Here is a 57,671-nt window from a genome sequence, read left to right as displayed (position 1 = left end):
CGAGGCAGAACTCGCGGAAGGGCCCGAGGTCACGGAGCTGACGGATCGACACGACGGCGGTCTCTTCGCCAACCTCGAGATCGAGCAGCACATCCTCTGTGACCAAGCGGTGATGCCGGCACCAGCGCTTGAGCGCGACCTCCAGCGTCGGTGCGGTGATCGAGGCCCGGCACAGCATGCCGTAGGTGCCCCATGGCAGCCGGCGCGAGAACCAGCCAAGCGCCTCGTCATCGAGCTCGCGCATGGCATGGCCCGCCAGCGCTTCGAACTGGGCCGCGGTCACACGCCCATCAGGAGAATTCACAAGCTCCGGCGCGACCTGACCCCGGCTCAAGGCTTCGGCGGGATCGCGGCCGTAATGCTCGTACGCGGCCACCACGCCGCGGACGAAGGCGGCGGGCGTGACGGCGCGGCGCGGAATCGCGGTGGCGGCTTGAAAAGGCATCGGAATTCCTTTCGGAAATCCTCGCCAAGTTTGGCGGAAAATGCAACCTTTTCGACTGCAAGAGGGCCGGGACCGGGCTAGTTTCGGAGCCCAAAATACGGAGGACTCGCCTTGAACATCCCGAGCATCGATTTCGATCTGGGCGAAGACATCAGCCTGCTGCGCGACACCGTTCGTTCGTTCGTGGAGGCGGAGATCACCCCGCGTGCCGCCGAGATCGAAAAGGCTAATCTTTTCCCCGCAGACCTCTGGAAGCGCTTCGGCGACCTCGGCCTGCTCGGCATGACCGCGCCGGAGCAATATGGCGGCTCCAATATGGGCTATCTCGCCCATATCGTCGCCATGGAGGAAATCTCGCGCGGTTCGGCGGCTGTGGCCCTGTCCTACGGCGCCCATTCCAATCTTTGCGTCAACCAGATCCGCCGCAACGGCAATGACGCGCAGCGGCAGCGTTATCTGCCGAAGCTGATCTCAGGCGAATACGTCGGTGCGCTCGCGATGTCCGAGCCGGGCGCCGGCTCCGACGTGGTCTCGATGAAGCTGCGCGCCGACAAGCGCGGCGACCGCTACGTGCTCAACGGCTCCAAGATGTGGATCACAAACGGCGGCGATGCCGACGTGCTGGTGGTCTATGCCAAGACCGATCCGGAGGCCGGCCCGCGCGGCATGACCGCGTTCCTGATCGAGAAGGGCTTCAAGGGCTTCACCCATGGCCAGCATCTCGACAAGCTCGGCATGCGCGGCTCCAACACCTATCCGCTGTTCTTCGACGATTGCGAGGTGCCGGAGGAGAATGTGATGGGCAAGGTGGGCGAGGGCGTCAAGGTGCTGATGTCCGGCCTCGATTACGAGCGCGCGGTGCTCTCGGGTGGCCCGCTCGGCATCATGGCGGCCTGCATGGATGCGGTGGTGCCCTACATGCATGAACGCAAGCAGTTCGGCCAGCCGATCGGCGACTTCCAGCTGATGCAGGGCAAGCTCGCCGACATGTATGCGACCTGGCAGGCCACGCGCGCCTATGTCTATGCGGTGGGCCGCGCCTGCGACCACGCCGACCACGCGCGCACCCTGCGCAAGGACGCGGCTGCCGCGATCCTCTATTCCGCGGAGAAGGCAACGTGGATGGCGGGCGAAGCAATCCAGGCGCTGGGCGGGGTCGGCTATACCTCCGAATTCCCGGTCGGGCGCCTGTGGCGCGATGCAAAGCTCTACGAGATCGGCGCGGGCACCTCGGAGGTGCGCCGCATGCTGATCGGCCGCGAGCTGATGGCCGAGACGGCTTAAGTCCTTCACCTCATTGGAATCACCATGCCGCTCCATTCCAGCATCGATCGGTCGTCATCAGATTTTGCGCGCAATTCCGAGGCCATGCGCGGCCTCGTCGTCGATTTGCGCGAAAAGCTTGCCCAAGTCGCCGGCGGCGGCGGCGAAGCCTCGCGCAAGCGCCACACCGCGCGCGGCAAGATGCTGGCGCGTGAGCGGGTCGACCTGTTGGTCGATCCCGGCACCTCGTTCCTGGAGCTGTCGCCGCTCGCAGCCTATGGCCTCTATGGCGGTGACGTGCATTCGGCCAGCGTCGTCACTGGCGTTGGGCGCATCTCGGGCCGCGAATGCGTGATCGTCGCCAACGATGCCACCATCAAGGGCGGCACCTACTACCCGATGACGGTGAAGAAGCATCTGCGCGCGCAGGACATTGCGCGGCAGAACAATCTGCCCTGCGTCTACATGGTGGATTCCGGCGGCGCCTTCCTGCCGCTGCAGGACGAGATCTTTCCGGACGAGCGGCACTTCGGCCGCATCTTCTACAATCAGGCGCAGATGTCGTCGCAGGGCATTCCGCAGATCGCGATCGTGATGGGCTCCTGCACCGCCGGCGGTGCCTATGTGCCGGCGATGTCGGACGAGAGCATCATCGTGCGCAACCAGGGCACCATCTTCCTCGGCGGCCCGCCACTGGTGAAGGCCGCGACCGGCGAGGTCGTCAGTGCGGAGGAGCTCGGCGGCGCCGACGTGCATTCGCGGCAGTCCGGCGTGACCGATCACTACGCCCAGAACGATGCGCATGCGATCGGCATCGCCCGGCGTATCGTCGGCACGCTCAAGCCTTCCGTGCGGCCGAACCTGAACATGCATAAGCCGCGCGATCCGCTGTTCGCGGCGGAGGAAATCTACGGCGTGGTGCCGGTCGACGGCCGCAAGCCGTTCGACGTGCGCGATATCATCGCGCGCATCGTCGACGGCTCGGAGTTCGACGAGTTCAAGAAACTCTATGGCACGACGCTGGTGTGCGGATTCGCCCATATCTGGGGCTATCCGGTCGGCATCATCGCCAACAACGGCATTCTCTTCAGCGAGAGTTCGCTGAAGGGTGCGCATTTCATCGAGCTGTGCTGTCAGCGCGGCATTCCCCTGGTATTCCTGCAGAACATCACCGGTTTCATGGTCGGCAAGAAGTACGAGGCGGGCGGCATCGCGCGCGACGGCGCCAAGCTCGTCACGGCGGTTGCGACGGCGTCGGTGCCGAAATTCACCGTCGTGATCGGCGGCTCCTACGGCGCCGGCAATTATGGCATGTGCGGCCGTGCCTACGCGCCGCGCTTCCTCTGGATGTGGCCGAACGCGCGCATCTCGGTGATGGGCGGCGAGCAGGCCTCGATGGTGCTGAGCCAGGTCCGACGCGATAATATCGAGGCCAAGGGCGACAGCTGGTCCAGGGAAGAGGAAGACAAGTTCCGCGAGCCCATTCGCGCGCAATATGAGAGCCAGGGCCACCCGTACTACGCGACCGCGCGTCTGTGGGACGACGGCGTGATCGATCCGGCCGACACGCGTCTCGTGCTCGGCCTTGGCCTCTCGGCGGCATCGAATGCGCCGCTCGAGCCGACGAAATTCGGCCTGTTCAGGATGTGATGTGATGGACCGCTCAAAACTCTACCGGCGTTTCCGCACGCTCCTGATCGCCAACCGCGGCGAGATCGCCTGCCGCGTTATCCGCACCGCCCGTGCGATGGGCCTGCGCACGGTCGCGATCTATTCCGAGGCCGATCGCGAGGCGATGCATGTCGCGCTCGCCGATGAGGCCGTATTGCTCGGGCCCGCCCGCGCCCGCGACAGCTATCTCAATATCGAGCGCTTGATCGAGGCCGCGCGCAAGACCGGAGCGGAGGCCGTGCATCCCGGCTACGGCTTCCTCTCCGAGAATGCCGAGTTCGCGCAGGCTTGTTATGACGCCGGCCTCGTCTTCGTCGGGCCGACCGCCGGGATGATGACGGCAATGGGCTCGAAATCCGGCTCGAAAGAGCTGATGGAGAAGGCCGGCGTGCCGCTGGTATCAGGCTATCACGGCGAGGCCCAGGACGAGGCGACGCTCGCCAAGGCGGCGGACAAGATCGGCTTTCCCGTGCTGGTGAAGGCCTCCGCCGGTGGCGGCGGGCGCGGCATGCGCATCGTGCGGTCCGCCGATGAGTTGGCGCCGGCGATCGTCAGCGCCAAGCGCGAGGCGAAGGCCGCCTTCGGCGACGACCGCATGTTGATCGAGAAGTACGTCGACAATCCCCGGCATATCGAGGTGCAGATCATCGGCGACAGCCATGGCAATCTGCTCTCGCTGTTCGAGCGCGAATGCACGCTCCAGCGCCGGCATCAGAAGGTGATCGAGGAGGCGCCATCACCGACGCTCAATGCTGCGCAGCGCGAAACCGTCTGCGCCGCCGCGCGAAAAGCGGCGGGCGCGGTGAACTATGTCGGTGCCGGCACCATCGAGTTCGTCTCCGACGGCAAGGACGTGTTCTTCATCGAGATGAATACGCGCCTGCAGGTCGAGCATCCCGTCACCGAGCTGATCACCGGCATCGACCTGGTCGAGTGGCAGCTGCGCGTTGCCTTCGGCGAGGCGCTGCCGCTCAAGCAGGATGAGATCAGGCTCAACGGCCATGCCGTCGAGGCGCGCGTCTACGCCGAGAACCCGACCAAGAATTTCATGCCGTCGGTCGGCAGGATCTCGACCTGGCGGTTGCCGGCGGAGACCGGGGGCCTCCGCATCGACGCCGGCTATCGCGAGGGCGATACGGTCTCGCCGTATTATGACGCCATGCTCGCCAAGGTGATCGCGTGGGCGCCGACGCGGGACGTCGCGATCGAGCGGCTGAACCGCGGGCTGGAGGAGTCCGACGTCCGCGGCATCGTCACCAACATCCCGTTCCTGTCGGCGCTGATGACGCACCCGAAGGTGCGGGCGAATGCGATCGACACCGGCTTCATCGAGCGCGAGCTGGCGGTGCTGACATCAGCGGCGCCAGCGCCCGGAGAGCTCGAGCTCTGCGCCGCAGTCGCCGCAATCGTCAACGTGGAGCAACAGACGGCGCAAGCGGAAGCGAATTCGCCCTGGCAGACCTTTGGCTGGCAGCCGGTCGGTCGCCGCCAACGCAGCTTTGCGTTCCGTGTCGGCCATGGTCCGGAGCAGAAGATCTCGCTGAATTACGGCAGCGGACCGTCGACGCTGATGATCGGCGAGCGCGAGCTGGCGTTCACGATCGCGGCGAAGGACGGAGGGTTCGACCTGACGCTCGACGGAGTCAAGTCGTCAGTCGCAGCGGTCATCGACAGCCATGAGCTGTACCTGCGCACGCGCAACGGCCGCTTCGACCTGCACTGGGTCGATCCGTTCGGCGGCGAGAGCGAGGAGCATGTCGGCGAGGACAAGATCGCAGCGCCCTTGCCGGGCACGGTGGTTGCCGTGCTGGCCGAGGAGGGGGCCAAGCTGGAGAAGGGCGCGCCGATCCTCACGCTCGAAGTGATGAAGATGGAGCAGACGCTGCGCGCGCCCTATGCCGGCGTGCTGAAATCCATCAAGTGCAAGGTCGGCGATATCGTGCAGGAGGGCGTCGAGCTCGCTCTGGTCGAACCTGCAGGGGAATGAGATGAGCGATCCTGTCTGCATCATCGAAATGGGGCCACGCGACGGCCTCCAGAACGAGAAGACCCCCGTCGGCGTCGAGGCGCGCATCGCCTTCATCGAGGCGCTCGTGGCGGCCGGGCTGGATACCGTGGAGGTCGGCGCCTTCGTCTCGCCCAAGGCCATCCCGCAGATGGCAAGCTCGGATGCCGTGCTGCGCGGCGTCGCGCATGTGAAGGGCGCCGAATTCCACGTGCTGGTGCCGAACGAGAAAGGCTATGACGCCGCGCGTGCCGCGGGCGCGAAAGTGGTCTCCGTGTTCGCGGCGGCCTCCGAGGGGTTTTCCCGGGCGAACATCAACTGCACGATTGCGGAGTCGATCGAGCGGTTCAGGCCGGTGCTGGCACGCGCCAAGGCCGACGGTGTGCCGGTGCGCGGCTATATCTCCTGCGTGCTGGGCTGTCCGTTCGATGGCGAGATCAAGCCGAAGGCGGTCGCGGATCTTGCGCGCACGCTGTTCGAGCTGGGTTGTTACGAGATCTCGCTCGGCGACACCATCGGTGTCGGCACGCCAGCCAAGGCCAAGGAGATGCTGCGCGCGGTGGCCGCCAACATTCCCGCAGCCAGGCTCGCGATGCATTTCCACGACACTTACGGCCAGGCGCTCGCCAACCTCTATGCGGGCCTGGAGGAGGGCGTCCACGTCATCGACGCCGCTGCCGGCGGGCTCGGCGGCTGTCCCTACGCGCCGGGCGCGACGGGGAACGTCGCAACGGAAGACGTCGTCTACATGCTCGAAGGCATGGGGATCACGACAGGTGTCGATATGGAGAAGCTGCTGGCGGCGACGAACGAGATGAGCGGCGTGCTCGGCAAGCCGCCTGTGAGCCGCGTGGCGTCCGCGCTGAACGCGAAGAAGAAGCGGGCGACGACGTAGCTTCGTAGGGTGGGTTAGCCCTGTGATTGCGCGAGGCGCAATCACTCGGCGTAACCCACCTCTTTGGTATCCGCGGAGACGAAAGTGGTGGGTTACGCCGTGCGACTGCGCTTTGCGCAGCCGTAGGACTAACCCACCCTACGAAACTTTTCCCTCAAGCCGCCTTCAGCCCGACATCCGGCAGGCGCGGGCGGTTCTTCAGCGCCTTGGCCATCAGGGCCTCGACCTCGGCCTTTTCCTGCGGCAGCAGTGCCAGGCGGGGCGGGCGGGTCAGGGCGGTGCCGCGGCCCATGATGTGCTCGCACAGCTTGATGCACTGGACGAGGTCCGGGCGGGCATCGAGATGCAGGAGCGGCATGAACCATTCGTAGAGCGGCATCGCCTCGGCGAAGCGCCCTGCCTTGGCGAGGCGGAACAGCGTCTCGCCCTCGCGCGGGAAGGCGTTGGACATGCCGGAGACCCAGCCGACGGCGCCCATCGCGACGCTCTCGACGATGACGTCGTCGAGACCTGCGAACAGCACGAAGCGATCGCCGACCATGTTGCGGGTGTCGATGAAGCGCCTGGTGTCGCCGGAGGAATCCTTGAAGCAGACCACGGTCTCGACGTCGGCGAGCGAGGCCAGGATATCGGGCGTAACGTCGTTCTTGTAGATCGGCGGGTTGTTGTAGAGCATCACGGGAAGGTCAGTCGCGGAGGCAACGGCGCGGAAATGCGCGGCGGTCTCGTGCGGCTTGGAGGAATAGACCAGCGCCGGCATCACCATGACGCCGTCGATGCCGACGCGTGCGGCTTCCTGCGCGGTCTCCACCGCAAACGCGGTGGTGAATTCGGCGATGCCGCACAGCACGGGCACGCGGCCCTTCGCGACCGACTTCGCCGCTTCCATGATCGCGACCTTCTCCTTGCGCTCGAGCGAGGTGTTCTCGCCGACCGAGCCGCAGACGATCAGGCCGGAGACGCCGTCGCGGATCAATCCGTCCATGACCTTGGCGGTCGCGTCGATGTCGAGCGAGAGATCGTCGTGGAATTGGGTGGTGACGGCCGGGAAGACGCCTTCCCAGGCAACGCGGCGGCTCATGGTTTGACTCCAGGTGTATATGCCGGCGGGGGGCTGGAGCCGCCGGCTCTTGTGAAAGGGGTGGGAACGGGATCAGAGCGTCGCGCCGACCTTGCGCAGCTCGGCGAGGACGGGGGCCTTGGGCAGCCAGATCTTGTCGAACTCGGCGATGACGGCCTCGGTGTCCTTGGCGTCGACCTGGCGGATCGGGATCGGTGCTTTCTTGAAATTCTCGATCAGCGTGGGCTCGTTGCCGGCGAGCTCGTCGATCTGCGCGTCCAGCGTCGTCTTGATCGTTTTCGTGATCAGCTCGCGGTCGGCGGCGGGCAGCGATTGCCAGACGCGGCCGGAGACGACCGCGGCCATCGGCATGAAGACGGCGTTCATCTGCAGGATCACCTTCGACACCTTGTCGAAACGCTGGTTCCAGGAGAATTCGAGATCGGCCTCGAGACCATCGACTTGGCCGTTGGCCATGGCGTCGAACACTTGCGGCGTCGGGATCGGCGTCGGCGCCGCGCCGAGCGAGGAATAGAAGTCGCGATAGACCGGCGTCGGGTTGATGCGCAGCTTCATGCCCTTGATGTCGGCGAGCGAATTCAGGTCCTTGGAGGAGAACACCGCGCGCATTCCAGTGATGCCCCAGCCGAGCCCGATCGTGCCGGTCTCCTGCGGCAGCACCTCGAACAACTTCACCGCCGCCGGATGCCGCACGAACTTTGCCACCGCCGGCGTCGAGCGCACGATGTAAGGCGCGTTGATCGCGGCGATGTGCGGCACGCGCGAGCCGAGCTCGGCGGCCTGGATGAAGCCCATGTCGAGCGCGCCGGACTGCAATTGCTGCATCATCGCGGTCTCGTTGCCGAGCTGGCCGGCGTGGAAGACGGTCAAGGTCAGGCGGCCGTTGGTGGCGGCCTTGAGCTCGTCACCGAATTTGAGCGCGGCCTTGTTCCAGGAATGGCCGTTCGGCGTGATCAGGCCGAGACGGAATTCCTTGGCCTGGGCGAGCGCCAGCGACGGGGTGAACACCGAGGCGGCGGCACTGGCGGCGAGAAAGTGGCGGCGTGAAAGCGGCATCGTGGGACTCCTTTGGGCCTATTTGACGAGGATCAGCGAGAGCGATGGGTACAGCGAGAGCAGCACCAGGAGGATGCAGGCGATGACGAAGAAGGGCAGCGTCACCATGAACATCCTGCCGGGCTTGGCGCCGGTGACGGCGGCCGCGACGAAGAAGCAAAGCCCGACCGGCGGCGACAAAAGGCCGAGCACGAGGTTGATCACCACGACGACGCCGAATTGCCGGGGGTCGATGTGATAGATCTCGGTTGCGACCGGCAGCAGGATCGGCACCGTCATGATCAAGCCGGGAATGCCGTCGATGACAGTGCCGATCAGCAGCAGGATGACGTTGCAGATCAGCATGAAGCTGACCGGGTCCTTGGCGACGGTCTGGATCCAGGCGGCTGTCTCCTGCGGCACCTTGCCGAAGATCAGCACCCAGGAGAACACCGCGGCGGCTGCGACCAGGAACAGCACGATCGCCGAGTAGATCGCGCTGCGCAGCATCATCTGCGGCAGCTGCGAGAACTTGAACTCCTTGGTCCAGAACTTTCCGACCAGGGCCGCGGCCACGGCGCCGACGGCCGCGGATTCCGTGGCGTTGGCGAGGCCGCCGAGAATAGTGCCGACAATGACGATCGGGATCAGCAGCGTCGGCGAGGTCCGCAGGATCGTCATCACGCGCTGGCGCGGCGTCTGGTAGTCCGCGCGCGGATAGTTGTAGATGTAGCCCATCAGCGCGATGACGAGGCAGAACATCACGGTGAGAATGACGCCCGGGACGATGCCGGCGATCAGCATGTCGCTGACCGAGACCTGCGCCAGCACGCTGTAGACCACGAACATCACCGAGGGTGGGATGATCGGGCCGAGCATGCCGCCATAGGCGGTCAGGCCGGCCGCGAAGGTCTTGTCGTAGCCCTTCTTCTCCATCTCGGGGACCATGATCTGCGCCATGATCGCGACCTGCGCGGTCGCCGATCCCAGGATGGACGAGATGAACATGTTGGCGAGGATGTTGACGTAGGCGAGCCCACCCTTGAGCGAGCCGACGAAGGCCATCGCCATGTCGACGATGCGCCGCGTGATGCCGCCGCCATTCATGATCTCGCCGATCAGGATGAAGAGCGGGATCGCGATCAGGCCGTAGCTGTCGACGCCGCCGAACAGCTGCAGCGGATAGGATTGGAACAGCACCGGGTTGCCCGAGGCGGCGATGTAGACGAGGCCGGCGAGGCAGAGACAGAGGCCAATCGGTACGCCGACCAGCATGAAGGCCATGAAGGCTGCTGACGTGATCATCAATTGACCCCGTCGAGCTCGGAGAGCTGGAAGCCCTTCGGCGGCGTGCGCGGGACCAGCTCGAGATCTTCCAGCAGGTTGGCGAGACCATGTACGGTCATCGACACCGCGAAGATCGGCAGCGTCAGATAGAGCACCCAGGTCGGCCAGTTCAGCGTCTGCGTGCGCTCGGTGTAGAGGAAGTTGAAGGTCTCGGCGGCGAGCTTACGCCCGTCGAAGCCGGCGCGGGCGAGGCCCACCGGGTCCATCCAGAGCACGCAGGTGACGATCAGGGCTACGCCGAACACCACGACGAGGCCGGTCGAGATCACTTTTGCAAATTTCTGGTGCTGACCGGAAAGTCGCTCCGTCAGCATGGTCACGGCGAAATCGAGCCTCAGCCGCGTCATCGCGGATGCCCCGATGAAGGTCAGCCAGACCACGCAATAGACGGCGGATTCATCGATCCAGTAGATCGGGAAATGCGAGTAGCGGGTGACGACGTTCACCAGGATCAGGCCGGTGAGCAGGTACATCAGGCCCATCAGCGCGAGCCGCTCGCAGGCCAGCAGGGCACTCGACATCCGGACGATCATGCGTCGGAGGCTGAGTGCGCGCGTGGCCGGCATGGTCTGCTCGATCATGAAAGAGGCCCCAACCCCCTGAAGATTTGTCGTGCGATTGCCAAATGTATAATTTATACATTTTGGGAGTCAAACGGAGTTTGCGGTCATTTCGGCGGCAGGGCGCGCGTTTGCTGGGCACTATGCGGCGCCCCGGCTTTTGCCGGGCAGCTCGACATGCAAGACAGGGACCGCGTCGGCCGCGCGAGTCGGGAAGGACATCGGACGATCAGATGAAACAGCCTCTGAAGCATCGCACCCTGTCGGCTGCGATCGTCGACCAGCTCCGCCAGGCGATCCTCGACGGCACCTATCCGGCCGGATCGCAGCTGCGCCAGGACGCGCTGGGCGAAGCCTATGGCGTCAGCCGCATCCCGGTGCGCGAGGCGCTGTTCCAGCTCGAGGCGGAAGGCTTGGTGCGCATCGTGCCGCAGAAGGGCGCCATCGTCTCGGAGCTGTCGTTGGACGAGATCAACGACGTGTTCGACCTCCGCCGTATCCTGGAGCCGCGGCTGCTGGCGCAGTCGGCGCCGCGCTTCACCGCGCAGGATTTCGACGGGCTCGACGACATCCACCGGAGCTTCGAGAAGGCGATCAAGGCGCGCAACGTCAGTGAGTGGGGCCAGCTCAATGCCGACTTCCACATGGCGCTCTACGTCCACGCCCCGCAGCCGCGCACGCGCGCGATCGTGCTGTCGCTGCTGCAGACCAGCGACCGCTATACGCGGCTACAACTCTCCAACACCAAGTCGATGGGCATTGCCGAGAAGGAGCACGCCCATCTGATCGCGCTCTGTCGTGCGCAGAAAGTAGAGGAGGCTTGCCGCTTCCTGGAGCGGCACATCGAGGCCGTGCGCAAGGACCTGCTGCAGGTGGTGGCGAACGCGCCGAAGTCGCGGCGGAAGGAGAAATCGTAGGGTGGGTTAGCCGAAGGCGTAACCCACCGCTGTTCGTCTCCGCTGCGACAGAAGACGTGGATTACGCCTTCGGCTAATCCACCCTACAGGCCGGCGATCGCTTCTACCTGCTCCCGTCCGGCCCCATCACGAGGTCCGGCAGCCAGGTCGAAATCCCCGGCACCAGGCACAGCAGCAGCACTGCAAGCATCATCAAGAGCACGAAGGGCAGCGTACCCCAGATCACCTCGCGCAGGGGAATATCGGGCGCGACGTTGCGGATGACGAAGATGTTGAGGCCGACCGGCGGGTGGATCAGCCCCATCTCCATCACGATGGTCATGACGACGCCGAACCAGATGATGTCGAAATTGGCGGCGCGGAGCGGCGGCAGGATGATCGGTGCCGTCATCAGGATGATCGAGACCGGCGGCAGGAAGAAGCCGAGCACCACGACCATGACGAGGATCGCGAACAGCAGCTCCCAGCGCGGCAGATGCATCGCGACGATGGATTCGGCGACCGATTGCGAGATGTGCAGATAGCTCATCACGTAGGAATAGAGCAGCGACATGCCGATGATCATCATCAGCATGGTCGATTCCCGGATCGTCGACTTCATGATCGGCGCGAGGTCGCTCGGCCGCCATACGCTGTAAATTGCAGCGATCAGCGCCAGCGCCAGGAGGCCGCCGAGGCCGGCGGTCTCCGACGGCGTGGCATAGCCGCCATAGAGCGCGACCATGACGCCGGTGAGCAGCAGCACGAAGGGGATCACGCGCGGCAGCACGCTGAAGCGTTCGGCGAGCGTGTACTCGTCACGATGCAAGATCGGAGCCTCCGGTTCGCCGTTCTTGTAAGCCACCTCGGCGGCGGCATATTCCTGGCGGAAGCGAACGACGGCATAGGCGCCGAATAGGAAGACCAACAGCAGGCCGGGACCGATGCCGGCGAGGAACAGGCGGCCGAGCGACTTCTCGGCGGCGACCGCGAACAGGATCATCGTGATCGAGGGCGGCAGCAGGATGCCGAGCGTGCCCCCCGCTGCGATGATGCCGGCGGCGAAGCCGCCGGAATAGCCGCGCTTGCGCATCTCGGGGATCCCGGCCGAGCCGATCGCCGAGCAAGTTGCCGGCGAAGACCCCGCCATCGCCGCGAACAGCGCGCAGGCGAACACGTTGGCAACGCCGAGGCCGCCGGGCACGCGGTGCAGCCAGGCATGCAGCGCCAGATAGAGATCCTGGCCGGCGCGGGACTTGCCGATCGCCGCGCCCTTCAGGATGAAGAGCGGGATCGACAACAGCGTGATCGAGGCCATCTCCTCGTAGACGTTCTGCGTCACCGTATCGAGCGAGGCCGAGGGCATGAAGATGGCCATGAACACCACCGCGACCGCGCCGAGCGCGAACGCAATGGGCATGCCCGAGAACATCACGAGCAGCGTCACGATGCCGTAGGCGACGCCGATACCGAAAACGCTCATGGCCGCTTGGCTCCGGTGAAGGGCAGCGCAAGCTGCACGAGGATCTGGAGGCAGAGCAGGCTCATCCCGAGCGCCATCAGCGAGTAGGGGATGGCGAGCGGCGGCGACCACATCGAGTTGGAGACCTGGCCGTCGACATAGGCTTCGTGCGCCAGTGTCCACGACTTCCAGGTGAAGAAGGCGCAGAACAGGAACGTGGCGGCATCGACCAGCCAGAGCCGGACCTGGTTCGCGAATGGCGAGAGCAGGCCGACGAAGGCCTCGATGCCGATATGACCGCGGTTCTGCTGCACATAGGCCGCCGTCATGAAGGTCGCGCCGACCAGGAGGAATACGGCGGCCTCGTCCTGCCAGTAATTGGCCGCCTTGTATAAGGCGCGACTGAGCACGCTGTAGCTCAGGATTGCGCAGGCCGCGACCAGAGCGATCGCGGCGAACACGACGATGATGCTGTTGAGGACGGCGAGACCGCGATCGATCGCTGCCGCAGGGCCGGTCCCCGCGGCGACGCTCGTCCGGTCGTCACGATCCGGAAGCGGACCGTGGCTCATGCTGCGACGTCGATGGCGAGCTTGAGCAGGTTTGCGGCGGTTGCGGTCTTGGCGCTGTAGTCCTTCCACGCGGTGTCGCGGGCGATGTCGCGCCATTTTCCGACGGTGGCGGCGTCGAGCGCAGAGACCTTGGCCCCGGCCTTCTCATAGACCTTGGCGACCTCGACGTCGTCATCCTGCGCGCCCTTGCGGCCGAAGGCTTCGAGCTCGGTGCCGACCGCGAGCAGGATGTCCTGATGGTTCTTCGGCAGCTTGTCGAAGATCGCCTTCGACATCATCAGCGGCTCGAGCATGAACCAATAGGAGGCGCCCGCGCCCGAGGTCAGCGACTTCGCGACCTCTTCGAGGCGGAACGAGATCAGGCTCGTCGAGGAGGTGATGCCGGCATCGCAGGCGCCGGTCTGCATCGCCGCGTAGATCTCGTTCGACGGGACCGACAACACCGAGGCGCCGGCGGTCTGCAGCACCATGTCCATCTCGCGCGAGCCGCCGCGCACCTTGAGGCCCTTGGCGTCCTCCGGGGCGACGATCGGCTTGGAACGGCTAGCAACGCCGCCGGCCTGCCAGACCCAGGTGAGCAGGATGATGCCCTTGTCGGCCAGGAAGTCGGTCAGCGCCTTGCCGACGGGCTCCTTCTTCCAGCGCAGACCCTGGTCGTAGTTGGTCACGAGGCCCGGCATCAGGCCGATATTGGTCTCCGGCACTTCGCCGCCGGCATAGGGCATCGGATAGAGGCTGATGTCGAGCGCACCCTTGCGCATGGCGGAGAACTGCGCGTTGGTCTTGATCAGCGAGGAGTTCGGATAGATCTCGGCGGCAATGTCGCCATTGCTGCGCTTATTCACTTCGGCGGCGAACATGCGGCACAGCCGGTCGCGGAAATCGCCCTTGTCGATAGTGCCGCCTGGGAACTGATGCGAGATCTTCAGCGTGGTCGCGGCCTGCGCGGTGCCGGTGCCGAAGCGGAGAATGGCAGGTGCCGCGACGGCGGTCGCGAGCAGATGGCGGCGCGTGAACATGATGTAATCCCCTTGGGCGTTTCTTTGGGCGTTTCTCGGAGTGTTTTTGGCAGAGGTGATTTGAACTGGGTTCTTCGCGACCGCGGGGCCAATCCAAGCCGGTCTCCATCCGATGGTCTTTCATCTGATAGTTCGAGACAGAGTGCCGCGGCAAGTGCCGGTTGTGCTGCGCTGCAGCACATCCGATCCATGCGGGCTCGCCAATCAACGAGGGCGGCTGGCCGCAGAAATTTATCGATGGTCAGCGTAACAACGCCACACGGCTATCCGTCGAGACAGGATAGCGGCGTCCGTCGCTGACAAACAAATCACGAAGGAAGATGAACCATGACCATTCGCACCCGCATCGTGCTCGGCGTCTCGGCTGCCGCTCTCTCGCTAAGCCTCGCGTTTGCGCCGGCCGCCTTTGCTCAGGACAAGATGGGCAAGGATGATGGCATGATGAAAAAGGACACGATGTCCAAGGACGGCATGATGAAGAAGGACCACATGTCCAAGGACGACGGCATGAAGAAGGATCACATGTCGAAGGACGGCATGAAAAAGGACGACGGGATGATGAAGAAGAACTGATCCCGGGTCGTCATCGCGCAACGCCCCTTGGGCGGGCCGCGTCCTCTCGAATTCCGGCGGCATTTGAGGCCGCCGGAATGATGGCTCAGTTCAAGTTCAATTGAACGTGACCAGCGCGTTTTACTTGCGCTTAGCCTTGCGGGCGGCGTAGCGCGCATCGCGCTTGGCCTTCTGCTCGGCCTCGAGCGCAGCCTGCTTCTCGGCGGCTTCCTCGGCTTCCCGCGCGATCCGCGCAGCTTCGGCTGCCTTGGCCTCTTCCTCGAGGCGCTTCTGCTCAGCCTTTTCGGCCTCGCGCGCGGCCTTTGCCTCGGCGCGCTTGGCCGCGAGGGCCTCACGCTCGGCGCGCTTCGCCGCCACCGCGGGATCATCCGGCCCCGGCTGCGACTTGAACTTGTTCAAAAGATTTTTGCGGGCGTCCTGCGCCGCCTTTTGCCGGTCTGCAAAGCCGGGTTCCCTGAATCCACTCATCGACGAGCCTTGTCTTCCTCGCTTTCGATCCTACATCGGTGCCTGTTGGTAAGTCGGCTGGGCATAGCAGGCGCCACGCGACGCAGAAGCGTGTACATCGGCGCGCGTCGCGAAGCCACCCATAATCGCAGCCGATCAGGTCAACGAAAAATCGCCCCCCGACGATCTCTCGTAGCCCGAAAAAACTGCCGAATTGTGATGTCCCTCATAAGGGAGCACATGGGCGACGCCTAGCGTCCGCCCCGTACGAGACGGAGCACGGGCATGACGATCTCAAGACCAAGCCTGAAGGCGCTCGCGATTGCCGTCGCCCTGGCAGGCGTGGCCGGCGCCGCGCTGCTGCTGGCTCGTCCGCAGCCGGTTGAAAGTGCGGTCCTGGGAGCGGATTGGGAATGCACCCAGACCGCATTCGTGCTCACGAGCTGCGCACCGCGCGTTCAGGAGGCAATTCCGGCGGTCGAAACCTTGCGCAAGGATGCAATCCAGCAGACCCGGGGCTGAATTGGGCCGGACGATCTGGATGTGACGCGACGCCGCAGAGGTGGTAAAGCCAGCGCGCCAGCGTGACCAGGCGGCCATGTCGAAGCCAGAGTCCAGATCCGAACTGGGCGAGGAGCCCCATCCTCGACCGAACCGTCAGCCCAAGCCTCCGTCCGGCGGCGACCGCCGCGGCGCGCTGGCAGGATTGATCATCGCGGTCGTGATCCTCGGCGTCGGCTGGTGGCTTGCCCGGGATCTGACGGCAGCCAGCAAGATGCAGGATTGTCTGATGTCCGGGCGAAGCAATTGCAATGTGATCGAGCCGGCTCGCTAGGCGCGCTCCACAGCATGGCTATGGGGCCGAAAAAATGCCCTGATCTTAATCATTTGTAACGGGACTTAGCCGATCAAGCAGGGCAGTGATTTCGGCCGGCATCAGCCCGGCGCGCGGCGATTCGCCGATCGCGCCCGGGATTCACGGCCATGAGAGCAGGGGGCGAGCACGCATGAGTGCGTCCAAACATCTGAAGATCTTCATTCCCTTGGTTTCGGCCACGTCGCTGCTCGCGCTGTCGGCGCAGGCGCAAGAGGCCAGGTCCCGGCAAGAGGTCGTCCAACCGCCGGCCGGGCCGGCAGCAGGCGCGCCGCCACAGGCCAATCCGCCCATGCGCAAGGGCCCTCCGCCGCAGCAAGCGACCAGGCCTGCGCAGCCCGGCGGTCAGCCCCATGCGGGTCACAACGCCGGGGGCCCGCCGCCCGGACGTCACGTCGCGCGCGGTCCTGCTCCCACACGTGATTGGGGTGGGCACACCTATCGCGGCAACCTTGCCTGGGAGGGTGGACGCTGGCGCCACGACGTCCGCCATGGCCGATCCGGCTGGTGGTGGGACGTTGGCGGCGTCTGGTATTATTATCCGCAGCGTATGGCCGGCCCGCCCGCCTACATTTCAGAGGACTATATCGACGACGTGCCGGTGGTCTACGCCCGGCCTCCGGTGGCCTATGCGCCGCCACCTCCGCCGCCGCCACCGCCGGCCGATCCCGGCGCCAGCGCGCTCGGCGGCGCGCTCGTCGGCGGCCTGCTGGGCGGACTGATCTCGGGCAATGCAACCGGGGCCGCCGCAGGCGCGGTTCTTGGCGGCGCGACGGGCGCGATTGCTGGCGCGACCGCAGCGTCCCAGCCCGGCTATTACTGGGCGCAGGGCACCTGCTACTACCGCTATCCGAACGGCCAATATGTGCAGGCCGATCCCCGCGCCTGCTATTGAGTTTTGCAGGCAGGATCGGACCATTGGAGGCGGGCTTCGGGCCCGCCTCATCCTTTTGCACGCCGGCGGTTGCTATGAATTGGCTCTGGTGCTCGTCGCCCCCTCACGTCAATTTCAAAGAAAAATGACGGGATGATTCGCGGGGGATGTGGTGCATGCTGGATGCCATCCAGATCAGCGTGGCGCTCTGGGCCATGATCGTTTGCGGCGGAATTAAACTCTCGCAGGCGTTGCCCTACCTGCTCTAAAACGGCGATCAGCTGGCAGGCCAATGCCTTGGTCGGTCAGGACACGAGCCAATCGAAGAATGCGATCGAGGCCCAGACCAGGCCCGCGATCCAGGCCACCATGACGACGCCGATGGTGCCGAGATAGGCGATGCCGAGCAGGTCCGCGCGATGTCGCTGCCTCGGGACGATGACTTCGGTTGCTGCTTTGCGTGTCATGACCGGACATCACCCATGAAGCCTGGACACGTAGTTTAGCGGAGATGTCGCGGACAGGCTGTGACGTGGTTCACAGACCGGTGCAGGAAGGCTGGTCGTTACCCCGCAATCATACGGACGAAATTGCCACGCACTCGTCCAGATGGCCGGCTAGAGTCTGCGCATGTACACCGAGTACGATCCGCAACATGAGGCCGAGGCCGCTATGAAGCGCGCCGCGGAGGCCGAGGGTGCCGACAGGCAACGGCTGATCCAGCTGGCCCTGGCATGGCACGAGCTCGCCCGCGATCTGCACGATGAGCAAGCCGGCCCCTCGCATCGAGCCGGGCGCAGGCCTTTGGCCCGAGAGCGCTGAGATGAGAAAAACCCCGTGCTCGGGGGACAAGCACGGGGTCCTTCAAAGCCGACCGGGGCTGGCGGGTCGGCACCACTCAGTTCGGTCATCCAACGCGCGGATCGCGCATTCGTTCCCGGTCAATCCGCAGCGCTGAAATCCGATCGCATTGCAGCGACCTTCCGCAGAAAGTCATCGTTAACGAATGCTCCGCGCAATCGAATTGCAGTCGCGATTCGTACTCGCGAACGAAGCGGAGTCGGACCGTGAACAAACAAAAAGCCCCCGCAGGGGCTCAGTGTTTTACGCAGCTTCGGTCTTCGGGACGGCGTCGGCATTCACCGACAGCTTGACCACGTCGCCTTCGACGGCGCCGACATATTTCGTGTCGATGTAGTGATGATGGTCCTTGTGACCTTCCGGGCTGTCCTTGCGCGTCAGCTTGATGCGGTTGCCCTCGAGACGATCGACGGTGCCGACATGTGCGCCGTCCTTGCCGATGATCTTCATGTGCTCTCTGATGTCAGCCATGCTGTCCTCCTTGCATGGCTTCAACTGCGAAGGCGCCGGTTCGTTGCAGCAGGCACGTTGGACCCGTTGGGATTTCCGGACGTTGACGCCTGATTGGATCTGTCAAGAAGCGCGATGGAGACCGTTCGGGCCTATCTGGAACGCAAGCACTGGGAACTCAGGCTGTTGAACGACGGCCTGAGAAACCCGCTCGATTTGGCGTCGCCGCGTTCCGTCGATGACGTCGTCAGGTCCAAATTCCAGATCACTGCCGCGCTCAGGGCGGAGCATGAATTACACGAGTGGAAGGCGACCGAGACCGCCTGGTCGCACACGGCCGATCCCGCCAGCGGGCCGTTCGAGTTCAGTTACGACTACCAGCGGGCCGATCTCACGGTACGCGGTCCGTCGTTCTACGAGCTCGACGGCGGCTGCACGAGCACGGCGATCTACACTGCCTCGGGGATGGCGGCGATCTCCGCGGTGCTGCTCGCCTCCGCGCGGATCGTCGCGAAGGCGGATATCCTGGTGCTGCCAGGCTGCTATGGCGAGACGCTGGAGCTGATCCGAAGCTTCATGCCGGATTTGCGGATCGAACCCTTGCCGCTGCCGCTCGGCGATGCGCTTGCACGGGTGAGCTCGCCGCGGATCCTGCTGCTGGATTCCTGCTCCGTCGCCGGCGCCATCGAGGCGGTGCTGCGCTGTGACGGCTCGGGCCTCGATCTCCTGATTTTCGATACGACGTGCTTCGCCGGCAGGTCGGGCCGCATCAGGCGCGTCGTGGGGTGGGCCAGGCGACACGGAATTGCGCTGGTGCTGGTGCGAAGCCACAACAAGCTCGATTCGCTCGGAGCGGAATATGGCCGCCTCGGCTCGGCCGTCTTCGTGCGCGGGCATGAGCGTCCACCGCGGGCAGGGGACGCTGAATGGTCACGTCTCGCGTTCGAAACGCGCAACGCAGTGCGGCTGCTCGGCGGCGCGGCATTGCCGGCCCACTTCCCGCCCTTCGCGGGCAGCGCGGCGTATTGGGCGCTGACGAAGCGGCGCGTGGCGGCGATCTTGCGCAACGGCCGCAGCTCGGCGCGATGCTTTGCCGCCGAGATCCCGGCGCTCTCGGCTCAGCTTCGCTTCGCTCACGGCCTCTACGTGACTCTTCGCGGAAGGCGCGCGCTCGACGAGGCGGCAGCACGGCAGGCTGCCGAGGACATGAGCTGCGAATTGCGCCGCGCGGGCTTTCCCATCCGCCACGCCGGCAGCTTCGGCTTCGATTTCGCCGCGACCGAGTGGTTTCACGACGCGACGACGGACCAGTACAGCGTCCGGGTGGCGGTGCCGGACCTGCCGACGGAGGTGTGGGACGATCTCACCGCGGCCATTGCGCGGTGGTGGCGGGGTCATCAGCGGGCAGGCTGTGGATAGACCGGAGGGCGGGCGCGTCGATCAGTCGACCGCCAGGCAATATTCGAGTCGCGGCTTGTCGTGACCGCGGCGCGCCCAGTCCTCAACTGCAAATGCAGGCTGACGTTGTCCCGTTGCGGCGCCAAGGATCGAGGCCTGGACCACCTTGATGGGCCTCGTGACCGCATTGGTGCTCACCAAGCCCGCGTCGACCGCCAAATACGAGATCGCAACGACCGCGACCGCAGATGCGATCGCCATTCTCGTCAATTCGGATTGCTGCATTCCCAAACCTATCGGGCGCGTCTCACCCGGCGCTTAGATAGGGCTGATCGGCGCCGTTCAAAGGCCGGCATATGGTTACCCACGCGTTCGTGAAGAGCGGCGGCGAGGCAACGAGCTGGCGATCCCGGCAGGACTCGAACCTGCAACCCGCGGAGTAGAAATCCGCTACTCTATCCAGTTGAGCTACGGGACCGTCTTGAGCCGGCCGGTTTGGGCCGCCCGGATTGGCGGCTGGCCGTTCATGTAGCATGCCAATATGAAAAAAGTGGTGTTTCGCCAAGCCTGAACCGAACCGTTTTCCTCAGTGCGGCGACAAAGCGGAACGGTGGGGTGTCAGGGTGCCGGGTCGAGCGGCAGCGGACTGGACGATGGATCACATCGCAGGGAACGCTGAACAGCTTCCGGGGCACGGCCGCCGGTCGACTGGTCAGGTAGTGCTGCGCCATCAGGACGGCGTGCGTGGCGATATCTTGGCCGGTCTCCTCTGGGCTTACCTCTGTCATGGCGAAAGCGACGCTTTGCACCTTCTGGTTCCATCGCCTTGAGTCCGTCACCTTTCCGCGCATTTCATTTGCCGCCGCGGCGTTCGTCCGCGCTTTCCGGGAGTCTTCAATGATCGGTCTCGTTCGCGCCGTCACAATCTGCGCCGCGCTAGCGCTCGGCCTTGTCACCGCGCAGGCCGCCGACAAGGCGTTCAAACGCGACGACCTCGCGGATTCCGCGATCAAGCTGGAGGCCCAGATCAAGAGCGAGGCGGGGCCGGTCGCCCGGACCAATGCGACGCTGAAGACGGACGCCGACGCCGCCTTCCGGCGCAATGATTACCGCACCGGCCTTTCGGTGCTCGGCCAGATCGCCGCGACCACGCCCGAGGATGCCGGCAACTGGCTGCGGCTCGCCAAGGTCATCTTCCAGATCTCGCCGAAGAGCTCGAGCGAGCAGACCTTCCTTTTGGAGCGCGCCTCGACGGCGGCCTATATCGCTTACATGCGCGCCGGCAATCCGGGCGAGGAGGCCGACGCGCTCGCCGTGCTCGGCAAGGCGCTGGCCGACCGCAAGCTGTGGCGGCCGGCACTGGATGCGCTGCGGCTGTCGCTCGACATGCGCGAGGTCGCCGACGTCCGCGGCCAATATGAGAAGATGCGCGACGAGCACGGCTTCCGGCTGCTCGACTATACCGTCGATTCGGACTCGGCGAGCCCGCGTGCCTGCTTCCAGTTCTCCGAGGAGCTCGCCAAGCGCACCGACTTCGCGCCGTTCCTGGCTCTCGCCGGGCAGGACAAGCCGGCGCTGTCGGCCGAAGGCAAGCAGCTCTGCGTCGACGGGCTGAAGCACGGCGAGCGCTACAACATCAACCTGCGCGCCGGCTTGCCGTCGACCGTGAAGGAGGGGCTGCCGAAATCGGCCGAGTTCAACATCTATGTGCGCGACCGCAAGCCGTTCGCGCGCTTCACCAGCCGTGCCTATGTGCTGCCGCGGACCGGCCAGCGCGGCATTCCCGTCGTCAGTGTCAACACGCCTGCGGTTAGCATCAATGTCTTCCGGATCGGCGACCGCAACCTGATCAACACGGTCGTGGACAGCGATTTTCAGAGGACGCTGTCGAAGTACCAGCTCAGCGAGCTCGGCGACGAGCGCGGCGTCAAGGTGTGGACCGGCGAGCTTGCGACTGCGACGACGCTGAACCAGGACGTCACCACGGCGTTCCCGGTCGACCAGGCGCTCGGCGAGCTCCAGCCCGGTGTCTACGTCATGACGGCCGCGGCGAGGGCCTCGGACGAGGACTACCAGCTCGCCACGCAATGGTTCATCGTCTCCGACCTCGGCATCGCCGCTTATTCCGGCAATGACGGCATTCATGTCTTCGTCAACTCGCTGGCGTCGACCGACCCGGTCGGCAAGGCCGAGGTACGCCTGGTCGCGCGCAACAACGAGATCCTGGCGACGCGCAAGACCGACGATGCTGGTCACGTGCTGTTCGAGGCCGGCCTTGCGCGCGGCGAGGGCGGATTGTCGCCGGCGATGCTCACGGTCACCGGCGAGAAGGCCGACTATGCCTTCCTGAGCCTGAAGACCTCGGCCTTCGACCTGTCCGACCGCGGCGTTTCGGGGCGCGCGGTGCCCGCCGGCGCCGATGCCTTCGTCTATGCCGAGCGTGGCGTCTACCGTTCCAGCGAGACCGTGTTCCTCACCGCGCTGCTGCGCGACGGGCAGGGCAATGCCGTCACCGGCGGGCCGATGACACTGGTGGTCGAGCGCCCGGACGGCGTCGAATATCGTCGCGCCGTACTGGCAGATCAGGGCGCCGGCGGCCGCACGCTGTCCGTGCCGCTCAACTCGGCCGTACCGACCGGCACGTGGCGGGTGCGCGCCTTCACCGATCCGAAGGGAGCTTCGGTCGGCGAGACCACCTTCATGGTCGAGGATTACGTCCCCGATCGGATCGAATTCGACTTGTCCGCCAAGGACAAGCTGATCAAAGCTAACGCTCCAGTGGAGCTTAAGGCCGACGGTCATTTCCTCTATGGCGCACCTGCTTCGGGCCTGCAGCTCGAAGGCGACATGCTGATCGCGCCGGCGGCCGAGCGGCCCGGCTTTGCCGGCTACAAGTTCGGCGTCGACGACGAAGAGACCACCTCGAACGAGCGCACGCCGCTGGAGAACCTGCCGGAGGCCGACGCCAATGGCGTCGCGACCTTCCCGGTGACGCTGGACAAGCAGCCGGCCTCGACGCGCCCGCAGGAGGCGCAGATCTTCGTCCGCATGGTCGAGACCGGCGGCCGCGCCGTCGAGCGCAAGATCGTGCTGCCGGTCGCGCCGGCAACGGCGCAGATCGGCATCAAGCCGCTGTTCGGCGACAAGAACGTCACCGAGGGCGACAAGGCCGAGTTCGACGTCGTGTTCGTCTCGCCGGAGGGCGAGAAGCTGCGCCGCGACGGCCTGCGCTACGAGCTCCTGAAGATCGAATCGCGCTACCAGTGGTACCGCCAGAACAATTACTGGGAGTACGAGCCGGTCAAGTCGACCTCGCGCGTCGCCGACGGCGACGTCACTGTTACGGTCGACAAGCCGACGCGGCTCTCGCTCACGCCGGAGCCCGGCCGCTACCGGCTCGACGTCAAGTCGAACGAGGCCGACGGCCCGGTGACCTCGGTGCAGTTCGACGTCGGCTGGTACTCGGACGGCAGCGCCGACACGCCGGACCTGCTGGAGACCTCGATCGACAAGCCGCAATACGCCTCCGGCGACACCATGACGGTGTCCGTCAACGTCCGCAGCGCCGGCAAGCTCACCATCAACGTGCTCGGCGAGCGGCTGCTGACGACGCAGACCATCGACGTCAAGGAAGGCACCGCGCAGGTCAAGCTCCCGATCGGCAAGGATTGGGGCACCGGCGCCTATGTGGTGGCGACGCTGCGCCGTCCGCTCGATGCCGCCGCCCAGCGCATGCCTGGCCGTGCGATCGGGCTGAAATGGTTCGGCATCGACAAGCAGGCTCGCACCTTGCAGGTCAAGCTGTCGCCGCCTTCGCTGATCCGGCCGAATTCGACGCTGAAGATCCCCGTCAAGCTCGATGGGCTCAATCCGGGCGAGGACGCCAAGGTCGTCATCGCCGCGGTCGACGTCGGCATCCTCAATCTCACCAATTACAAGCCGCCGGCGCCGGACGATTATTATCTCGGCCAGCGTCGCCTCAGCGCCGAGATTCGCGACCTCTACGGGCAGCTGATCGACGGCATGTCGGGCACGCGCGGCCAGATCAAGTCCGGCGGCGACGCCGGTGGCGAGCTCCAGGGCTCGCCGCCCACGCAGAAGCCGCTCGCGCTCTATTCCGGCATCGTCACCGTCGCCGCCGACGGCTCGGCCGAAGTGAGCTTCGATGTTCCGGAGTTCGCCGGAACCGCGCGCGTGATGGCGGTGGCTTGGACCGCGACCAAGCTCGGCCGCGCCAACACCGACGTCGTGATCCGCGATCCCGTGGTGCTGACGACGACGCTGCCGCGCTTCCTGCTCAACGGCGACCGCGGCTCGGTCAACCTCGAGATCGACAATGTGGAGGGCCAGGCCGGCGACTACGTCATCAGCGTGAAGGCGGGCGGCCCGGTGAAGATGACCGGCAATCCCGCAACCACGGTGAAGCTCGCCGCCAAGCAGCGCAATTCGTTCTCGCTCGCGCTCGATGCGACCGCGGCGGGGCAGGCGACGCTCGACGTCGACATCAGGGGCCCCAATGGCCTCGCGCTGGTGCGTCACTATGCGTTCGACGTCAAGCCGGCGACGCAGGTGCTGGCGCGGCGCTCGATCCGGACGCTGGCGAAGGGCGAGAGCCTGACGCTGACCTCGGACATGTTCTCCGATCTCGTGCCGGGCACCGGCGCTGTCTCAGTTTCGGCCAGCCTGTCGACCGCACTCGACGCGGCAACGATCCTGAAGGCGCTCGACCGCTATCCCCATGGCTGCTCGGAGCAGATCACGAGCCGGGCGATGCCGCTGCTCTATGTCAACGAGCTCGCGGCCGGCGCGCATCTTGCCATGGACACCGAGGTCGACCAGCGCATCCGCGACGCCATCGAGCGGCTGCTGGCCCGCCAGGGCTCGAACGGCTCGTTCGGCCTGTGGTTGGCCGGCGGCGACGATGCCTGGCTCGATGCCTACGTGACGGACTTCCTCACCCGCGCCCGCGAGAAGGGCTTTGCGGTGCCGGACGTGCTGTTCAAGAACGCGCTCGACCGTATCCGCAACTCCGTCGTCAATGCCGACGAGCCGGAGAAGGACGGTGGCCGCGATCTCGCCTATGGCCTGTATGTGCTCGCCCGTAACGGCGCAGCTCCGATCGGCGATCTCCGCTATCTCGCCGATACCAAGCTCGCCAACCTCGCGACCCCAATCGCGAAATCGCAGCTTGCGGCGGCGCTCGCCCTGGTCGGCGACCGCAACCGCGCCGAACGGGTCTATGGCGCGGCGCTCGACAGCCTTGCGCCGAAGCCCGCGCTGGAATTCGGCCGCACCGACTACGGCTCGCAGCTGCGCGATGCCGCAGCATTGGTGTCGCTCGCCAGTGAAGGCAATGCGCCGAGGGCGACGCTGACGCAGGCGGTGTCGCGGGTCGAGACCGCCCGCGGGCTGACGCCCTACACCTCCACGCAGGAGAATGCGTGGCTGGTGCTGGCGGCGCGTGCGCTCGCCAGGGAGAACCTCTCGATCGAGGTCGATGGCCAGCCGGTCAAGACCGCCTTGTACCGCAGCTACAAGGCGGACACGCTGGGTGGCAAGCCGCTGAAGATCACCAACACCGGCGATGCGCCGGTGCAGGCGGTCGTCTCGGTGTCGGGCTCGCCGGTCACGCCGGAGCCGGCGGCGTCCAACGGCTTCAAGATCGAGCGCGGCTACTACACGCTCGACGGCAAGCCCGCCGACATCAGCAAGGTCAAGCAGAACCAGCGCTTTGCGGTGGTGCTGAAGATCACCGAAGCCAAGCCCGAGTACGGCCACATCATGGTGTCCGACTATCTGCCGGCGGGCCTGGAGATCGACAATCCGAACCTGGTGTCGTCCGGCGACAGCGGCACGCTGGACTGGATCGAGGACGGCGAGGAGCCGGAACATACCGAATTCCGCGACGACCGCTTCACCGCGGCCGTCGACCGGGCCTCGGATTCCAAGTCGGTCTTCACGCTCGGCTATGTCGTGCGCGCGGTCTCGCCCGGCAAATACGTGCTGCCGCAGGCCTATGTCGAGGACATGTACAATCCCTCGCGCTATGGCCGGACCGGCACGGGCAGTGTCGAGGTGCGGGCGGCGAAGTGAGTGAGATGAGCGAGGCTGAGCCACATACACGGGCATCCACGGCCGCGCCGGCGGTGGGTGTTGGCGTGGATGGCCGGGTCAAGCCCGGCCATGACGGGCGGAGGGGGCGGATCGCCTTTCGCCTTCTCTCCGCAGCCGCGCTCACCTTTATCCTCGCCATCATCGGCTTCGTTGGCTGGGTCTCCGCGCTCGGCCCGCTCCCGCTCGACGAAGCCCGCCAGGTCTCAACCACCATCGTCGATCGCAACGGCAAACTGCTGCGCGCCTATGCGATGGCGGATGGACGCTGGCGGTTGCCGGTCGATGCCAGGACCAATGTCGATCCGACCTACCTGAAACTGCTGTTCGCCTATGAGGACCAGCGCTTCTACGCCCATGGCGGCATCGATCCGTTGGCGCTGGGGCGCGCCGCGTTGCAGCTGGGAACGCGCGGCCACATCGTCTCGGGCGGCTCGACCATCACGATGCAGCTGGCCCGTCTGATGGAGCCGCGGCGGCAGCGCTCGCTTTACGCAAAATTACGGCAGATCGTGCGTGCCATCGAGATCGAGCGCAGCATGAGCAAGGAGCAGATCCTCGATCTCTATCTGGCGCTGGCGCCCTATGGCGGCAATCTCGAAGGCATCCGCGCGGCGTCGATCTCCTACCTCGGCAAGGAGCCGAAGCGGCTGTCGCTGGCGGAGGCCGCGTTGCTGGTTGCGCTGCCGCAATCGCCGGAGACACGCCGGCTGGATCGCTATCCGGAGGCTGCGCGCAAGGCGCGCGACCGCGTGCTCGACCGCATGGTCGAGGAGCACGTGGTCAGCGCCGACGAGGCCAATCAGGCCAAAGCGATGCCGGTGCCGAAACTGCGCAGGCCGATGCCGATCCTGGCGCCGCATGCCTCCGACGCCGCGCAGTCGACGGTCAAGGACGCGCCGATCATCAAGCTGACGCTCGATGCGACCTTGCAGAAGGTGCTGGAGCCGCTGGCGCGCGACCGCGCAATTGCGCTGGGTCCGAACATCTCGGTCGGCATCGTCGTGATCGACAATGAGAGCGGCGACGTGCTCGCGCGTGTCGGCTCGGCCGATTATTTCGACGAGAGCCGGGCAGGGCAGGTCGACATGACCCGCGCCATCCGCTCGCCCGGCTCGACGCTCAAGCCCTTCATCTACGGGCTCGCCTTCGAGGACGGCTTTGTCCATCCCGACAGCTTGATCGACGACCGCCCGGTCCGCTTCGGCTCCTATGCGCCGGAAAATTTCGACATGACTTTCCAGGGCACCGTGCCGGTGAGGAAGGCTCTGCAACTGTCGCTGAACGTGCCGGCCATCGTGCTGCTCGACCGCGTCGGCTCGAGCCGGCTGACCTCGCGGCTGCGGCAGGCCGGCGGCAACCTCGTCCTGCCCAAGGACGAAGCGCCCGGCCTCGCCATGGGGCTCGGCGGCGTCGGCGTGACGCTCCAGGACCTCGCCCAGCTCTATGCCGGCTTTGCCCGCCTCGGGACCACCAAGCCGCTGCGCGAGATCGTGACGGCCAGGGACGATCGGGAGCCGCTGCGGCTGCTGGATCAGGTCGCAGCCTGGCAGGTCGGCAACGTCCTGCTCGGCACGCCACCGCCGGAGAACGCCGCCCACAACCGCATCGCCTTCAAGACCGGCACCTCCTACGGCTATCGCGACGCCTGGTCGGTCGGCTTCGACGGTCGCATGACCATCGGCGTCTGGGTTGGCCGTCCGGACGGAGCGCCGGTTCCCGGCCTGATCGGACGCGTTGCCGCCGCGCCCATCCTGTTCGATGCCTTCGCCCGCAGCGGCAAGACGCTGACCGCCTTGCCGAAGCCGCCCAAGGGAACCCTGGTCGCAAGCAACGCGAAGCTGCCGCTGCCCTTGAAGCGGTTCCGTCCGGTCGGCGAACTGGTGCGAAGCGGGGGCGAGCAGCCGCTGCACATCCAGTTTCCGCTGAACGGCTCGCGGATCGACGTCGATCGATCGGGTGGCCGGGAGAGCGCGGCGATGCCAGTCAAGGTCGCCGGCGGCGTGCTGCCCATGACCGTCATGGTTAACGGCACCGCGCTCGGCGAGATCGACGGCCGCCGTCAGCGGCTGATCGATCCGCCCGGCCCGGGCTTTGCACGGCTCACCGTGATCGACGCCACGGGCGCCGCGGACACAGTCGTCATTCGAATTCAATGACCCTGCCTTAAGCGGTTGTCGCCATGGCGGTTTCAGCGTAAGCGGAACCAATGGCCGACACCTACCCCAGCCCCCGTTTTGGTGCCCCCCGCGAGTCGAAATCGCCCACAAATCCGGGCAGCGGGCTCGTGCGCATGCTCGACATCGTCACGGCCAGCCACCCGCGCGCGGTCGGCTTCCTGCTGCTGTGTGCGCTGCTGCTGTTCCTGCCGGGCTTCTTCACCATCCCGCCGATCGACCGCGACGAGGCGCGGTTTGCCCAGGCCACCAAGCAGATGGTCGAGAGCGGCGACTATGTCGACATCCGCTTTCAGGAGGACGTCCGCTACAAGAAGCCGGTCGGCATCTACTGGTTGCAATCGGCGACCGTCGAGGCCGCCTCGATGCTCAAGCTGCCGAAGGCCGAATTGCGGATCTGGGTCTACCGCCTGCCGTCGCTGATGGGGGCGATCGGCGCCGTGCTGATGACGTATTGGGCCGCGCTCGGCTTCGTCACGCGGCGTGCCGCGGTGCTGGCGGCGCTGATGATGTGCGCCTCGGTGCTGCTCGGCGTCGAGGCGCGCCTGGCCAAGACCGACGCCGTGCTGCTGCTCTGCGTGGTTGCCGCGATGGGCGCGATGGCGCGGGCCTATCTGTCCTGGCAGCGCGCCGAGGACGAGACGCATCCGCCCTGGAGCTGGCCCGCGATCTTCTGGACCGCGCTTGCTGCGGGCATCCTGATCAAGGGGCCGCTGATCCTGATGTTCGCAGGCCTGACCATCGTCGCGCTCGCGATCCAGGACCGCGACGCCTCCTGGCTGTGGAAGCTGCGGCCTGTCTGGGGCCTGATGTGGATGCTGGTGCTGGTGCTGCCCTGGTTCGTCGCGATCTTCTGGCGCGCGGGCGAGACCTTCTTCACCACCTCCGTCGGCGGCGACATGCTGAGCAAGCTTGGCGCCCAGGAATCCCACGGCGCACCGCCCGGACTTTACCTGGCGCTGTTCTGGATCACGTTCTGGCCGGGTGCGCCGCTGGCGGCGATGGCGGCGCCCGCGGTGTGGCGGGCCCGCCGCGAGCCCGGTGCGCAGTTCCTGCTGGCCTGGCTGATCCCGTCCTGGATCGTGTTCGAGGCGGTGCTGACCAAGCTGCCGCATTACGTGCTGCCGCTGTATCCCGCGATCGCGATCCTCACCGCCGGCGCGGTGGAGCGGCGCGTGCTGTCGCGCTCCTGGCTGATGCGCGGCTCGGCCTGGTGGTTCGCGATCCCCGCAGCCGCCTCCATCATCGCGGTGGTCGGCTCGGTGATACTGACGCGGCAGCCCGCTTTCGTAGCTTGGCCGTTCATCGCGGCCGCGCTGATCTTCGGTCTGTTCGCCTGGTGGCTGTTCGATACCAACCGCGCCGAGCGCTCGTTTCTCAACGCCCTGGTCGCAGGCCTGATGCTCGCCGTGACGATTTACGGCATCGTGCTGCCGTCGCTGACCCCGCTGTTTCCCAGCATCGAGATCGCGCGCGCGCTTCGCAACGTCACCTGCGTCGGACCGAAGGCGGCTGCGGCCGGTTATCACGAGCCGAGCCTCGTCTTCCTGGCGGGCACCCGGACCTTGCTCACCGACGGCTCCGGTGCGGCGGACTTCCTGCGGCAGGGCAGCTGCCGCTTCGCGCTGATCGAGCAGCGCTCGGAGCGCAGCTTCGTGCAGCGTGCCGAGGCGATCGGGCTGCGCTACAAGGTCGGCGCGCGCATCGACGGCTATAACTTCTCGCAAGGGCGCGCGATCTCGATCTCGATCTTCCGATCGGAAGGTACCGAATAGGATGCGGGCTCTGACCGACGTTGCAGCGCATGCCGGCTATCCTGCGCAATTGCTAGCGGTGTCCTGGCGCGCGCTGGCGCAGCTCGTGCGGTCGCCCTCGCACTCGCGCCGCGCCGAGGCCGCCCGGAAGCTGGCGCGGCATTCGCTGTGGCTTGCCGCGGCGGGTGCAGCGCTCGTCATCGTGCTGATGGTCGCGTTCGATCAGACCGAGATCCTACTGATGCCGCCGCGCGGCACGCCGAGCCTGTGGCCGATCCGCATCCTCACCGATTTCGGCAAGGACGAGTATATCCTCTCGGTGCTGGGTGCTGCGCTGGTGGTGCTGGCGCTCGTCGCGGCCGGGCTGCGTGGGAGCCGCCGCGCGCTGCTGCTCGGCTTCGGCACGCGGCTGCAATTCCTGTTTCTGTCGGTTGCCGTGTCAGCCTTCGTCGCCGAGATCCTGAAATATGTCATCGGCCGCGGACGTCCGTTCGTCGGGGGCAAGGCCAATCCGTTCAACTTCGTCCCGTTCGAGGGGACGGGGGCTTATGCCAGCCTGCCGTCAGGCCACGCCGTGGCCGCGTTCGCCCTGGCGTTTGCCGTCTCGGCATTGTGGCCGCGTCTGCGCGTCTTCATGTTCACTTACGCAATCGTGATCGTGCTGACGCGCCTGGTGTTGCTGGCGCATCATCCGAGCGACGTGGTCGCCGGCGCTCTGATCGGAACGGTGGGCGCCATGGCCGTTCATTACTGGTTCGCGGCCCGAAAGCTCGGATTTGCCATCCGCGCCGACGGCACCATCGTGCCGCTTTCAGGGACGTTTTCCGACCGCCTTAAAAGGGTTGCCCACCGGGCATCCGCCCCATAAAAGCGGCTGCCTGCCGGGACCGCCGGTTCCTCTGGGCAGGTCAATTCCAACCACGAGCCTCGATTTGTCGACGTCCCAGCCTTCGGTGTCCATCGTTGTTCCCGTGCGCAACGAAGCCGATAACATCGCGCCGCTGATCGCGGAGATCGGCGCGGCACTCGATGGCCGCTGGCCCTATGAGATCATCTACGTCAACGACGGCTCGACCGACGCCACCGGCGAGCGGCTTGGCGCCATCATGAAGCAGCGGAGCAATCTGCGTCAGCTTCGCCATGCAAGATCGGGCGGCCAGTCGGCGGCCGTGCGCAGCGGCGTGCGCGCGGCGCGCGGAGAGATCGTGGCGACGCTCGATGGTGACGGCCAGAACAATCCGGCCTTCCTGCCCGACCTGATCGCGGCGGTCGAGAAGGGGGCAGGGCGCGTCGGTCTCGCGGCCGGCCAGCGGATCGGGCGCAAGGACACCGGCTTCAAGAAATTCCAGTCGCGCATCGCCAACGGCGTTCGCAACGCCATCCTGAAGGACGGCACGCGCGACACCGGCTGCGGGCTGAAGGCGTTCCGCCGCGACGTCTTCCTGATGCTGCCTTATTTTGACGGGCTGCATCGCTTCCTTCCCGCGTTGGTCCGCCGCGAAGGCTACGACATCGCCTATGTCGACGTGATCGACCGGCCGCGCCATTCGGGCGCGTCCAACTATGGTTTCTTCGACCGGCTGTGGATCGGCATCATGGATCTCGCCGGCGTTTGGTGGCTGATCCGCCGCAAGAAGCCGACGCCAGAAGTGACCGAGGTGGACGCATGATCATTCAATACGGTCAGGCGCTGAGCAATTATCTCTATGACGTCTTCGTCGCCAAGTTCGACTTCTGGCTGGCATTCGGCCTGGTCGCGCAGCTGTTCTTCACGGCGCGCTTCCTGGTGCAGTGGATCGCGAGCGAGCGCGCCGGCAACAGCGTGGTGCCGATGGCGTTCTGGTTCTGCTCGATGGGCGGCGGGCTGATGACGCTGGTCTATGGCGTCGTGAAGCGCGAGCCCGTCATCATCCTCGGACAGTCGCTCGCGACCATCATCTATATCAGAAACATCATGCTGATCTGGAAGAACCGCGGCACCGCCTCGAAGACGCTGGACCGCTGATCCAGCGTTCGGCTCCGCTTGTTGAAGCCTGGCACGTTGTTGGGCGAGATGCCCAATCCTGATGCTCACATGGCCGCTTTCAGGGCAGCGAAGCCGCGATCGAGATCGGCCTTGAGGTCGTCGGTGCTCTCGAGCCCGATGTGGAGACGCAGCGTCGGGCCGCCGGGCGCCCATTTAGTCGCGGTGCGATAGGCATCGCAATCGAAGGGAATTGCAAGGCTCTCGAACCCGCCCCAGGAAAAGCCCATGCCGAACAGCTTCAGCGTATTGAGCATGGTGTCGACCGCCTTCTGCGGCGCCGGCTTCAGCACGATGCTGAACAGGCCGGAGGCGCCGGTGAAGTCGCGCTTCCAGATGGCATGACCGGGATCGGTCTCGAGCCCGGGATGCAGCACGCGCGCAACCTCAGGCCTTGCCGCCAGCCAGCGCGCCATCTCGAGCCCGGAGCGATGATGCTGCGCCAGCCGCACCGACAGCGTGCGGAGGCCGCGCAGCGCCAGGAAGACGTCGTCGGGGCCGGCACAGACGCCGAGCAAGCGGATGCCTTCGGCAATCATCGGCCAGGCCTTGGCGTTGGCCGAGATGGTGCCGAACATGATGTCGGAATGGCCGCCGATATATTTCGTCGCGGCCTGCATGCTGATGTCGACGCCCTGGTCCAGCGAGCGGTGATAGAGCGGCGTCGCCCAGGTGTTGTCGTCGATGACGAGCGCGCCGCGCCCATGTGCGACTTCGGCGATGGCGCGGATGTCGGGCATCTCGAACGATTGCGAGCCCGGCGCCTCCACCAGAACGGCCCGGGTGTTGGGCTTGAACAGCTTGTCGATGCCCGCGCCGATCATCGGATCGAAATAGGTGGTCTCGACGCCGTAGCGCGTGAGCATGCCGTTGCAGAAATTGCGCGAGGGCCGATAGATGTTGTCGACCACCAGGATGTGGTCGCCGGCTTTGAGCACCGAGAGCAGGGTGGTGGAAATCGCCGACAGCCCCGACGGCACGATACCGACGCCGGCGCATTGCGGACCCTCCAGCGCCATCAGCGTCTCCTGGAACGCCTTGGTCGTCGGGGAACCGTGACGGCCGTAGGTGAACTCGCCGCGATGGGCGTGCAGGTCCTCTGCGGTCGGATAGAGCACGGTCGAGCCGTGGAAGACCGGCGGATTGACGAACCCCTTCTGCGCCTTGGTGTCGCGGCCGGAGGTGACCAGCCGGGTCTCGGCGTGCTGCTCTTGGGGGGACGAAGAATCCATGCGCCTGCTTTCAAAACCGCGTTTCCACCGGACGCATCGCGCCCCTGGGCCGACCGAAAGGCCGCGGTCGTTAATAACAGAACACAGAAGAGTCCCGTCAACCCCTTGACCCGGAACGCCAGTCGTTCTGTGATGCGCAGGTGCTATTCAGTCGCCGCATGTTGAGGGGCCTGCCGCGACCTTCGATCCATTGCCTGACCGGACGTCGCGTCACAGCCAAGAGATGGCGGGCGCCGGCGGCGGGGATGAAGGTATGGGCTCCCGAGATCGGCGAGTGTTCGGCAAGGTTTTCCAGCATGACTCTTGCAAGGCCGGATTCTTGAAGGACCTGGTTTGGCAGAGACGATCCTAAGACAACATTCCTGACCTTGAGACGACCTTGAAAGGCCCAAAGCCCATGAAACGCGTAACCCTGGCTCTCTCCCTTGCTCTCGCCGCCGGCCTCACCGCCCAAGCCGCCGATGCGCAAACGCTCAAGACCGTCAAGGATCGGGGCATGGTGTCCTGCGGCGTCAGCCAGGGCCTGCCGGGCTTCTCCTCGCCCGACGACAAGGGCAACTGGACCGGCATCGACGTCGACGTCTGCCGCGCCATTGCCGGCGCCATCTTCAACGATCCGACCAAGGTCAAGTTCGTGCCGCTGTCGGCCAAGGACCGCTTCACGGCGCTGCAATCCGGCGAGGTCGACGTGCTCTCGCGCAACACCACCTGGACCATCTCGCGCGACACCTCGCTCGGCGCCAATTTCACCGGCGTGACCTATTACGACGGGCAGGGCTTCATGGTGAAGAAGTCGCTCAAGGTGAATTCGGCGCTCGAGCTCAACAGTGCATCGGTCTGCGTGCAGACCGGCACCACCACTGAGCAGAATCTCGCCGACTACTTCAAGGCCAACAACATGAAGTACGAGGTGATCGCGTTCGCCACCAACGACGAGACCGTCAAGGCCTATGAGGCCGGCCGCTGCGACGTCTTCACCACCGACCAGTCGGGCCTGTACGCCAACCGCCTCAAGCTCGCCAGCCCCAACGACCACATGGTGCTGCCCGAGATCATCTCGAAGGAGCCGCTCGGTCCGATGGTGCGGCACGGCGACGACCAGTGGTTCGACATCGTGAAATGGACGCTGTTCGCGATGCTCACCGCCGAAGAGCTCGGCGTGACCTCGAAGAACATCGACGAGAAGGCGAAGCTGGAAAATCCCGAGCTGAAGCGCGTGCTCGGCAGCGACGGCAATTTCGGCGAACAGCTCGGCCTGACCAAGGATTGGGTGGTGCGGATCGTCAAGACCGTCGGCAATTACGGTGAGGTGTTCGATCGCACCGTCGGCGCCGGTTCGCCGCTCGGCATCAATCGCGGTGTCAACAATCTCTGGAACAAGGGCGGTCTTCAGTACGCGCCGCCGATCCGCTGATCAGCCCTGATCGGCCGGCAGCGGCATGAGCACCGAGGCTCGAAAACCGCCGCCCCAGATCGCGCTGAAGATCCGGCGCATTCTGGGCGGCAAGGCAGGCTGGAACGGCGTTGCCGTCCAGCTTGCCTTCGCGGCGATCCTGGGCTGGATCGGCTACGAGATCGTCTCCAACGCGCGGGCCAATCTCGAGAACCAGCACATCGCCGCCGGCTTCGGCTTCCTCAGGAACAATGCCGGCTTCGACGTCAACCAGACCCTGATCTCCTATACCGGCTCGGACACGTTCCTGCGCGTGTTCGTGGTCGGACTGTTGAATACGCTCGTGGTCTCCGTGGTGGGCATTGTCTTCGCCACGGTGATCGGCTTCATCGTCGCGCTGTGCCGGCTGTCGCCCAATTGGCTGCTGTCGCGGGTCGGCGAGATCTATGTCGAGGTCATCCGCAACCTGCCACTGCTGTTCCAGATCCTGTTCTGGTACCTGGCGGTGCTCGCGGCCCTGCCAAATCCGCGGCAGAGCATTTCCCTGTTCGGCATTGCCTTCATCAGCAATCGGGGCCTCGTCATTCCCAGCCCGATCGGTCAGAGCGGTCTTGCGCCGTTCCTCGCGGTGCTGGCGCTCGGCATCGTCGCCTCACTGGCGCTGCGCGTCTACGCAAGGCGAGCGCTGTTTCAGCGCGGGCAGGTGATCCGCATCTGGCCTTCCGTGCTGGCCCTGCTGTTCGGGCTTCCGCTGGCCACGATGCTGGTCTTCGGTCTGCCTTTCACCTTCGAGCTGCCGCAGCTGAGGGGGTTCAACTTCGCCGGCGGCTCACGCATCATCCCGGAATTCGTGGCGCTGACGGTGGCGCTGGCGACCTATACCGCCGCCTTCATCGCCGAGATCGTGCGCGCTGGCATCCTGTCCGTTCACAAGGGGCAGATGGAGGCGGGATCTTCGCTCGGCCTCAGCCGCGGCGCCACGCTCCGCCTCATCGTCGTGCCGCAGGCCATGCGCGTCATCGTGCCGCCGCTGACCAACCAGTACCTCAATCTCACCAAGAACTCGTCGCTGGCGGTCGCGATCGGCTATCCTGACCTGGTTTCGGTGTTTGCCGGCACGTCGCTGAGCCAGACCGGGCAGGCGATCGAGATCATCGCCATGACGATGGGCGTCTATCTCCTGATCTCGCTCCTCACCAGCGCGATCATGAGCGTCTACGGGTGGCGCGTCAGCCGGAGCCTCGGCGCATGAGCGATGTCATCTCGTCCAGCTTCGTCCGCCAGGACCTGCTCGCCGAGCGTCCGGCGCCGGTGAAGACCACGGGCTTCATCGGCCTGATGCGCACGCGCCTGTTCAACTCGCCGACCAACATCCTGCTGACGATCGTCGGCGCCTTGCTGCTCTGGTTCACCATCGTTCCCTCCGTCAAGTTCCTGTTGGTCGATGCGGTCTGGAGCGGTAAGGACCGCACCGCGTGCCTCGCCGAGAACGCCGGCTTTGCGGTCGGCGCCTGCTGGCCCTACATCCAGGCGAAGCTCCCGCAACTGATCTACGGCTTCTATCCCGAGGCCGAGCGTTGGCGGGTGAACTTGACGCTGTTGCTTGCAGTGGTCCTACTGTTGCCGCTGCTCATTCCGCGGCTGCCGGCGAAGAGCCTGAATGCCGGCCTGTTCTTCGTCGCCTTTCCGGTGGTGGCGTTCTTCCTGCTGCACGGCGGCGGCATCAAGGGCTTCGGGCTGAGCTGGACGGCCGGCCTGCTGCAATTGTTCGACGAGAGCATCGTCGGTGCCGGACAGGCGCTGCTCACCTCGAGCAGGACCTCCGCGGTCGGTCCGCTGCTGTGGGTGCTCGGGAGCCTCATCGTGCTGCTCGGCACGGTGATCCATTGGCTGATCTTTCCGCTCACCTGGCTGCGCGATTATATCCAGGGCACGGGCCAGCCGGTCTGGGCAGATTTCGCCGTCACGGGCGCGATCGTCTGCCTGATCGCCTTCGTTCTCGGCGGTGGTGTTCGCACCGGCGGGCGGGCTCTGGCGTCGAGCATCGCCACCTTCATTGGCATCGCCATCGTCATCAGGCTGATGGATCTCGATCACGGCGGATTGCCGATCGTAACGACGAATCTGTGGGGTGGCCTCCTGGTGACGCTGGTGGTGTCCGTCACCGGCATCGTCACCTCGCTGCCGATCGGCATCGCGCTCGCGCTCGGCCGCCGCTCGACCATTCCCTTGATCCGGATCTTCTCGATCGCCTTCATCGAGTTCTGGCGCGGCGTGCCGCTGATCACCGTGCTGTTCTTCGCAACCTACATGCTGCCGCTGTTCCTTCCCGGCAATTTCACCGTCGACGGCTTGGTGCGTGCGCTGATCGGCATCGCGCTGTTCACCGGCGCCTATCAGGCCGAGAACGTCCGCGGCGGGCTGGCGGCGATCCCGCGCGGGCAGAGCGAGGCGGCCGCCGCCCTCGGGCTGTCCTGGTGGAAGACGACCTCGCTGATCGTGCTGCCGCAGGGGCTGCGGCACGTCATTCCGAACCTCGTCAACAGCTTCATCTCGCTGTTCAAGGACACCTCGCTGGTCTCGATAGTGGCGCTGTTCGATCTGCTCGGCTCGCTGCGCGCCTCGTTCGCGGATCCGAAATGGTCGACGCCGTCGACGGCGTTCACCGGCTTCGCCTTCGCTGGGATCATCTACTTCCTGTTCTGCTTTGGCATGTCGCGCTATTCCTTGTTCGTCGAGCACCGCCTCAACGCCCACCGCCGCAACTGATCGAGGCCACCATGTCCGAGCCCATCGTCAAGATTTCCGGCCTGAACAAATGGTACGGCGAATTCCACGTCCTGCGTGACGTCGATCTCGCGGTGCAGAAGGGCGAACGCATCGTGATCTGCGGCCCCTCGGGCTCGGGCAAGTCCACGCTGATCCGCTGCATCAATGCGCTGGAGGAATTCCAGGAAGGCGAGATCGTCGTCGACGGCATCGAGCTCGGGCCGAACCTCAAGCACGTCGACGCGGTCCGCCGTGAAGTCGGCATGGTGTTCCAAAGCTTCAACCTGTTCCCGCATCTGACCGTGCTCGACAATTGCACGCTGGCGCCGATCTGGGTCCGCAACATCCCCAAGAAGGACGCCGAGGTGACGGCGATGAAGTTCCTCGAGCGCGTCAAGATCCCGCACCAGGCCAACAAGTTTCCGGGTCAGATGTCCGGCGGCCAGCAGCAGCGTGTCGCGATCGCGCGAGCCCTGACCATGAACCCGAAGGTGATGCTGTTCGACGAGCCGACCTCGGCGCTCGACCCCGAGATGGTCAAGGAGGTGCTCGACACCATGGTCGACCTCGCCGAGGAAGGCATGACCATGCTGGTCGTCACTCACGAGATGGGCTTTGCCCGCGAGGTCGCCAACCGCGTCGTGTTCATGGATGCCGGGCAGATCATCGAGGCCAACACTCCGAACGAGTTCTTCGCCGCCCCGCAGCACGCCCGCACCAAGCTGTTCCTGAGCCAGATTCTGCGCTGAGCCCGGCGACCCGTGGCCTCGCCGGTCTGACCGCAAGCCTGGCACCATCCGAATCGGCTTGCTTCTTTTCGGACATCCTCCGGAGAGAGACCTTGCAGAGCAGTGCCGGCGTGCGCGCATACCAGAATGCGCGACTGGAAAAGAAGCTGAAGAAGCAGGCGGACGCCGTCATGGCCTTCGCGATCGAGGCACTCGGGCAGGGCAGGCCCGATGAGGCCGAGATGCTCTGCCGCGAGATCTTGAAGGAGGTGCCGGATCATTTTCATGCCACGCACCTGCTCGGCCTGCGCGCGTTCGACGGCGGGCGGCTCGATGAGGCGGAATTCCTGCTCGAGCGTGCAATTGCACTCGATCCGCGTTCGCCCGATGCGCACGGCAATCTCGGGGCGGTCTATTTCGCGCTGGAGAAATTCGCTGGCGCCCGCGCCTGCCAGGAGAAGGCCATCGCGCTCAAGCCGAATTGTCCGATCACCCTGACCAATCTCGGCAATACGTTGCTGCACATCGGGCTCGGCAACGAGGCGATCGGGCTGCACGAGCGGGCGATCAGGCTGAAGCCGGATTATGCCGATGCGTTTTGCAACCGCGGCATGGCGGAATTGATGACGGGCCAGTTCGAGCGCGCCAAAGCGAGCTTCGACCGTGCCCTGACATTTCAGCCATCTCACGCCGAGGCGATCGCGGGCAGGGGGATGGTCAGCCTCGAGCTTCGGCACTTCGCGGAAGCGGGCGCCGCCTTCGACGCCGCGCTCGCGATCAAGCCGGGTTCGCCGCGGATTCTGCTGCAGCGTGGACGGCTCAACCTAAGTTTGTCCCGGCTGGTGCAGGCGGCCGCGGACCTCGACGCGGCGCTGGCGCAATCGCCACGGCTCGAGCTCGCGCTGTGCTGGCGGGCGCAGATCGACATTCTCGCGGGCAACACGGCGCGGGCGATGGCAGGCGTCAAGACGCTGCTCGAGGTCAATCCGCAATCCGAGATGGGGTTGGCACTTTTGGCGGCGTGCCATGTGAACCAGGGAGACATCGCGACCGCGCTCGCGCACCTCGACGCCGCGCTCGAGATCGCGCCGGATTTTCCGGAGGCGATCGGATACAAGATCTTCGTGCTGGACTACCTGCCGGAGGCCGATTTCGCCGCCCAGCAGGCCGCGCGGAAATACTGGTGGGACGCGATCGGCGCGAAGCTGCAGCAAAGGACGCTGGCGCCGCGGCCACTCGATCCTGACCGGCGGATCGTGATCGGATACGTCGCATCCGAATTCAGGGACCACTCGGCGGCATACTCTCTGTTGCCGGTGCTGCGCAATCATGATCACGCCCAGTTCAAGGTCGTCTGCTATTCCTGCTGGCCGGTGCAGGACGAGATGACGGAGAGCTTCAAGCCTCTCGCGGATGTCTTCGTCGATGCCGCACAATTGTCCGATGACGAGCTGGCCGACCGCATCCAGGCCGATCGCATCGATATTCTGATCGATGTCTCCGGGCACACGACCGGCAGCAGGCTTCATGTCTTCGCCCGCAAGCCGGCGCCGATCCAGGTGACGGGCTTCGGGCATGCCACGGGGACGGGCCTTCAAACCATGGACTACGTGCTCGCGGACCCGATCTTCATCCCGCAATCGGCGCGCCATCTCCTGGCCGAGAAGGTGCACGACCTGCCGTGCCTGATCACGATCGATCCGATCCTGGACATTCCGCCTTCAGAGCCACCCATGCTCCGCAACGGCTACGTCACTTTCGGGGTGTTCAACCGCATCTTCAAGATTTCGGACGAAGCCATCCGGGTGTGGTCGAACGTGATGCATGCGGTGAGGGGATCGAAGATCATCGTCAAGAACGGGCTGCTTGACGATCCATTGCTGCGCGATCGACTGATCGCGCGGTTCGCGGCACAGGGCATCGCCGAAGAGAACGTCATCTGCATGGGCTCGACCTCGCGCCCCGAGCATCTGCGGGCCTTTGCGATGGTCGACATTTCCCTCGACACCTTCCCGCAGAACGGCGGCATCAGCACCTGGGAGTCCCTCTATGCCGGCGTTCCCGTGGTCGCCAAGCTCGGCCGCGGCGCCTCGTCGCGCGCCGGCGGCTCCATCGTTGCCGCCGTCGGCCTGGAGGACTGGGTCGCCGAGGATGACGCGGGCTATGCCGCGATCGCGTGCAAATATGCGGCGCAGCCGGCCTACCTGGCAAAGCTGCGGGCGGATCTGCCGGCTCGGATCGCAGCCTCGCCGGCCGGCGACGTCGAATTTTACACGCGCGAGGTCGAAGCGGCCTATCGCCGGTTCTGGCGCGATCATTGTGCCGCCGCCTCGGAGGTGGCCTAGAAAGATCTTGCGCCGGGCCCCGGGAAATCCCGGAGGCGGAGCGACTCCGGTGACCGGCTGGCCAGGCTCGCGAATCAGTTAGACTCTGCTGAGGGCATCCTCCGGAGATACACCTTGCAGAAGAGCGGCGGCGGCGCGCGCGCGTTCCAGAATGCACGATTGCAGAAGAAGTTGATGAAGCAGGCCGACGCCGTCATTGCCGCTGCGGCGAACGCCTATGGCCAGGGCCGATATGCCGAGACCGAGGCGCTATGCCGCGAGATCCTGAAAGCCCTTCCGGATCATGTCGATGCCATGCACCTGCTCGGCATGTGCGCCCATGACGGCCGGCGCCTGGAAGAGGCGAGGGAGTTGCTCGAGCGCGTGATCGCGCTCGATCCGCGCCTGCACGATGCACACAACAACCTCGCTACCGTGCATTTCGACCTCGGCAATTACGAAGAGGCGCGGCGCTGCCAGGAGAGGGCGATCGCGCTGAAGCCGAGTTTCGCCGTCGCATTGACCAATCTCGGCAACACGCTGATGCATATGGGGCTGTACGAACAGGCGCTCGAGATGCACGAGCGCGCCATCAAGATTAAACCGGATTGTGCCGATGCGCTCTGCAATCGCGGCATGGTCGAGATCGTGCTTGGGCAGATCATGCGTGCCAAGGCGAGCTTCGATCGCGCCCTGCTGTTTCAGCCGCGTCACGCCGAGGCCATCGTCGGCAGCGGCATGGTCAGCATGGAGCTGCGGCACCACGAGGAGGCCGCAGCCAAGTTCGCTCAGGCCCTCGCAATCAAGCCAGGCGCGCCACGAATTCTGGCCCAGCGCGGACGGCTCAGTTACGAGCTACAGCACCTGCAGGAGGCGCTGGCGGATTTCGATGCGGCGCTTGCGATTTCGCCCAAGCTCGAGCTGGCCCTTCGGGGCAAGGCGCAGGTCTGCCTCGTCATGGGAAGGACCGCGCAGGCGATGGCGGCCGCAACGACCTTGATCGAGCGAAATCCACGCTCGGAGATGGGGTTGGCGCTTCTGGGCTTCGCTTATTCGAACCAGGGAGACATGGAATCCGCGATTGAATATCTCGATCGCGCGCTGGCGCTCCGACCGGACTATGGAGACGCGATCAGAGGCAAGATCTTCTTGCTGGACTACCTTGCGGAGGCGGATTTCGCGGTCCAGCAGGCGGTGCGAAAGTCCTGGTGGGATGCAATCGGCTCGAGGATTCCGCAAAGGACGCTGCCGAAGCGGCCGCTGGATCCGGACAAGCAGATTGTGGTCGGATATGTCGCGGCCGAATTCCGACAACACTCGGCGGGACTCACCTTGCTGCCCGTGTTGCGCCATCATGATCACGCCAAGTTCAAGATCGTCTGCTATTACGCCTGGCCGGGGGCGGACGAGTACACCGCCAAGTTCAAGGCGCTGGCGGATGTCTGGGTCGACGCTTGGCAGATGTCGGACGACGAGCTCGCCGATCGTATTCAGGCCGACAATGTCGACATTCTGATCGACGTTTCCGGCCACACGACCGGCAACAGGCTGCAATGCTTCGCGCGGAAGCCGGCTCCGATCCAGGCCACCGGCTTCGGACACGCGACGGGTACGGGCATGCCGACCATGGATTACGTGCTCGCCGATCCCATTTTCATTCCGCCATCGGCCCGGCATCTGTTTCCCGAGAAGATCCACGATCTGCCGTGCCTGATCACGATGGAGCCGGTCACCAATCTAAAGCCCTCCGAGCTGCCGATGCTCCGCAACGGCTACGTCACCTTTGGTGTGTTCAACCGCATCTACAAGATCTCGGATGATGCGATCCGCGTGTGGTCGCGCATCATGCGGGAAGTGCCGGGATCGAAGATCATCCTCAAGCATGGTTTGCTCGACGATGCCCTGCTGCGCGATAGCCTGGTCGCACGCTTCATCGCACAGGGTATTGCGGAGGAGGACATCACTTGCCTCGGCACCACCTCGCGTGACGACCATCTGATGGCCTTCGACAAGATCGATATTTCCCTCGACACGTTCCCGCAGAACGGCGGCATCAGCACCTGGGAATCCCTCTACAAGGGCGTTCCGGTCGTGGCCAAGCTCGGCATTGGAGCCTCCTCGCGTGCTGGCGCCTCCATCGTGGCGGCCGTCGGCCTCGGCGACTGGGTCGCGGAGGATGACGACGGTTATGTCGAGATCGCCCGCAAGTTCGCCTCGCAGCCCGAATATCTGGCAAAGTTGCGCGCGGGCTTACCGGCCCAGATCGCAGCCTCGCCCGCCGGCAATGTCGAGATCTACACGCGTGAGCTCGAGGCGGGCTACCGAAAGTTCTGGCGCGACTATTGTGCCGCTGCCGCCGAGCACGCCGACGCTGCGGTCAGCGGGGCGGACGCACCTGGCGGCTCCTGAGCCGCATCCTGCAGGCGACCCCCGGGATATCCCGGACGGATTTCTGGTCCGGCAGCCCGGCCGGGTCGGTGCGCGAATCAGTTAGACTCGGCCTTGGGCCATCTTCCGGAGAGACACCTTGCAGAGCAGCGTCGGCGCGCGCGCATTCCAGAATGCGCGATTGCAGAAGAAATTGAAGAAGCAGGCCGACGCCGTCATCTCCGCCGCGGCGAGCGCCTATGGTCAAGGCAGATATGCGGAGAGCGAGGCGCTCTGCCGCCAGATCTTGCAAGCCGTTCCGGATCATTTCGACGCGACGCACGTGCTCGGCCTCAGCGTGCAGCAGGGCGGGCGCCTCGACGAAGCGCAACAGCTGCTCGAGCGCGCGATTGCGATCGATCCGCGTTCGCACGAGGCTCAGAGCAATCTCGCGGCCGTCTACTTCGTGCTTCAGAAACTGGAAGCGGCGCGCGCCTGTCAGGAGAAAGCGATCGCGCTGAAGCCGAGTTTTACCCCGGCCCTGGCCGGCCTCGGCAACATCCTGCTCCAGATGAACCTGCCCGAACAGGCCATCGAGGTCTACGAGCGCGCCATCAAGCTGAAGCCCGACTACGCCGACGCGCTTTGCAATCGTGGCGTGGCGGAGCTGGCGCTGTTCCGGTTCGACCGCGCCAGGGAGAGCTTTGATCGCGCGCTGCTGTTTCAGCCGCGCCACGTCGAATCGCTCATCGGCAAAGGCGTGGTCAGCATCGAGCTCAAGCGCTACGATGAGGCGGAGGCTGCGCTCGCAGCGGCGTTCGCGATCAAGCCCGATTCAGCGAAGATCTTGGCGCAGCGCGGACGCCTCAATTCGTCCCTGTCGCGGCTGGAACAGGCGGCCGCGGACTTCGATGCGGCACTTGCGCTTTCACCCCGGTTCGAGATGGCCTTGCGGGGCAAGGCGGAGGTCTCGCTCAGCCTGGGAAACACCGCACAGGCGATCCTGGCCTGCACGACCTTGCTCGAGCAGAATCCACGTTCCACGATCGCATTGGCGTTGCTGAGCTCCTGTTTTGCAAATCAGGGAGAAATCGCGTCCGCAATCGAACATCTCGACGCCGCGTTGGCGATCTCGCCGGATCCAGACTTGATGGCGCGGAAGATCTACTATCTGGACTTTCTCCCCGACGCCGATTTCACTATCCAGCAGGCGACGCGACGGTCCTGGGGCGAAGCGATCGGTGCCCGCGTGCCGCAGAGGAAGCTCGCCCCCCGGCAGCTCGATCCCGACAGGCGGATCGTGATCGGCTATGTTTCCGCCGAATTCTGGTATCATTCGGCGGCGTTCGGCTTGCTGCCGGTGCTGCGCCATCACGATCATGCCAGCTTCGAGGTCGTCTGCTATTCGTGCTCGCCGACACGAGATGCGATCACAGCCGAATTCAAGTCGGCGGCAGACGGCTGGGTCGATGCCTGGCAGATGTTCGACGACGAACTGGCCGATCGTATCGAGGCCGACAAGGTCGATATCCTGATCGACGTGTCCGGGCACTCGTCGGGCAACAGGCTTCAGGTCTTCGCCCGCAAGCCGGCTCCGATCCAGGTCACGGGCTTCGGACACGCGACCGGTACGGGTCTCCGGACGATGGACTACGTGCTCGCGGACCCGGTCTTCATTCCGCAATCGGCGCGGCATCTGCTGGCCGAAAAGGTCTATGACCTGCCGTGCCTGATCACGATCGATCCCATCCTCGATGTGCCGCCTTCGGAGCTTCCCATGCTCCGCAACGGCTACGTCACCTTCGGCGTGTTCAACCGCGTCAACAAGATCTCGGACGAGGCCATTCGCGTGTGGTCGAACGTGATGCGGGAGGTGGCCGGATCGAAGATCATCATCAAGCATACGCTGCTCGACGATCCCCTAGTGCGCGACGGCCTTCTCGCGCGCTTTGTCGCCCACGGGATTGCCGAGGAGAGGATCACCTGCCTCGGCTCGTCCGAGCGCGCCGATCATCTGCGAGCCTTCGCGCTGGTCGATATTTCGCTCGATCCGTTTCCGCAGAACGGCGGCGTCAGCACCTGGGAATCCCTCTATGCGGGCGTTCCGGTCGTCGCCAAGCTCGGCCACGGCGCATCCTCGCGCGCCGGCGGCTCCATCGCGGCCGCCGTCGGTCTTGACGACTGGGTGGCCGAGGACGACGAGGGCTACGCCGCCATCGCGTGCAAATTCGCTGCCCAGCCCGCGCATCTGGCAAAGCTGCGCGCGGAATTGCCGGCCCGGATCGCGGCTTCGGCCGCGGGTAATGTCGAAACCTACACGCGCAGGGTCGAGGAGGGCTACCGCAAGTTCTGGCGCGACTATTGTGCCGCGGCCTCGGAAAGCGGGGAGGTCGCTTAAGCCGGCCGAACCGCGCAGATTTTGTGGATCTGCGCCTTCGGCCCGAGGATGCGCGTGACGATCAGACGAAGGGCGGCTTGATGTTGCTGCGCTTCTCCAGCCATTCCGGCACCGGCAGGTTCTTGGCGCGCATGAAGTCGGCGTTGAACAGCTTCGACAGATAGCGGCTGCCGGAATCGCACAGCACGGTGACGATCGTCTTGCCGGGCCCGAGCTGCTTCGCAAGCCGCATCGCGCCGACGACATTGATGCCCGTCGAGCCGCCGAGGCACAGACCTTCATGCTGGAGCAGTTCGTAGATCGCACTGACGGCGTCGGTGTCGGGAATGAGATAGGCATCGTCGACCTTGGCAGTCTCGACGATCGCGGTGGCGCGGTTGAGGCCGATGCCCTCCGTGATCGAGCCGCCCGGCGTCGCCTTGGGATCGCCGGTCCTGAAATATTCGTACATGCCGGCACCGTGCGGATCGGCGCAGGCGATGCGGATGTTCTTGTTCTTCTCCTTCAGATAGCGGCTGACGCCGGCGAGCGTGCCGCCGCTGCCGACCGAGCAGACGAAGCCGTCGACCTTGCCGCCGGTCTGCTCCCAGATCTCAGGCCCCGTGGATTCGTAATGCGCCTTGGCGTTGTCCAGGTTGTTCCATTGGTCGGCGAACAGCACGCCATTGGGCTCGGTCTTGCGCAGCTCGTCGGCGAGCCGCCGGCCAACATGCTGGTAGTTGTTGGGGTTGGCGTAGGGAAGGGCCGGCACCTCGATCAGCTCGGCACCGCAAAGCTTCAGGAAATCCTTCTTCTCCTGGCTCTGCGTCTCCGGGATCACGATCAGGGTGCGGTAGCCGCGCGCGCTCGCAACCACGGCAAGGCCGATGCCGGTATTGCCGGCGGTCGCTTCCACCACCAGCCCGCCGGGCTTCAGCTCGCCGCGCTTCTCGGCCTCCAGGATCATCCATTTCCCGGCGCGGTCCTTCACCGACTGACCGGGATTCATGAACTCGGCCTTGCCCAGGATAGTGCAGCCGGTCAATTCCGAAGCCTGCTTTAGCTTGATCAGGGGGGTGTTGCCGATGGCTTCGACAACGTCGTTGCGAATGGTCATGTCGGGGAAAATCACTACCAAGGGGTTGATCGGCTTTGGCCCGAACCTAGTGCTTGGAAGGCCAAAGGGGAAGGCTTTTGCGCTGCGGCGAACCCGACCGAAACGCCCGCGGAAACAGTGATATGCCTGCAGTAGGAAATGGCCCAACCCCGGCCCGTGCACGAAACGATTGCGCTCCCGATCAACGTTGTTGCGACCAATTCTTGCCACGGGCGAAACGGGTCGCGACAGGGCGCGTGTCCTGTTCGCGGGGGATTGTCTAGAAATGCGGTTGTCCCTCGGTGGTAAGACCCTCAGCCGCCGCAGCGGGAGAGGCGAAGCGAACCCTGCAGCAACGGGTGTGGCCGCGATATCACATGAAATCTTGGTAAGCTTGCTTACGTTTTCCCAATGTTTCGCAATGAAGAAAGTCTCTGCGACACAGCCGCTTTTCGCATTCTTGTCAGTTCGCTCCCGCCTCGTTGGCACGGGCATCTCGCAATTGCGGCACTGTCCCGCCGTTCCGCGCCCGGCTAGTATGAAGCTCAGGTTCCGCAGAAAGCATCATTACTGTGAGCGCGTCGTCCAAAGCCTCCCGACCATCCCGCCGCGAATCGGTTAATCCGGCAGCGTTGCGGCGGCTTGATCTGCCCGGCGGGGGGTGGATGTGACACAGCAAGTTCCAGTGATCGCCTCGCGGCGGTCCCTCGGTTCTGCATTCGGAACGCTGCGCGCGGCACGATGGATTGCGGTGCTGTGCCTCGCCGCTGGCTCGGGGGCCTGCGTGCTGACCCAGGATCTTCCCGATCCCGCGCTCGACGTTCCCGCGCACTACAAATATGCCGGCAAGGGCGGCGCGCCGCCGTCGCTCGATTGGTGGCGCGGCTTCCGCTCCGCGGAGCTGACGCAACTGATGGAGGAGGCGCAGACCGTCAATCTCGACATTGCCGCAGCCGTGGCGCGCATTGTCCAGGCTGACGCGCAGGCGCGACAGGCCGGCGCGGCGCTGCTGCCGAGTGTCTCGACAGCCGGATCGGAATCCTATTCACGCACATCCGGCTCGAGCGCTTCGGGGCTGTCCATCGGCGGGCGCGAGGTCGTCAATTATTCGGCCTCGCTGAGCGCGAGCTATCAGCTCGATTTCTGGGGCCAGAACCGCGACGCGCTGCAATCGGCAGAGGAGACGGCGAACGCCAACCGTTTCGATCGCGACACGGTCGCGCTGACCACGCTCGCCGCCGTCGCCAACGCCTATTTCCAGGTGCTGGCCTCGCAGGACCGCATCAGGACCTCACAGCGCAACATCGCGAGCGCGCAGCGCATCCTCGATGCGGTCAGGGAGCGCCGCAGGGCCGGCACCGGCACCGATCTCGACGTCGCCCAGCAGGAGAGCGTGCTGGCGAACCAGAAGGCGCTGGTGCCGCCGTTGCGCCAGACGCTGGACCAGAACGTCAACGCGCTCGCCGTGCTGGTGTCGCGACCGCCGGAGAGCGTGCGCGTGCACGGCGGCTCTCTGGACCGGATCGCGATCCCGCGCGTGACGCCCGGCCTGCCGTCGGAGCTCCTGACGCAGCGGCCGGACATCCGCCGACAGGAGGCGCAGCTCGCCTCGGCCACCGCCAACATCGGCAATGCCCGCGCACAGTTCTTTCCGACCATCCAGCTCACCGGCAATGGCGGCTACCAGAGCTCGGCGCTGGTCTCGCTTTTCCAGCCGCATGCGGCCTTCTTCCAGCTCGTCGGCAGCGCGACACAGCCGATCTTCGACGGCGGCAGGATCCTCGGCAATTTCGAGTTGGCCAAGGCGCGGCAGGACGAGCTGCTGCAAACCTATCGCAAGACCATCGTCCAGGCCTTTGCCGACGTCGACAACGCCCTGTTCTCGATCAAGCAGACCACGATCAGGCTGCAATTGCAGCGCGACGTCGTCGCCGCCTCGCGTCGTGCCTTCGATCTTTCCGAGCAGCAATTGCGTGCCGGCACCGCCGACATCGTCACAGTGCTCAACACCCAACTGACCCTGTTCCAGGCGGAAGACGCGTTGTGGCAGGCCCAACTCGCACGGCTTCTGGCCATCGTCAGCCTGTACCAGGCGCTCGGCGGAGGCTGGGAGCCGCGAATGGAGAAACCGGTCAATGCTCTTTAAGCCGGACACCAAGCAAGGCGCGCGAGAGGGGACAGCGAAGCGATCGCGCGGCCGCAGCTTCGTCATGACCCTGATCACGCTCGCGATCCTCGCCGGCCTCGGCTATGTCGGCTGGATCGTCATGCAACAGCAGCAGACGAACAACCGCAATCAGCGCCCCGATCTGCCGGTGCCGGTGCTGGCGGCGAGCCCGCGCATCCAGGACGTGCCGGTTTATCTCGACGGCGTCGGCGCGATCCGCGCGCTCAACACCGTAACCGTGCGCTCGCAGGTCGACGGCAAGCTGATCGCGGTCAACTTCACGGAAGGCCAGGACGTCAAGAAGGGCGACGTGCTCGGCGAAATCGATCCGGCGATCTATCAGGCTCAGTACGACCAGGCGGTTGCCAAGAAGGCGCAGGATCAGGCCCAGCTCGCCAACCAACGCATCGACCTCGCGCGCTACGAGCAGCTCGCGGCCTCCAACGCCGGCTCCAAGCAGCAGGCCGACACCCAGCGTGCGTTGGTCGCGCAGACCGAGGCGCTGGTCAAGGCCGACCAGGCTGCGATCGACAACGCGGCGGCGACGCTGAGCTACACCAAGATCGTGGCGCCGATCTCGGGCCGCGTTGGCCTGCGCCTGGTCGACCAGGGCAACATCATCCATGCCTCCGACACCACGGGCCTCGTGGTGATCACGCAATTGCAGCCGATCGCGGTGTGGTTCAGCCTGCCGCAACAGCAGATCATGCGTGTCAACGCGGCGGCAGCGAAGGGGCCGCTCGCGGTCGACGTGTTCGGCAATGACGGCATCATGGTGATCGATACTGGCAAGCTCACCGGCATCGACAACCAGGTCGACCAGACCACCGGCACGCTCAAGCTCAAGGCCGAATTCCCCAATGCCAATTACCAGCTCTGGCCAGGCCAGTTCGTCAATGTCCGCCTCAAGGTCGAGACCTTGACGCAGGCGCTGGTGGTGCCGACCTCTGCGGTGCAGCGCGGCCCGATCGGCACTTTCAGCTACGTCATCGGCGCGGACAACATCGTCTCGGCCAAGCCCGTGACGGTGACCCAGCAGAACGAGCATGACGCCGTGATCGCCAGCGGCCTGTCGGCGAGCGAGAGGGTGGTCACCACGGGCTTCGCAAATCTGTCCGACGGCTCCAAGGTGATCGTCGGCCGCGATGACCAGACTCCGTCGGCCGATCTTGCCCCGCGCAAGCGCTCGCGCGCACCGGACGCTCAGAAGAAGGATGGTGCCAACGAAGGCCAGAAGGACGGGCAGAAGGACGGCCAAGCCAAGGACGGCGAGTTGCGCGCCAAGCGCAAGAGCAGTGAAGGCGACCAGAAGGGGCAGACGGGACCGGCGCCGGGGCCGGGGGCATCGGAAAGTGGAGCCAAGCAGCCATGATCCCGACAACAGCCGCTTGAAGCGGCAGGCATAACCCATGGGTGTCTCCGAACCCTTCATCCGCCGGCCGATCGCGACCTCGCTGCTCGGCATCGCGCTTCTGATCGGCGGGCTGCTCGGCTATTTCGCACTCCCGGTCTCGGCGCTGCCGCAGGTCGATTTCCCGACCGTGCAGGTGACGACGCAGCTGCCGGGCGCGAGTCCGGACGTGATCGCCTCGCTGATCACCGCGCCGCTGGAGCGGCAGCTTGGGCAGATCCCGTCGCTCTCGGCGATGAACTCGACGAGCTCGTTCGGCGTCAGCCAGATCTCGCTGCAGTTCGAGCTCAACCGCGACATAGACGGGGCGACGCAGGATGTGCAGGCCGCGATCAATGCCGCCGCGGGCGTGCTGCCGAGGACGCTGCCTTACCCGCCGACCTACGCCAAGGTGAACCCGGCGGATGCGCCGGTGATGACGCTGGCGCTGCGCTCGGACACGATCTCGCTGCGGGTGATGAGCGACATCGCCGACACCATTCTGGCGCAACGTTTGAGCCAGATCTCCGGCGTCGGGCGCGTGTCCGTGCTGGGCGGGCTGAAGCCGGCCGTGCGCATCCAGGCCGATCTGGCGCGCCTTGCAGCCTACGGCATCGCGATGGAAGATCTGCGCACCGCGATCGCCAATGCCAATGTCTCGGGGCCGAAAGGCTCGCTCGACGGCGCGCAGCAATCCTACATCATCGCCGCCAACGACCAGATCGCGGCGGCCGAAGCCTACAAGCCCGTCATCATCGCCTATCGCAACGGCTCGCCGGTGACCATTGCCGACGTCGCCCAGATCGTCGACGGCCTCGAGAACGACCGCACTGGCGGCTGGTACCAGGGCACGCCGGCGGTCATCCTCGACATCCAGCGCCAGCCCGGCGCCAACGTCATCGACGTCGTCAGCCAGATTCGCGCCGAGATCCCGAAACTGCAGCGCGCGATCCCGGCCGGCGTGAATCTCACCATCGTCTCCGATCGCACCGTCACCATCCGCGCCTCGGTGCGCGACGTACAATTCACTCTGGTCCTTGCCGTCGTGCTGGTGACGCTGGTGGTGCTGCTGTTCCTGCGTTCGTTGCGCGCGACCGTGATCGCCGGCGTCGCGCTGCCGCTGTCGCTGATCACGAGCTTCGGCATCATGTATTTTGCCGGCTTCAGTCTCGACAATCTGTCGCTGATGGCGCTCACGATCGGCACCGGATTCGTCGTCGACGATGCCATCGTGATGATCGAGAACATCGTGCGTCACATGGAAAATGGCGACGGCGCAATGGAAGCCTCGCGCAAGGGCGCCAGCGAGATCGGCTTCACCGTGATCTCGCTGACGGTGTCGCTGATTGCGGTCTTCATCCCGCTCCTGTTCATGTCGGGCCTGGTCGGGCGCATGTTCCGCGAATTCGCGCTGACCTTGACGATTGCGGTCGTGACCTCGGCGGTGGTCTCGCTGACGCTGACGCCGATGATGTGCTCGCGGCTGCTCAAGCACGCGCACGAGGAGCTGGCCGTGCCGGGACTGGCCGCGATCAGCCGCTTCATCGACCGCACGGTCGACGCCTATCACGGATCGCTGTTGTGGGTGCTGGAGCGCCAGCGCGCCACGCTGGTCGTGACCTTCGTTACGCTGATCGCGACCCTGGTGCTCTATGTCGTGGCGCCCAAGGGCTTCCTGCCGCTGCAGGACACCGCTTCGATCACGGCGGTGACGGAGGCGGGGCCCGACGTGTCGTTTGCGGAAATGAAGAGGCGGCAGGCCGAGGCGGCCGAGGCCATCAGGGCCGACCCTGATGTGGTCGGCGTGGTCTCGGTGATCGGTGCGGGCTCCGTCAACCCGACCACCAATGTCGGCCGCCTCGTCATGAGCTTGCGGCCGCGCGGCGAGCGCCGCGACGATGTCAGCGTGGTCGTGACCCGGTTGAAGGAGCGGGTCTCCGGCATCCCCGGCATGACCGTCTATTTCCAGCCGGTGCAGGACGTGCAGATCTCGACCCAGTCGAGCCGCTCGCAATACCAGTACACGCTGACCGGCACCGATGCGACGCTGGTCTCGGAATGGGCGCGCAAGCTGGTTGCGGAGATGCGGCGCGATCCCTTGTTCCGGGACGTCTCCTCCGAGGCGCAGGAGGGCGGCCTGCGGGCGCAGCTCGATGTCGACCGCACGCGCGCCGGCCAGCTCGGCGTGAGCCTGCAAGCAATCACCGACACGCTGAACGATGCCTTCGCGCAGCGGCAGATCTCGACCATCTACGGTCAGGCCAACCAGTATCGGGTGGTGCTGGAGGCGCTGCCGATGTATCAGCGCGATCCCTCGATCCTGTCGAAGCTCTATCTGCCGGGTGCCGCGAGCGCCACCGCGGGCGCGCCCAATGCCCAGGTGCCGCTGTCGGCCGTGGCGACGCTGAAGCGGACCACGGCGCCGCTCGCGATCTCGCACCAGGCGCAATTCCCGTCGGTGTCGCTCAGCTTCAACCTGGCGCCGGGCGCGGCGCTCGGCGATGCCGTCGAAGCCGTGAAGGTGATCGAGACCCGCATCGGCATGCCAGGCAGCATCGTCGGCGTCTATGCCGGCGATGCCGCCGAATTCGCCAAGGCACTCGCCGGCCAGCCCTGGCTGCTGCTCGCCGCCGTCATCACGATCTACATCGTGTTAGGGGTGCTCTACGAGAGCTATATCCATCCGATCACGATCCTGTCGACGCTGCCCTCGGCCGGCGTCGGCGCCATCCTGGCACTGATGCTGTGCGGACAGGATCTCTCGGTGATCGGCCTGATTGGCATCATCCTCTTGATGGGCATCGTCAAGAAAAACGCGATCATGATGATCGACTTTGCGCTCGAGGCCGAGCGCGGGCGGGGCATGTCGCCCAGTGAAGCCATCGTGCAGGCCTGTCTGTTGCGCTTCCGTCCGATCATGATGACGACGCTGGCGGCGCTGTTCGGGGCGCTGCCGCTCGCGATCGAAAGCGGCACCGGCGCCGAGCTGCGCTTTCCGCTCGGCATCTCCATCATCGGCGGCCTGCTGCTCAGCCAGCTCCTGACACTTTACACGACGCCCGTGATCTACCTGGCGCTCGACCGCATCAACCGCCGGTTCGAGCAGGCACTGCCGCCGGCTGGATCCGGCGGCCCGCCGGTCGCCGGCGCGACCGAGGGGATGCAGTGATGGCATCCATCTCGGAGCCCTTCATCCGCCGCCCGGTCGCGACCACGCTGCTGTCGATCGGGCTGTTCCTGCTGGGTGTGGTCGCCTACCGGTTCCTGCCGGTCGCCTCGGTCCCGAACGTCGACTTTCCCGCCATCTTCGTCTCCGCCAGCCGGCCCGGCGCCGATCCGTCCGTGATGGCGGCGACGGTGGCGTCGCCACTTGAGCGGCGGTTGGGAGAGATCGCCGGCATCAACCAGATCACCTCGACCTCGAGCCTCGGCACGACCAGCATCCAGCTTCAGTTCGACATCGGCCGCAACATCGACAAGGCCGCGCGCGACGTGCAGGCGGCCATCAACGCCGCGATGGTCGACCTGCCGAGCGACCTGCCCACGCTGCCGCGTTTCCGCAAGGCGAACACGGCCGGCGCACCCATCTTCGTGCTGGCGTTGACCTCCAAGACGATCTCTCCGTCGGCGATCTACGACGTCGCGGATAGCGTGTTGGCGCAACGCATCTCGCAGGTGCCGGGCGTCGGCAACGTGTCGATCTCCGGCGCCGACCAGCCGGCCGTGCGCGTGCAGCTCAACCCGGTTGCGCTGTCCAATGCTGGAATCGCCACTGACGACGTGCGAACCGCGATCATCGCCGCCAACGCGCTCGGCCCCGTCGGCATCTTCGAAGGCGAGCGCCAGAGCGAGACGCTGTCGCTGAACAAGCAGATGCGCACGGCGAAGGAGTTCCGCGACATCGTCATCAAGAGCTCGGGCAATAATTTCGTGCGGCTGTCGGACGTCGCCGACATCGAGGATTCCGTCCGCAACGTCCGCTCGATCGCCTGGTTCAACAGGCAACCGGCGGTTCTGATCCAGATCACCAAGCAGGGCGATGCCAACGTCATCGACACCGTCGACCGGGTCAAGGCGCTGATCCCCGAGCTGAAGCAGTGGATTCCGGCCGGGGTCGAGATCTCCACCCTGGTCGATCGGACCGGCACGATCCGCGCCAGCGTGCTGGACATGCAATGGACGCTGCTGGCAACGTCGGTCCTGGTGATGGTCGTCGTGTTCGTGTTCCTGCGGCGGCTGACGCCGACCATCGCGGCCGGCATCTCGGTGCCGCTGGCACTCGCCGGGACTTGCGCCGGCATGTGGGTCGCGGGCTTCTCCATCGACAACCTGTCGCTGATGGCGCTCGCCATCTCCGTCGGCTTCGTCGTCGACGACGCCATCGTCATGATCGAGAACATGTTCCGCAACCTCGAGCAAGGCATGCGGCCGTTCCGGGCGGCGCAGGAGGGCGCCAAGCAGATCGGCTTCACTGTGGTCTCGATCAGCCTGTCGCTGATCGCGGCCTTCACGCCGCTGATCTTCATGGACGGCGTCGTCGGTCGGCTCCTGCGCGAATTTTCGCTGACGCTGACCTTCGCCATCCTGGTCTCGACGCTGGTGTCGCTGACGGTCACGCCGATGATCTGCGCCCATTACATCCGGCAGGCCACCTCCGGCACGGCAACGCTGTTCGACCGCATCATCGAAGGCGCGCTGTCGCGCACCATCGTGTTCTACGCCCGCACCCTGCGCACCGTGCTGGAATTCCCGCTGCTGACGCTGCTGGTGTTCTTCGCCACCATCGCGCTCACGGTGACGCTCTACATCAAGGTCCCCAAAGGCTACTTCCCCACGGACGATTCCGGCTTCATCATCGGCGCGACGCGCGCCTCGGCTGACACCTCGTTCCAGTCGATGCTCGGCCTGCAGCAGCGGCTCGCCGAGATCGTGATGAAGGATCCCGCCGTGGCCGGCATCGGCTCGACGGTCGGCAGCGGGGGCCCGGGGCCGGCGACTTCGAACCGCGGCACCATGTTCATCAGCCTGAAGCCGCCGGAGGAACGTGGCCACGTGTCGACTGAGGTCGTGATCGACCGGCTCAGGCGCGCGCTATATCCCGTGCCCGGCATCCGCCTCTTCATGTTCGCTGCCCAGGACGTGCGGGCCGGCGGGCGTCAGAGCGATTCCGACTACCAATATACGCTCACCAGCACCGATCTCGGCCTGTTGCAGAAATGGGCGCCGATCGTGGCCAAGCGCCTGGAGAGCGTGGAGGGCATCACCGACATCTCCAGCGATCGCGATCCCGGCGGGCTGCAACTGACGCTCGCCATCGACCGCCAGAAGGCGTCCGCGCTCGGCGTCAAGGTCCAGGACATCGACAACGCGCTCAACAACGCTTTCGCACAGCGGCAGATCTCGATCATCTACACCCAGCGCAACCAGTACATGACCGTGCTGGAGATCGATCCGAAGTTCCAGGTCGATCCCAGCAATCTCGATCGCATCTACGTCGCCGGCGCGGGTGATGCGCAGGTGCCGCTGTCGGCCGTGGTGCGCGCGACGCGTGGGCTCGCTGCGCTCGCCGTCTATCATTCGCAGTCGTTCCCATCGACCACGGTGTCCTTCAACCTGATGCCGGACGTGCCGCTTCAGGCGGCGACCCAGAACATCCAGCGCGCGGTCGACGAGTTGCACATGCCCGAGGGCATTCGCGGCAGCTTCGACGGCAATGCCGGCGATTTCGCCAGGACCAGCGGTCGCCAGCCGCTCCTGATCCTCGGCGCGCTGGTCGCGATGTATATCGTGCTCGGGGTGCTCTATGAGAGCCTCGCCCATCCGCTCACGATCATCTCGACACTGCCATCGGCCGGCTTGGGTGCGCTGCTGGCCTTGCAGCTCACCAACACGCCGCTGACGGTGATCGCCTTCGTCGGCATCATCCTCCTGATCGGCATCGTCAAGAAGAACGGCATCATGATGGTGGACTTCGCGCTCGATGCCGAGCGCCAGCGCGGCCTGTCCTCGGCGGAGGCGATCTTCGAGGCCTGCCAGGCGCGCTTCCGCCCGATCCTGATGACGACCATGGCGGCGCTGTTTGCCGGCATTCCGCTGGTGATCGCGACCGGCCCCGGCACGGAGCTGCGCCGCCCACTCGGCATCACCATCATCGGCGGCCTGTTCGTCTCGCAGATCCTGACGCTGTACACGACGCCCGTAATCTACCTCCTGATCGACCGCCTGCGGCGGCGATCCGAGCCGCGTCCGCTGGCGGCCCCGGCGGAATAGGTTGTTGCAGCGCCGCGTCAAGCGTATAGCGGCGCCATGTCCAATCCGCCCCCCACTGCCGCCGCGCCGGCCGAGCCGATTCCCGAATGCCCGCATTGCCAGAAGCCAATGCCGCTCTGCATTTGCGACAGCGTCACGCCGATCGAGAACCGGCTCTCGCTCCTGATCCTGCAGCATCCGCAGGAGCAGGACAGGGCACTCGGCACGGCGCGGCTGCTGGCCAGGCATTTTGCCGATGCAACGGTGCGGGTCGGCCTGTCCTGGCCGAGCCTGTCCAAGGCGCTGGGACGGCCGGTCGAGAATGCTTCGCACTGGGCGGTGCTCTATCTCGGCTCGGCACGCGCCGCTGATCTCGAGGCCGAAGGAGAGATCGTCGCGCTCAACCGCAAGGGCGAGGTCGCGGAGAACCAGCGCGCGATCCTCGGCAAGCTCGAAGGCGTGGTGCTGCTCGACGGCACCTGGAGCCAGGCCAAGGCGCTGTGGTGGCGCAATCCCTGGATGCTGAAATGCCAGCGCGTGATCCTCAATCCGGCACGTCCCTCTCGCTACGGGCGCTTGCGCAAGGAGCCGCGCCGCGACGGCCTCGCGACTATCGAAGCCGCCGCGACGATCCTCGCCGCCCTCGAGCGGCGCCCTGATATCGCCGAGACGCTTCATGCCAGTTTCGAGCGGATGCTGGCTCGCTACCGCGAGGTCCAGGCCGAGATGCCGGAACTGGCATCCAAGCCCGCGCCCAAGGGCCGCCGGCGCGACTTCCGGCGCGGCAAGCGCGCCTGATTTCGGCTGGACATTTCGCTGTGCTACCCGCGGGCCGTGGGGTTGCCTAAGCCATTGATCCCCTATATTGGTCCGCCCTTACGGGGCCACGTGGCGGAGTGGTTACGCAACGGTCTGCAAAACCGTGTACACCAGTTCAATTCTGGTCGTGGCCTCCATCACAAGTCTCTGATTTTCCGCAAAATTTGGACTTATAGGCGGTTCCGCCGAGCCGCAGCTCCAGTGAGCCACCGGGTTTGCCCGGGGCTTGGCGGAAAGGTGCGATTCAGGTCCTCTGGCATAGACTTCGCATCTGCGAAGAGACGCATCCAAACCCTGCAGCTGGAGAGCACGTGGGCGACGTCGTTCGATTTGTCCCGAAATCCGAGCTGGAGCGGGCCCGCCTCATTGCCGAGGCGCGCGCGATCTATGACAGCATCTTCCCGCCGGCTGCACCCGACCGGGCGCCGCAGCAGGGCGAGGAGCGCGTCAAGACTTGATCGGGGCTGCGCCGGTCCCCGGCGCTCGGTCATGCCGAACCGCCCGCAAGGCGGACGCATCGGTTCACTTCAAGTCGGCCTCAGCAGGCCGCGTACCAGCCGTCGGGAAAGGGCAGGAGGGGCCAGGCGCCCTCGTTGTCATTGGCAGCCTTGTTGGCTGCCTTGGGCGTCGCGTCGAAGCTCCACGAGCGGGGCACGTAGTCCTCCACCGGCACGGGCGCGAAATCCTCAAAGACCATGGCGTCCCGGACAGCATCCAGCAGCAAATTGAATTCGGCTTCGCTCATCACACCCTCGCAGAATGCGGACGGCGCAATGTCGCAAAGCCGGTTTGTTTCCGGATTGATCCGATCGTTCGCATTTTAACGATGCGGCGATCGGGACCCGAATGGTTAGCGATTCCTGAAAATCCCCGCGGCAACCCTATGTGCCGCCGCCGCGCAGCGGGTGTGAAGGAGATCACGTTCCCGGCGGTTTATTTCTCGTAACCCCTTTGTCCCATGCCGGCC

General features: G+C 65.4%; 45 protein-coding genes and 2 tRNA genes (1 of these 47 only partly in view). 31 read left to right on the top strand and 16 right to left on the bottom strand.

The genetic code is table 11. The features are described 5' to 3' along the window. On the bottom strand, positions 1-445 hold the 5' portion of the coding sequence (locus I6F16_RS01015) for an AraC family transcriptional regulator (RefSeq protein ID WP_036027957.1). 584 nt of this gene lie to the left of the window's left edge; 445 of the gene's 1,029 nt are visible here — the first part of the coding sequence; its start codon is at positions 443-445; its stop codon lies off the left edge, out of view. A 111-nt stretch (positions 446-556) separates the two neighbouring features. On the opposite strand from I6F16_RS01015, the gene I6F16_RS01010 reads away from it, so the two are divergent. Genes I6F16_RS01010 through I6F16_RS00995 form a run of 4 tightly spaced genes read left to right on the top strand, consistent with a single transcriptional unit; the run spans position 557 to position 6,279 of the window. After that, positions 557-1,729, top strand: coding sequence for an isovaleryl-CoA dehydrogenase (locus I6F16_RS01010; protein ID WP_225113624.1), 1,173 nt, complete (start codon positions 557-559; stop codon positions 1,727-1,729). A gap of 24 nt (positions 1,730-1,753) precedes the next feature. Next, a complete protein-coding gene (locus I6F16_RS01005; RefSeq protein WP_225113625.1) occupies positions 1,754-3,358 on the top strand; it encodes a carboxyl transferase domain-containing protein in 1,605 nt (534 codons plus the stop codon). 4 nt (positions 3,359-3,362) lie between these two features. Further along, positions 3,363-5,366, top strand: coding sequence for an acetyl/propionyl/methylcrotonyl-CoA carboxylase subunit alpha (locus tag I6F16_RS01000; RefSeq protein ID WP_225113626.1), 2,004 nt, complete (start codon positions 3,363-3,365; stop codon positions 5,364-5,366). A 1-nt stretch (position 5,367) separates the two neighbouring features. Further along, positions 5,368-6,279 (top strand): hydroxymethylglutaryl-CoA lyase, encoded by a 912-nt coding sequence (locus I6F16_RS00995; RefSeq protein ID WP_225113627.1) that lies wholly within the window; start codon positions 5,368-5,370, stop codon positions 6,277-6,279. Between the two features lie 154 nt (positions 6,280-6,433). Here the strand turns inward: I6F16_RS00995 and I6F16_RS00990 are convergent, their stop codons facing one another. The 4 genes from I6F16_RS00990 to I6F16_RS00975 form a co-directional block, all read right to left on the bottom strand. Continuing rightward, a complete protein-coding gene (locus tag I6F16_RS00990) occupies positions 6,434-7,360 on the bottom strand; it encodes a dihydrodipicolinate synthase family protein (RefSeq protein WP_057029142.1) in 927 nt (308 codons plus the stop codon). Positions 7,361-7,432: 72 nt separating this feature from the next. Then, on the bottom strand, positions 7,433-8,416 hold the full coding sequence (locus I6F16_RS00985; RefSeq protein ID WP_225113628.1) for a TRAP transporter substrate-binding protein: 984 nt from the start codon (positions 8,414-8,416) through the stop codon (positions 7,433-7,435). Between the two features lie 18 nt (positions 8,417-8,434). Further along, positions 8,435-9,700 (bottom strand): TRAP transporter large permease, encoded by a 1,266-nt coding sequence (locus I6F16_RS00980; protein WP_036027963.1) that lies wholly within the window; start codon positions 9,698-9,700, stop codon positions 8,435-8,437. After that, positions 9,700-10,308, bottom strand: a complete 609-nt coding sequence (locus I6F16_RS00975; protein ID WP_035999731.1) for a TRAP transporter small permease — start codon at positions 10,306-10,308, stop codon at positions 9,700-9,702. Before I6F16_RS00975 ends, I6F16_RS00980 begins: the two co-directional genes overlap by 1 nt. Positions 10,309-10,535: 227 nt before the next feature. Between I6F16_RS00975 and I6F16_RS00970 the strand changes: the two genes are divergently transcribed. Then, positions 10,536-11,219 (top strand): GntR family transcriptional regulator, encoded by a 684-nt coding sequence (locus tag I6F16_RS00970; protein ID WP_225113629.1) that lies wholly within the window; start codon positions 10,536-10,538, stop codon positions 11,217-11,219. Positions 11,220-11,322: 103 nt separating this feature from the next. Here the strand turns inward: I6F16_RS00970 and I6F16_RS00965 are convergent, their stop codons facing one another. Genes I6F16_RS00965 through dctP form a run of 3 tightly spaced genes read right to left on the bottom strand, consistent with a single transcriptional unit; the run spans position 11,323 to position 14,251 of the window. Further along, positions 11,323-12,681 carry a TRAP transporter large permease gene (locus I6F16_RS00965; protein ID WP_057029144.1) on the bottom strand — a complete coding sequence of 453 codons (1,359 nt, stop codon included), beginning with the start codon at positions 12,679-12,681 and terminating at the stop codon, positions 11,323-11,325. Further along, positions 12,678-13,232, bottom strand: a complete 555-nt coding sequence (locus I6F16_RS00960; RefSeq protein WP_035999618.1) for a TRAP transporter small permease — start codon at positions 13,230-13,232, stop codon at positions 12,678-12,680. Before I6F16_RS00960 ends, I6F16_RS00965 begins: the two co-directional genes overlap by 4 nt. Then, positions 13,229-14,251 (bottom strand): TRAP transporter substrate-binding protein DctP, encoded by a 1,023-nt coding sequence (gene dctP / locus I6F16_RS00955; protein ID WP_035999613.1) that lies wholly within the window; start codon positions 14,249-14,251, stop codon positions 13,229-13,231. Before dctP ends, I6F16_RS00960 begins: the two co-directional genes overlap by 4 nt. Positions 14,252-14,578: 327 nt before the next feature. Between dctP and I6F16_RS00950 the strand changes: the two genes are divergently transcribed. Next, positions 14,579-14,824 (top strand): pentapeptide MXKDX repeat protein, encoded by a 246-nt coding sequence (locus I6F16_RS00950; RefSeq protein WP_225112819.1) that lies wholly within the window; start codon positions 14,579-14,581, stop codon positions 14,822-14,824. A 120-nt stretch (positions 14,825-14,944) separates the two neighbouring features. On the opposite strand, the gene I6F16_RS00945 is transcribed toward I6F16_RS00950, so the two are convergent. Further along, on the bottom strand, positions 14,945-15,292 hold the full coding sequence (locus I6F16_RS00945) for a DUF6481 family protein (RefSeq protein WP_036027966.1): 348 nt from the start codon (positions 15,290-15,292) through the stop codon (positions 14,945-14,947). 264 nt (positions 15,293-15,556) lie between these two features. Between I6F16_RS00945 and I6F16_RS00940 the strand changes: the two genes are divergently transcribed. The 3 genes from I6F16_RS00940 (at position 15,557) to I6F16_RS00930 (ending at position 17,040) form a co-directional block, all read left to right on the top strand. Beyond that, entirely contained in the window at positions 15,557-15,793 is a 237-nt protein-coding gene (locus I6F16_RS00940; RefSeq protein WP_128261777.1) for a hypothetical protein, read from the top strand. Between the two features lie 76 nt (positions 15,794-15,869). Beyond that, on the top strand, positions 15,870-16,106 hold the full coding sequence (locus I6F16_RS00935) for a hypothetical protein (protein WP_225112820.1): 237 nt from the start codon (positions 15,870-15,872) through the stop codon (positions 16,104-16,106). Between the two features lie 172 nt (positions 16,107-16,278). Further along, the gene (locus I6F16_RS00930) at positions 16,279-17,040 is read left to right on the top strand and encodes a hypothetical protein (protein ID WP_036028017.1); all 762 of its coding nucleotides are present in this window, start codon (positions 16,279-16,281) and stop codon (positions 17,038-17,040) included. Between the two features lie 284 nt (positions 17,041-17,324). Here the strand turns inward: I6F16_RS00930 and I6F16_RS00925 are convergent, their stop codons facing one another. After that, a complete protein-coding gene (locus tag I6F16_RS00925) occupies positions 17,325-17,486 on the bottom strand; it encodes a hypothetical protein (protein ID WP_035999590.1) in 162 nt (53 codons plus the stop codon). Positions 17,487-17,649: 163 nt separating this feature from the next. Here I6F16_RS00925 and I6F16_RS00920 point away from each other — a divergent pair, with 163 nt between their 5' ends. Continuing rightward, positions 17,650-17,841 (top strand): hypothetical protein, encoded by a 192-nt coding sequence (locus I6F16_RS00920; protein ID WP_081494453.1) that lies wholly within the window; start codon positions 17,650-17,652, stop codon positions 17,839-17,841. Between the two features lie 282 nt (positions 17,842-18,123). Here I6F16_RS00920 and I6F16_RS00915 read toward each other — a convergent pair whose 3' ends face one another. Continuing rightward, complete coding sequence (locus I6F16_RS00915; RefSeq protein ID WP_025036201.1) at positions 18,124-18,351, bottom strand: DUF2171 domain-containing protein; 228 nt, start codon at positions 18,349-18,351, stop codon at positions 18,124-18,126. 114 nt (positions 18,352-18,465) lie between these two features. On the opposite strand from I6F16_RS00915, the gene I6F16_RS00910 reads away from it, so the two are divergent. Continuing rightward, a complete protein-coding gene (locus I6F16_RS00910; RefSeq protein WP_035999576.1) occupies positions 18,466-19,749 on the top strand; it encodes a hypothetical protein in 1,284 nt (427 codons plus the stop codon). 21 nt (positions 19,750-19,770) lie between these two features. Here I6F16_RS00910 and I6F16_RS00905 read toward each other — a convergent pair whose 3' ends face one another. Together I6F16_RS00905 and I6F16_RS00900 are read right to left on the bottom strand one after the other, a co-directional pair. Further along, positions 19,771-19,989, bottom strand: coding sequence for a hypothetical protein (locus I6F16_RS00905; protein WP_225112821.1), 219 nt, complete (start codon positions 19,987-19,989; stop codon positions 19,771-19,773). Positions 19,990-20,129: 140 nt separating this feature from the next. Next, positions 20,130-20,206 (bottom strand) — tRNA-Arg (locus I6F16_RS00900). A 419-nt stretch (positions 20,207-20,625) separates the two neighbouring features. Here I6F16_RS00900 and I6F16_RS00895 point away from each other — a divergent pair. From I6F16_RS00895 to I6F16_RS00870, 6 genes are all read left to right on the top strand, one after another. Further along, positions 20,626-25,821 (top strand): alpha-2-macroglobulin, encoded by a 5,196-nt coding sequence (locus tag I6F16_RS00895; RefSeq protein WP_225112822.1) that lies wholly within the window; start codon positions 20,626-20,628, stop codon positions 25,819-25,821. A gap of 5 nt (positions 25,822-25,826) precedes the next feature. Then, positions 25,827-27,998: a penicillin-binding protein 1C gene (pbpC, locus tag I6F16_RS00890; protein ID WP_225173363.1), complete on the top strand. Its 2,172-nt coding sequence runs from the start codon at positions 25,827-25,829 to the stop codon at positions 27,996-27,998. Positions 27,999-28,048: 50 nt separating this feature from the next. Then, a complete protein-coding gene (locus tag I6F16_RS00885) occupies positions 28,049-29,791 on the top strand; it encodes a glycosyltransferase family 39 protein (RefSeq protein ID WP_225112824.1) in 1,743 nt (580 codons plus the stop codon). 1 nt (position 29,792) lies between these two features. Beyond that, positions 29,793-30,638, top strand: a complete 846-nt coding sequence (locus I6F16_RS00880) for a phosphatase PAP2 family protein (protein ID WP_225112825.1) — start codon at positions 29,793-29,795, stop codon at positions 30,636-30,638. 64 nt (positions 30,639-30,702) lie between these two features. Continuing rightward, a complete protein-coding gene (locus tag I6F16_RS00875; protein ID WP_225112826.1) occupies positions 30,703-31,440 on the top strand; it encodes a glycosyltransferase family 2 protein in 738 nt (245 codons plus the stop codon). Continuing rightward, complete coding sequence (locus I6F16_RS00870) at positions 31,437-31,775, top strand: lipid-A-disaccharide synthase N-terminal domain-containing protein (RefSeq protein WP_025036223.1); 339 nt, start codon at positions 31,437-31,439, stop codon at positions 31,773-31,775. Before I6F16_RS00875 ends, I6F16_RS00870 begins: the two co-directional genes overlap by 4 nt. Positions 31,776-31,840: 65 nt before the next feature. On the opposite strand, the gene metC is transcribed toward I6F16_RS00870, so the two are convergent. After that, entirely contained in the window at positions 31,841-33,025 is a 1,185-nt protein-coding gene (gene metC, locus I6F16_RS00865; RefSeq protein ID WP_128261755.1) for a cystathionine beta-lyase, read from the bottom strand. A gap of 397 nt (positions 33,026-33,422) precedes the next feature. Here metC and I6F16_RS00860 point away from each other — a divergent pair, with 397 nt between their 5' ends. The 7 genes from I6F16_RS00860 to I6F16_RS00830 all read left to right on the top strand — a co-directional run bounded on the left by I6F16_RS00860 (position 33,423) and on the right by I6F16_RS00830 (position 45,004). Then, on the top strand, positions 33,423-34,439 hold the full coding sequence (locus I6F16_RS00860) for an amino acid ABC transporter substrate-binding protein (RefSeq protein WP_036027973.1): 1,017 nt from the start codon (positions 33,423-33,425) through the stop codon (positions 34,437-34,439). Positions 34,440-34,464: 25 nt separating this feature from the next. Beyond that, entirely contained in the window at positions 34,465-35,670 is a 1,206-nt protein-coding gene (locus I6F16_RS00855) for an ABC transporter permease subunit (protein ID WP_225112827.1), read from the top strand. Next, a complete protein-coding gene (locus I6F16_RS00850) occupies positions 35,667-37,187 on the top strand; it encodes an amino acid ABC transporter permease (RefSeq protein WP_109145812.1) in 1,521 nt (506 codons plus the stop codon). The genes I6F16_RS00855 and I6F16_RS00850 overlap by 4 nt, the downstream gene beginning before the upstream one ends. Positions 37,188-37,198: 11 nt before the next feature. Next, positions 37,199-37,936 carry an amino acid ABC transporter ATP-binding protein gene (locus tag I6F16_RS00845; RefSeq protein ID WP_035999552.1) on the top strand — a complete coding sequence of 246 codons (738 nt, stop codon included), beginning with the start codon at positions 37,199-37,201 and terminating at the stop codon, positions 37,934-37,936. A gap of 92 nt (positions 37,937-38,028) precedes the next feature. Next, positions 38,029-40,260, top strand: a complete 2,232-nt coding sequence (locus tag I6F16_RS00840) for a tetratricopeptide repeat protein (protein ID WP_225112828.1) — start codon at positions 38,029-38,031, stop codon at positions 40,258-40,260. Between the two features lie 114 nt (positions 40,261-40,374). Beyond that, positions 40,375-42,648, top strand: a complete 2,274-nt coding sequence (locus I6F16_RS00835; RefSeq protein ID WP_225112829.1) for a tetratricopeptide repeat protein — start codon at positions 40,375-40,377, stop codon at positions 42,646-42,648. Between the two features lie 118 nt (positions 42,649-42,766). Next, positions 42,767-45,004, top strand: coding sequence for a tetratricopeptide repeat protein (locus I6F16_RS00830; protein ID WP_225112830.1), 2,238 nt, complete (start codon positions 42,767-42,769; stop codon positions 45,002-45,004). 61 nt (positions 45,005-45,065) lie between these two features. On the opposite strand, the gene I6F16_RS00825 is transcribed toward I6F16_RS00830, so the two are convergent. After that, positions 45,066-46,100: a cysteine synthase A gene (locus tag I6F16_RS00825; RefSeq protein ID WP_035999544.1), complete on the bottom strand. Its 1,035-nt coding sequence runs from the start codon at positions 46,098-46,100 to the stop codon at positions 45,066-45,068. Between the two features lie 640 nt (positions 46,101-46,740). Here I6F16_RS00825 and I6F16_RS00820 point away from each other — a divergent pair. The 7 genes from I6F16_RS00820 (at position 46,741) to I6F16_RS00790 (ending at position 57,162) form a co-directional block, all read left to right on the top strand. After that, positions 46,741-48,225 (top strand): efflux transporter outer membrane subunit, encoded by a 1,485-nt coding sequence (locus tag I6F16_RS00820; RefSeq protein WP_225112831.1) that lies wholly within the window; start codon positions 46,741-46,743, stop codon positions 48,223-48,225. Then, positions 48,215-49,618, top strand: coding sequence for an efflux RND transporter periplasmic adaptor subunit (locus I6F16_RS00815; protein WP_225112832.1), 1,404 nt, complete (start codon positions 48,215-48,217; stop codon positions 49,616-49,618). Before I6F16_RS00820 ends, I6F16_RS00815 begins: the two co-directional genes overlap by 11 nt. Positions 49,619-49,655: 37 nt before the next feature. Next, positions 49,656-52,805, top strand: coding sequence for an efflux RND transporter permease subunit (locus I6F16_RS00810; RefSeq protein ID WP_225112833.1), 3,150 nt, complete (start codon positions 49,656-49,658; stop codon positions 52,803-52,805). Next, positions 52,805-55,906 (top strand): efflux RND transporter permease subunit, encoded by a 3,102-nt coding sequence (locus I6F16_RS00805; protein WP_225112834.1) that lies wholly within the window; start codon positions 52,805-52,807, stop codon positions 55,904-55,906. Before I6F16_RS00810 ends, I6F16_RS00805 begins: the two co-directional genes overlap by 1 nt. Positions 55,907-55,942: 36 nt before the next feature. Next, positions 55,943-56,683 (top strand): tRNA-uridine aminocarboxypropyltransferase, encoded by a 741-nt coding sequence (locus I6F16_RS00800; RefSeq protein WP_225112835.1) that lies wholly within the window; start codon positions 55,943-55,945, stop codon positions 56,681-56,683. Between the two features lie 84 nt (positions 56,684-56,767). Then, a tRNA-Cys gene (locus tag I6F16_RS00795) sits at positions 56,768-56,841 on the top strand. 174 nt (positions 56,842-57,015) lie between these two features. Then, positions 57,016-57,162, top strand: a complete 147-nt coding sequence (locus I6F16_RS00790; protein WP_167361661.1) for a hypothetical protein — start codon at positions 57,016-57,018, stop codon at positions 57,160-57,162. A gap of 80 nt (positions 57,163-57,242) precedes the next feature. Here I6F16_RS00790 and I6F16_RS00785 read toward each other — a convergent pair whose 3' ends face one another. Further along, positions 57,243-57,449, bottom strand: a complete 207-nt coding sequence (locus I6F16_RS00785) for a hypothetical protein (protein ID WP_225112836.1) — start codon at positions 57,447-57,449, stop codon at positions 57,243-57,245. Positions 57,450-57,671 lie beyond the last annotated feature (222 nt).

Origin of the sequence: Bradyrhizobium sp. IC4060, from assembly GCF_020193715.1 — a bacterium.
Classification (GTDB): Bacteria; Pseudomonadota; Alphaproteobacteria; order Rhizobiales; family Xanthobacteraceae; genus Bradyrhizobium; species Bradyrhizobium yuanmingense.
The sequence above is the reverse complement of the archived record's forward strand: the minus strand, read 5'-3'. Positions and strand labels throughout refer to the sequence as shown.

What these genes read in the sequence shown, in the direction of transcription:
- I6F16_RS00850 (WP_109145812.1), top strand. Translation starts at nt 35,667, where the DNA reads ATGAGCGATGTCATCTCGTCCAGCTTCGTCCGCCAGGACCTGCTCGCC.
- I6F16_RS00895 (WP_225112822.1), top strand. Translation starts at nt 20,626, where the DNA reads ATGATCGGTCTCGTTCGCGCCGTCACAATCTGCGCCGCGCTAGCGCTC.
- I6F16_RS00970 (WP_225113629.1), top strand. Translation starts at nt 10,536, where the DNA reads ATGAAACAGCCTCTGAAGCATCGCACCCTGTCGGCTGCGATCGTCGAC.
- dctP (WP_035999613.1), bottom strand. Translation starts at nt 14,251, where the DNA reads ATGTTCACGCGCCGCCATCTGCTCGCGACCGCCGTCGCGGCACCTGCC.
- I6F16_RS00930 (WP_036028017.1), top strand. Translation starts at nt 16,279, where the DNA reads ATGAGTGCGTCCAAACATCTGAAGATCTTCATTCCCTTGGTTTCGGCC.
- I6F16_RS00905 (WP_225112821.1), bottom strand. Translation starts at nt 19,989, where the DNA reads ATGGCGATCGCATCTGCGGTCGCGGTCGTTGCGATCTCGTATTTGGCG.
- I6F16_RS00815 (WP_225112832.1), top strand. Translation starts at nt 48,215, where the DNA reads ATGCTCTTTAAGCCGGACACCAAGCAAGGCGCGCGAGAGGGGACAGCG.
- I6F16_RS00885 (WP_225112824.1), top strand. Translation starts at nt 28,049, where the DNA reads ATGGCCGACACCTACCCCAGCCCCCGTTTTGGTGCCCCCCGCGAGTCG.
- I6F16_RS00960 (WP_035999618.1), bottom strand. Translation starts at nt 13,232, where the DNA reads ATGAGCCACGGTCCGCTTCCGGATCGTGACGACCGGACGAGCGTCGCC.
- I6F16_RS00950 (WP_225112819.1), top strand. Translation starts at nt 14,579, where the DNA reads ATGACCATTCGCACCCGCATCGTGCTCGGCGTCTCGGCTGCCGCTCTC.
- I6F16_RS00915 (WP_025036201.1), bottom strand. Translation starts at nt 18,351, where the DNA reads ATGGCTGACATCAGAGAGCACATGAAGATCATCGGCAAGGACGGCGCA.
- I6F16_RS00825 (WP_035999544.1), bottom strand. Translation starts at nt 46,100, where the DNA reads ATGACCATTCGCAACGACGTTGTCGAAGCCATCGGCAACACCCCCCTG.
- I6F16_RS00845 (WP_035999552.1), top strand. Translation starts at nt 37,199, where the DNA reads ATGTCCGAGCCCATCGTCAAGATTTCCGGCCTGAACAAATGGTACGGC.
- I6F16_RS00980 (WP_036027963.1), bottom strand. Translation starts at nt 9,700, where the DNA reads ATGATCACGTCAGCAGCCTTCATGGCCTTCATGCTGGTCGGCGTACCG.
- I6F16_RS00920 (WP_081494453.1), top strand. Translation starts at nt 17,650, where the DNA reads ATGTACACCGAGTACGATCCGCAACATGAGGCCGAGGCCGCTATGAAG.
- I6F16_RS00810 (WP_225112833.1), top strand. Translation starts at nt 49,656, where the DNA reads ATGGGTGTCTCCGAACCCTTCATCCGCCGGCCGATCGCGACCTCGCTG.
- I6F16_RS00990 (WP_057029142.1), bottom strand. Translation starts at nt 7,360, where the DNA reads ATGAGCCGCCGCGTTGCCTGGGAAGGCGTCTTCCCGGCCGTCACCACC.
- pbpC (WP_225173363.1), top strand. Translation starts at nt 25,827, where the DNA reads ATGAGCGAGGCTGAGCCACATACACGGGCATCCACGGCCGCGCCGGCG.
- I6F16_RS00910 (WP_035999576.1), top strand. Translation starts at nt 18,466, where the DNA reads ATGGAGACCGTTCGGGCCTATCTGGAACGCAAGCACTGGGAACTCAGG.
- I6F16_RS00995 (WP_225113627.1), top strand. Translation starts at nt 5,368, where the DNA reads ATGAGCGATCCTGTCTGCATCATCGAAATGGGGCCACGCGACGGCCTC.
- I6F16_RS00800 (WP_225112835.1), top strand. Translation starts at nt 55,943, where the DNA reads ATGTCCAATCCGCCCCCCACTGCCGCCGCGCCGGCCGAGCCGATTCCC.
- I6F16_RS00935 (WP_225112820.1), top strand. Translation starts at nt 15,870, where the DNA reads ATGTCGAAGCCAGAGTCCAGATCCGAACTGGGCGAGGAGCCCCATCCT.
- I6F16_RS00785 (WP_225112836.1), bottom strand. Translation starts at nt 57,449, where the DNA reads ATGAGCGAAGCCGAATTCAATTTGCTGCTGGATGCTGTCCGGGACGCC.
- I6F16_RS00965 (WP_057029144.1), bottom strand. Translation starts at nt 12,681, where the DNA reads ATGAGCGTTTTCGGTATCGGCGTCGCCTACGGCATCGTGACGCTGCTC.
- I6F16_RS00855 (WP_225112827.1), top strand. Translation starts at nt 34,465, where the DNA reads ATGAGCACCGAGGCTCGAAAACCGCCGCCCCAGATCGCGCTGAAGATC.
- I6F16_RS00945 (WP_036027966.1), bottom strand. Translation starts at nt 15,292, where the DNA reads ATGAGTGGATTCAGGGAACCCGGCTTTGCAGACCGGCAAAAGGCGGCG.
- I6F16_RS00975 (WP_035999731.1), bottom strand. Translation starts at nt 10,308, where the DNA reads ATGCCGGCCACGCGCGCACTCAGCCTCCGACGCATGATCGTCCGGATG.
- I6F16_RS00880 (WP_225112825.1), top strand. Translation starts at nt 29,793, where the DNA reads ATGCGGGCTCTGACCGACGTTGCAGCGCATGCCGGCTATCCTGCGCAA.
- I6F16_RS00985 (WP_225113628.1), bottom strand. Translation starts at nt 8,416, where the DNA reads ATGCCGCTTTCACGCCGCCACTTTCTCGCCGCCAGTGCCGCCGCCTCG.
- I6F16_RS00940 (WP_128261777.1), top strand. Translation starts at nt 15,557, where the DNA reads ATGACGATCTCAAGACCAAGCCTGAAGGCGCTCGCGATTGCCGTCGCC.
- I6F16_RS01005 (WP_225113625.1), top strand. Translation starts at nt 1,754, where the DNA reads ATGCCGCTCCATTCCAGCATCGATCGGTCGTCATCAGATTTTGCGCGC.
- I6F16_RS00860 (WP_036027973.1), top strand. Translation starts at nt 33,423, where the DNA reads ATGAAACGCGTAACCCTGGCTCTCTCCCTTGCTCTCGCCGCCGGCCTC.
- I6F16_RS00925 (WP_035999590.1), bottom strand. Translation starts at nt 17,486, where the DNA reads ATGACACGCAAAGCAGCAACCGAAGTCATCGTCCCGAGGCAGCGACAT.
- metC (WP_128261755.1), bottom strand. Translation starts at nt 33,025, where the DNA reads ATGGATTCTTCGTCCCCCCAAGAGCAGCACGCCGAGACCCGGCTGGTC.
- I6F16_RS00805 (WP_225112834.1), top strand. Translation starts at nt 52,805, where the DNA reads ATGGCATCCATCTCGGAGCCCTTCATCCGCCGCCCGGTCGCGACCACG.
- I6F16_RS01000 (WP_225113626.1), top strand. Translation starts at nt 3,363, where the DNA reads ATGGACCGCTCAAAACTCTACCGGCGTTTCCGCACGCTCCTGATCGCC.
- I6F16_RS00870 (WP_025036223.1), top strand. Translation starts at nt 31,437, where the DNA reads ATGATCATTCAATACGGTCAGGCGCTGAGCAATTATCTCTATGACGTC.